The organism is Mesorhizobium sp. CO1-1-8 (genome assembly GCF_020164875.1).
Taxonomy (GTDB): Bacteria; Pseudomonadota; Alphaproteobacteria; order Rhizobiales; family Rhizobiaceae; genus Mesorhizobium.
Genome location: NZ_JAIUGZ010000001.1, coordinates 557433 through 612389, shown reverse-complemented (window position 1 = coordinate 612389; position 54957 = coordinate 557433). Strand labels below are relative to the sequence as shown.

General features: G+C 62.0%; 63 protein-coding genes, 2 tRNA genes and 1 pseudogene (1 of these 66 cut by a window edge). 40 read left to right on the top strand and 26 right to left on the bottom strand.

Annotated elements, in window-relative coordinates; genetic code table 11:
- Window positions 1-69: 69 nt before the first annotated feature.
- Genes LB558_RS03145 through LB558_RS03135 form a run of 3 tightly spaced genes read right to left on the bottom strand, consistent with a single transcriptional unit; the run spans window position 70 to window position 2335 of the window.
- Window positions 70-1071 carry a glycosyltransferase family 2 protein gene (locus tag LB558_RS03145; protein WP_224696228.1) on the bottom strand — a complete coding sequence of 334 codons (1002 nt, stop codon included), beginning with the start codon at window positions 1069-1071 and terminating at the stop codon, window positions 70-72.
- A 44-nt stretch (window positions 1072-1115) separates the two neighbouring features.
- The gene (locus tag LB558_RS03140; RefSeq protein ID WP_224696157.1) at window positions 1116-2045 is read right to left on the bottom strand and encodes a lysylphosphatidylglycerol synthase domain-containing protein; all 930 of its coding nucleotides are present in this window, start codon (window positions 2043-2045) and stop codon (window positions 1116-1118) included.
- Window positions 2046-2071: 26 nt separating this feature from the next.
- Complete coding sequence (locus LB558_RS03135; protein ID WP_224696156.1) at window positions 2072-2335, bottom strand: hypothetical protein; 264 nt, start codon at window positions 2333-2335, stop codon at window positions 2072-2074.
- A 224-nt stretch (window positions 2336-2559) separates the two neighbouring features.
- Between LB558_RS03135 and LB558_RS03130 the strand changes: the two genes are divergently transcribed.
- Window positions 2560-3063 (top strand): DUF995 domain-containing protein, encoded by a 504-nt coding sequence (locus LB558_RS03130; protein WP_224696155.1) that lies wholly within the window; start codon window positions 2560-2562, stop codon window positions 3061-3063.
- A 724-nt stretch (window positions 3064-3787) separates the two neighbouring features.
- Here LB558_RS03130 and galE read toward each other — a convergent pair.
- Both galE and LB558_RS03120 read right to left on the bottom strand, forming a co-directional pair.
- Window positions 3788-4867, bottom strand: coding sequence for a UDP-glucose 4-epimerase GalE (gene galE, locus LB558_RS03125; RefSeq protein WP_224696154.1), 1080 nt, complete (start codon window positions 4865-4867; stop codon window positions 3788-3790).
- The gene (locus LB558_RS03120) at window positions 4864-5901 is read right to left on the bottom strand and encodes a UDP-glucuronic acid decarboxylase family protein (protein WP_224696153.1); all 1038 of its coding nucleotides are present in this window, start codon (window positions 5899-5901) and stop codon (window positions 4864-4866) included. The genes galE and LB558_RS03120 overlap by 4 nt, the downstream gene beginning before the upstream one ends.
- Before the next feature lie 1045 nt (window positions 5902-6946).
- Between LB558_RS03120 and LB558_RS03115 the strand changes: the two genes are divergently transcribed.
- The 5 genes from LB558_RS03115 (at window position 6947) to LB558_RS03095 (ending at window position 10663) form a co-directional block, all read left to right on the top strand.
- Window positions 6947-7552, top strand: coding sequence for a hypothetical protein (locus tag LB558_RS03115; RefSeq protein ID WP_224696152.1), 606 nt, complete (start codon window positions 6947-6949; stop codon window positions 7550-7552).
- Between the two features lie 62 nt (window positions 7553-7614).
- Complete coding sequence (locus tag LB558_RS03110; protein ID WP_224696151.1) at window positions 7615-8469, top strand: 23S rRNA (adenine(2030)-N(6))-methyltransferase RlmJ; 855 nt, start codon at window positions 7615-7617, stop codon at window positions 8467-8469.
- 192 nt (window positions 8470-8661) lie between these two features.
- On the top strand, window positions 8662-9114 hold the full coding sequence (locus LB558_RS03105; RefSeq protein WP_224696150.1) for a hypothetical protein: 453 nt from the start codon (window positions 8662-8664) through the stop codon (window positions 9112-9114).
- A 134-nt stretch (window positions 9115-9248) separates the two neighbouring features.
- Window positions 9249-9830, top strand: coding sequence for a TetR/AcrR family transcriptional regulator (locus LB558_RS03100; RefSeq protein WP_127260638.1), 582 nt, complete (start codon window positions 9249-9251; stop codon window positions 9828-9830).
- Window positions 9827-10663, top strand: coding sequence for a DMT family transporter (locus LB558_RS03095; protein ID WP_224696149.1), 837 nt, complete (start codon window positions 9827-9829; stop codon window positions 10661-10663). The genes LB558_RS03100 and LB558_RS03095 overlap by 4 nt, the downstream gene beginning before the upstream one ends.
- 38 nt (window positions 10664-10701) lie before the next feature.
- On the opposite strand, the gene LB558_RS03090 is transcribed toward LB558_RS03095, so the two are convergent.
- Complete coding sequence (locus LB558_RS03090; RefSeq protein WP_127260640.1) at window positions 10702-11013, bottom strand: transcriptional regulator; 312 nt, start codon at window positions 11011-11013, stop codon at window positions 10702-10704.
- Window positions 11014-11676: 663 nt separating this feature from the next.
- Between LB558_RS03090 and LB558_RS03085 the strand changes: the two genes are divergently transcribed.
- Window positions 11677-12051, top strand: a complete 375-nt coding sequence (locus tag LB558_RS03085; protein ID WP_224696148.1) for a hypothetical protein — start codon at window positions 11677-11679, stop codon at window positions 12049-12051.
- Window positions 12052-12460: 409 nt separating this feature from the next.
- Complete coding sequence (locus LB558_RS03080; protein ID WP_224696147.1) at window positions 12461-13057, top strand: glutathione S-transferase family protein; 597 nt, start codon at window positions 12461-12463, stop codon at window positions 13055-13057.
- A 114-nt stretch (window positions 13058-13171) separates the two neighbouring features.
- On the opposite strand, the gene LB558_RS03075 is transcribed toward LB558_RS03080, so the two are convergent.
- Window positions 13172-13834: an outer membrane protein gene (locus LB558_RS03075; protein WP_127260644.1), complete on the bottom strand. Its 663-nt coding sequence runs from the start codon at window positions 13832-13834 to the stop codon at window positions 13172-13174.
- A gap of 412 nt (window positions 13835-14246) precedes the next feature.
- Between LB558_RS03075 and LB558_RS03070 the strand changes: the two genes are divergently transcribed.
- From LB558_RS03070 to LB558_RS03045, 6 genes are all read left to right on the top strand, one after another.
- Entirely contained in the window at window positions 14247-15011 is a 765-nt protein-coding gene (locus LB558_RS03070; RefSeq protein WP_224696146.1) for an SDR family oxidoreductase, read from the top strand.
- Window positions 15008-17071 (top strand): excinuclease ABC subunit UvrC, encoded by a 2064-nt coding sequence (gene uvrC, locus LB558_RS03065; protein WP_224696145.1) that lies wholly within the window; start codon window positions 15008-15010, stop codon window positions 17069-17071. The genes LB558_RS03070 and uvrC overlap by 4 nt, the downstream gene beginning before the upstream one ends.
- Window positions 17072-17168: 97 nt before the next feature.
- On the top strand, window positions 17169-17765 hold the full coding sequence (pgsA, locus tag LB558_RS03060) for a CDP-diacylglycerol--glycerol-3-phosphate 3-phosphatidyltransferase (RefSeq protein WP_023673449.1): 597 nt from the start codon (window positions 17169-17171) through the stop codon (window positions 17763-17765).
- Between the two features lies 1 nt (window position 17766).
- The gene (gene moaD, locus LB558_RS03055; protein ID WP_224696144.1) at window positions 17767-18024 is read left to right on the top strand and encodes a molybdopterin converting factor subunit 1; all 258 of its coding nucleotides are present in this window, start codon (window positions 17767-17769) and stop codon (window positions 18022-18024) included.
- A gap of 1 nt (window position 18025) precedes the next feature.
- Window positions 18026-18502, top strand: coding sequence for a molybdenum cofactor biosynthesis protein MoaE (locus LB558_RS03050; protein ID WP_224696143.1), 477 nt, complete (start codon window positions 18026-18028; stop codon window positions 18500-18502).
- A gap of 94 nt (window positions 18503-18596) precedes the next feature.
- Complete coding sequence (locus tag LB558_RS03045; protein WP_224696142.1) at window positions 18597-19355, top strand: YbaY family lipoprotein; 759 nt, start codon at window positions 18597-18599, stop codon at window positions 19353-19355.
- A gap of 64 nt (window positions 19356-19419) precedes the next feature.
- Here LB558_RS03045 and ndk read toward each other — a convergent pair whose 3' ends face one another.
- Entirely contained in the window at window positions 19420-19842 is a 423-nt protein-coding gene (ndk, locus tag LB558_RS03040) for a nucleoside-diphosphate kinase (RefSeq protein WP_013532476.1), read from the bottom strand.
- 171 nt (window positions 19843-20013) lie between these two features.
- Between ndk and LB558_RS03035 the strand changes: the two genes are divergently transcribed.
- The gene (locus LB558_RS03035) at window positions 20014-20277 is read left to right on the top strand and encodes a DUF2934 domain-containing protein (RefSeq protein WP_224696141.1); all 264 of its coding nucleotides are present in this window, start codon (window positions 20014-20016) and stop codon (window positions 20275-20277) included.
- Between the two features lie 11 nt (window positions 20278-20288).
- Here the strand turns inward: LB558_RS03035 and LB558_RS03030 are convergent, their stop codons facing one another.
- Window positions 20289-20981, bottom strand: coding sequence for a glutathione S-transferase family protein (locus LB558_RS03030; RefSeq protein WP_224696140.1), 693 nt, complete (start codon window positions 20979-20981; stop codon window positions 20289-20291).
- Window positions 20982-21040: 59 nt separating this feature from the next.
- Between LB558_RS03030 and LB558_RS03025 the strand changes: the two genes are divergently transcribed.
- Window positions 21041-21553 (top strand): DinB family protein, encoded by a 513-nt coding sequence (locus LB558_RS03025; protein WP_224696139.1) that lies wholly within the window; start codon window positions 21041-21043, stop codon window positions 21551-21553.
- Between the two features lie 124 nt (window positions 21554-21677).
- Here the strand turns inward: LB558_RS03025 and LB558_RS03020 are convergent, their stop codons facing one another.
- Window positions 21678-22637 carry a LysR substrate-binding domain-containing protein gene (locus LB558_RS03020; RefSeq protein WP_224696138.1) on the bottom strand — a complete coding sequence of 320 codons (960 nt, stop codon included), beginning with the start codon at window positions 22635-22637 and terminating at the stop codon, window positions 21678-21680.
- Between the two features lie 110 nt (window positions 22638-22747).
- Between LB558_RS03020 and LB558_RS03015 the strand changes: the two genes are divergently transcribed.
- From LB558_RS03015 to LB558_RS02990, 6 genes are all read left to right on the top strand, one after another.
- The gene (locus LB558_RS03015) at window positions 22748-23581 is read left to right on the top strand and encodes a hypothetical protein (RefSeq protein WP_224696137.1); all 834 of its coding nucleotides are present in this window, start codon (window positions 22748-22750) and stop codon (window positions 23579-23581) included.
- A gap of 45 nt (window positions 23582-23626) precedes the next feature.
- Window positions 23627-24553 (top strand): DMT family transporter, encoded by a 927-nt coding sequence (locus tag LB558_RS03010; RefSeq protein ID WP_224696136.1) that lies wholly within the window; start codon window positions 23627-23629, stop codon window positions 24551-24553.
- On the top strand, window positions 24546-24749 hold the full coding sequence (locus tag LB558_RS03005; RefSeq protein ID WP_224696135.1) for a hypothetical protein: 204 nt from the start codon (window positions 24546-24548) through the stop codon (window positions 24747-24749). Before LB558_RS03010 ends, LB558_RS03005 begins: the two co-directional genes overlap by 8 nt.
- A gap of 162 nt (window positions 24750-24911) precedes the next feature.
- On the top strand, window positions 24912-25361 hold the full coding sequence (locus tag LB558_RS03000; protein ID WP_224696134.1) for a MucR family transcriptional regulator: 450 nt from the start codon (window positions 24912-24914) through the stop codon (window positions 25359-25361).
- 124 nt (window positions 25362-25485) lie between these two features.
- Window positions 25486-27363 (top strand): ABC-F family ATP-binding cassette domain-containing protein, encoded by a 1878-nt coding sequence (locus LB558_RS02995; RefSeq protein ID WP_224696133.1) that lies wholly within the window; start codon window positions 25486-25488, stop codon window positions 27361-27363.
- Between the two features lie 213 nt (window positions 27364-27576).
- Window positions 27577-29685, top strand: coding sequence for a molybdopterin-dependent oxidoreductase (locus LB558_RS02990; protein WP_224696132.1), 2109 nt, complete (start codon window positions 27577-27579; stop codon window positions 29683-29685).
- A 27-nt stretch (window positions 29686-29712) separates the two neighbouring features.
- On the opposite strand, the gene LB558_RS02985 is transcribed toward LB558_RS02990, so the two are convergent.
- Together LB558_RS02985 and LB558_RS02980 are read right to left on the bottom strand one after the other, a co-directional pair.
- Entirely contained in the window at window positions 29713-30855 is a 1143-nt protein-coding gene (locus LB558_RS02985; RefSeq protein ID WP_224696131.1) for a flavin-containing monooxygenase, read from the bottom strand.
- Between the two features lie 76 nt (window positions 30856-30931).
- Window positions 30932-31411, bottom strand: a complete 480-nt coding sequence (locus LB558_RS02980; RefSeq protein ID WP_224696130.1) for an Lrp/AsnC family transcriptional regulator — start codon at window positions 31409-31411, stop codon at window positions 30932-30934.
- Window positions 31412-31632: 221 nt separating this feature from the next.
- Here LB558_RS02980 and LB558_RS02975 point away from each other — a divergent pair, with 221 nt between their 5' ends.
- From LB558_RS02975 to LB558_RS02940, 8 genes and pseudogenes are all read left to right on the top strand, one after another.
- Window positions 31633-32841 (top strand): diaminopropionate ammonia-lyase, encoded by a 1209-nt coding sequence (locus LB558_RS02975; protein ID WP_224696129.1) that lies wholly within the window; start codon window positions 31633-31635, stop codon window positions 32839-32841.
- Window positions 32838-34064, top strand: a complete 1227-nt coding sequence (locus LB558_RS02970) for a Zn-dependent hydrolase (protein WP_224696128.1) — start codon at window positions 32838-32840, stop codon at window positions 34062-34064. The genes LB558_RS02975 and LB558_RS02970 overlap by 4 nt, the downstream gene beginning before the upstream one ends.
- A gap of 18 nt (window positions 34065-34082) precedes the next feature.
- Window positions 34083-35255 carry a M20 aminoacylase family protein gene (locus LB558_RS02965; protein WP_224696127.1) on the top strand — a complete coding sequence of 391 codons (1173 nt, stop codon included), beginning with the start codon at window positions 34083-34085 and terminating at the stop codon, window positions 35253-35255.
- Between the two features lie 99 nt (window positions 35256-35354).
- A pseudogene (locus LB558_RS02960) lies at window positions 35355-36155 on the top strand (arginase family protein).
- A 371-nt stretch (window positions 36156-36526) separates the two neighbouring features.
- Window positions 36527-36700 carry a hypothetical protein gene (locus LB558_RS02955; protein WP_224696126.1) on the top strand — a complete coding sequence of 58 codons (174 nt, stop codon included), beginning with the start codon at window positions 36527-36529 and terminating at the stop codon, window positions 36698-36700.
- 89 nt (window positions 36701-36789) lie between these two features.
- Window positions 36790-38883 carry an ATP-dependent helicase gene (locus LB558_RS02950; protein WP_224696125.1) on the top strand — a complete coding sequence of 698 codons (2094 nt, stop codon included), beginning with the start codon at window positions 36790-36792 and terminating at the stop codon, window positions 38881-38883.
- Between the two features lie 17 nt (window positions 38884-38900).
- Window positions 38901-39680 (top strand): 4-hydroxy-tetrahydrodipicolinate reductase, encoded by a 780-nt coding sequence (gene dapB / locus LB558_RS02945; RefSeq protein ID WP_224696124.1) that lies wholly within the window; start codon window positions 38901-38903, stop codon window positions 39678-39680.
- Between the two features lie 395 nt (window positions 39681-40075).
- The gene (locus LB558_RS02940) at window positions 40076-40303 is read left to right on the top strand and encodes a DUF680 domain-containing protein (protein ID WP_023812599.1); all 228 of its coding nucleotides are present in this window, start codon (window positions 40076-40078) and stop codon (window positions 40301-40303) included.
- A 187-nt stretch (window positions 40304-40490) separates the two neighbouring features.
- Here the strand turns inward: LB558_RS02940 and LB558_RS02935 are convergent, their stop codons facing one another.
- From LB558_RS02935 to purM, 3 genes are all read right to left on the bottom strand, one after another.
- The gene (locus LB558_RS02935; RefSeq protein ID WP_224696123.1) at window positions 40491-41000 is read right to left on the bottom strand and encodes a SixA phosphatase family protein; all 510 of its coding nucleotides are present in this window, start codon (window positions 40998-41000) and stop codon (window positions 40491-40493) included.
- Window positions 41001-41352: 352 nt separating this feature from the next.
- On the bottom strand, window positions 41353-42066 hold the full coding sequence (gene purN / locus LB558_RS02930) for a phosphoribosylglycinamide formyltransferase (RefSeq protein WP_224696122.1): 714 nt from the start codon (window positions 42064-42066) through the stop codon (window positions 41353-41355).
- A complete protein-coding gene (gene purM, locus LB558_RS02925; RefSeq protein WP_127260670.1) occupies window positions 42063-43142 on the bottom strand; it encodes a phosphoribosylformylglycinamidine cyclo-ligase in 1080 nt (359 codons plus the stop codon). Before purM ends, purN begins: the two co-directional genes overlap by 4 nt.
- 245 nt (window positions 43143-43387) lie before the next feature.
- On the opposite strand from purM, the gene LB558_RS02920 reads away from it, so the two are divergent.
- The 3 genes from LB558_RS02920 to hdaA are packed head-to-tail and all read left to right on the top strand — an operon-like array spanning window position 43388 to window position 45825.
- Entirely contained in the window at window positions 43388-43915 is a 528-nt protein-coding gene (locus LB558_RS02920) for a CDP-alcohol phosphatidyltransferase family protein (RefSeq protein WP_224696227.1), read from the top strand.
- A gap of 1 nt (window position 43916) precedes the next feature.
- Window positions 43917-45119, top strand: a complete 1203-nt coding sequence (locus LB558_RS02915) for an AI-2E family transporter (RefSeq protein ID WP_224696121.1) — start codon at window positions 43917-43919, stop codon at window positions 45117-45119.
- Between the two features lies 1 nt (window position 45120).
- The gene (gene hdaA, locus LB558_RS02910) at window positions 45121-45825 is read left to right on the top strand and encodes a DnaA regulatory inactivator HdaA (protein WP_224696120.1); all 705 of its coding nucleotides are present in this window, start codon (window positions 45121-45123) and stop codon (window positions 45823-45825) included.
- A gap of 15 nt (window positions 45826-45840) precedes the next feature.
- Here the strand turns inward: hdaA and LB558_RS02905 are convergent, their stop codons facing one another.
- The 6 genes from LB558_RS02905 to LB558_RS02880 all read right to left on the bottom strand — a co-directional run bounded on the left by LB558_RS02905 (window position 45841) and on the right by LB558_RS02880 (window position 49600).
- Window positions 45841-46122, bottom strand: a complete 282-nt coding sequence (locus LB558_RS02905; protein ID WP_224696119.1) for a hypothetical protein — start codon at window positions 46120-46122, stop codon at window positions 45841-45843.
- A 264-nt stretch (window positions 46123-46386) separates the two neighbouring features.
- A complete protein-coding gene (locus LB558_RS02900) occupies window positions 46387-47406 on the bottom strand; it encodes a hypothetical protein (protein ID WP_224696118.1) in 1020 nt (339 codons plus the stop codon).
- Window positions 47407-47704: 298 nt separating this feature from the next.
- On the bottom strand, window positions 47705-48364 hold the full coding sequence (locus LB558_RS02895; RefSeq protein WP_224696117.1) for a hypothetical protein: 660 nt from the start codon (window positions 48362-48364) through the stop codon (window positions 47705-47707).
- Entirely contained in the window at window positions 48354-48908 is a 555-nt protein-coding gene (locus LB558_RS02890) for a DUF6650 family protein (protein ID WP_318011602.1), read from the bottom strand. Before LB558_RS02890 ends, LB558_RS02895 begins: the two co-directional genes overlap by 11 nt.
- Before the next feature lie 111 nt (window positions 48909-49019).
- A complete protein-coding gene (locus tag LB558_RS02885) occupies window positions 49020-49409 on the bottom strand; it encodes a hypothetical protein (protein WP_224696115.1) in 390 nt (129 codons plus the stop codon).
- The gene (locus tag LB558_RS02880) at window positions 49409-49600 is read right to left on the bottom strand and encodes a hypothetical protein (RefSeq protein WP_224696114.1); all 192 of its coding nucleotides are present in this window, start codon (window positions 49598-49600) and stop codon (window positions 49409-49411) included. The genes LB558_RS02885 and LB558_RS02880 overlap by 1 nt, the downstream gene beginning before the upstream one ends.
- Between LB558_RS02880 and LB558_RS02875 the strand changes: the two genes are divergently transcribed.
- Window positions 49599-49745: a hypothetical protein gene (locus tag LB558_RS02875; RefSeq protein WP_224696113.1), complete on the top strand. Its 147-nt coding sequence runs from the start codon at window positions 49599-49601 to the stop codon at window positions 49743-49745. The two genes, LB558_RS02880 and LB558_RS02875, sit on opposite strands and share 2 nt — an antisense overlap.
- Here the strand turns inward: LB558_RS02875 and LB558_RS02870 are convergent.
- Complete coding sequence (locus LB558_RS02870; protein ID WP_224696112.1) at window positions 49742-50032, bottom strand: hypothetical protein; 291 nt, start codon at window positions 50030-50032, stop codon at window positions 49742-49744. The genes LB558_RS02875 and LB558_RS02870 overlap by 4 nt on opposite strands.
- 93 nt (window positions 50033-50125) lie before the next feature.
- Window positions 50126-50202: transfer RNA gene (locus LB558_RS02865), tRNA-Pro, on the bottom strand.
- A 124-nt stretch (window positions 50203-50326) separates the two neighbouring features.
- On the opposite strand from LB558_RS02865, the gene LB558_RS02860 reads away from it, so the two are divergent.
- Both LB558_RS02860 and LB558_RS02855 read left to right on the top strand, forming a co-directional pair.
- A complete protein-coding gene (locus LB558_RS02860) occupies window positions 50327-50632 on the top strand; it encodes an ETC complex I subunit (RefSeq protein ID WP_224696111.1) in 306 nt (101 codons plus the stop codon).
- Window positions 50633-50679: 47 nt separating this feature from the next.
- Window positions 50680-50756: transfer RNA gene (locus LB558_RS02855), tRNA-Arg, on the top strand.
- An 87-nt stretch (window positions 50757-50843) separates the two neighbouring features.
- Here LB558_RS02855 and LB558_RS02850 read toward each other — a convergent pair.
- The 3 genes from LB558_RS02850 to LB558_RS02840 are packed head-to-tail and all read right to left on the bottom strand — an operon-like array spanning window position 50844 to window position 51730.
- Window positions 50844-51125 (bottom strand): hypothetical protein, encoded by a 282-nt coding sequence (locus tag LB558_RS02850; protein ID WP_224696110.1) that lies wholly within the window; start codon window positions 51123-51125, stop codon window positions 50844-50846.
- Between the two features lie 39 nt (window positions 51126-51164).
- On the bottom strand, window positions 51165-51446 hold the full coding sequence (locus LB558_RS02845; RefSeq protein ID WP_224696109.1) for a helix-turn-helix domain-containing protein: 282 nt from the start codon (window positions 51444-51446) through the stop codon (window positions 51165-51167).
- Window positions 51443-51730 (bottom strand): hypothetical protein, encoded by a 288-nt coding sequence (locus tag LB558_RS02840; protein ID WP_224696108.1) that lies wholly within the window; start codon window positions 51728-51730, stop codon window positions 51443-51445. The genes LB558_RS02845 and LB558_RS02840 overlap by 4 nt, the downstream gene beginning before the upstream one ends.
- 305 nt (window positions 51731-52035) lie before the next feature.
- Between LB558_RS02840 and LB558_RS02835 the strand changes: the two genes are divergently transcribed.
- The 4 genes from LB558_RS02835 to LB558_RS02820 all read left to right on the top strand — a co-directional run.
- A complete protein-coding gene (locus tag LB558_RS02835) occupies window positions 52036-52257 on the top strand; it encodes a hypothetical protein (RefSeq protein ID WP_224696107.1) in 222 nt (73 codons plus the stop codon).
- A 257-nt stretch (window positions 52258-52514) separates the two neighbouring features.
- Window positions 52515-53303, top strand: coding sequence for a GGDEF domain-containing protein (locus LB558_RS02830; protein ID WP_224696106.1), 789 nt, complete (start codon window positions 52515-52517; stop codon window positions 53301-53303).
- A gap of 269 nt (window positions 53304-53572) precedes the next feature.
- Window positions 53573-54535 (top strand): glycosyltransferase family 4 protein, encoded by a 963-nt coding sequence (locus tag LB558_RS02825; protein WP_224696105.1) that lies wholly within the window; start codon window positions 53573-53575, stop codon window positions 54533-54535.
- A 144-nt stretch (window positions 54536-54679) separates the two neighbouring features.
- A protein-coding gene (locus tag LB558_RS02820) for an anion transporter (RefSeq protein ID WP_224696104.1) crosses the window boundary here: on the top strand, window positions 54680-54957 show its start. Its footprint extends 949 nt past the window's final position; only the first 278 of its 1227 coding nucleotides appear in the window; it begins with the start codon at window positions 54680-54682; its stop codon lies off the right edge, out of view.

Below are 54957 nucleotides of genomic sequence, written 5' to 3'. Positions count from 1 at the left end.
GGTGCAGACGTTGCGCTTACCTCTTGCCCTCCGACCGTTATCCGGAAGCCGCTGGCAGACGTGGTCAGATCATGATGGCCGGCCCGGGCGGAGCCAGCCGTCATTGTCGCCGGGTGCCGGCTGTGGCCGCGCGACATAGGCCGATGCTCCATTCGCTTCGTGATAAACCCGTGCCAGCATTTCAGCCAGCACGCCCGACGTCACCATCTGCACCCCGGCGATGAGCAGGAAAAAGCCGGTGAACAGCATCGGGCGTGTTCCGATGTCTTCGGCGAAAAGCAGCTTCAGGCAAAGCAGGTAGGCAAGGATCAGCGAACCCAGCGCGCCAAGCACGATGCCGATGCCGCCGAAGAAGTGCCCGGGCCGCGTGCGATAGCGCATGAAGAAGTACATGAACACCAGATCGAGCACGACCCTGAAGGTGCGCGAAATGCCGTATTTGGAGTGGCCGTGGATGCGGGCATGGTGCGTCACCACCTCCTGCGCGATGCGTCTGGGGGTCGTCACAGTGGCCAGCCATGCCGGGATGAAGCGGTGCATCTCGCCATAGAGCTTGACGCTGCGGATGACGTTGCCGCGATAAACCTTGAGGCTGCAGCCATAGTCCTTGAGGCGCACCCCGGTGACGCGCGCGATCAGCGCGTTGGCAATGCGCGAGGGGAGCCTGCGCATGAAAAATCCTTCCTGGCGATCCTTGCGCCAGCCCACCACCAGGTCGAGATCCTCGCTCAGCAGGCGGTAGACCATGCGCGGAATGTCGTAGGGATCGTTTTGCAGGTCGCCGTCGATCGTGGCGATGACGTCGCCGCGTGCTGCGTCGATACCAGCCTGCATCGCGGCGGTTTGCTTGTAGTTGCGCACCAGTTCGACCGCATGCACATGCGGGCCGTAATGCGCCGCCAGGCGCCTGATCTCGCTCACCGTCGCGTCGGTACTGCCGTCATCGACCAGCACGACCTCCCACGGCTGGTCGTAGCGTTCCATCGCCTGATGAATCCGTGCCAGCAGCGGTTCGACGTTTTCAGCCTCGTTGTACATGGGCACGACGATGGACAGTGTATGCTCCGGCATCACCGTGCCGTCAGGCAGTCCCGAAGCAGGGATGGGCAATACGCTCATAGGGATGGTTTCCTTGCAGGGCCGACGGCCGGGTTCCCCGGCAGCGTCGATTTCGAGGGAAACAGCCAGGCGATCGCACCCGTGGCGATTGCCGAGCAGAAGATGAACAGATGCAGTGCCAGCGCTGCCTGAAGGCCGCTCTTCACGGCAATGCCGGAGGTGAGAAGCGCCGCCGCTGCACCCGCCTCGTAGGTGCCGAAGCCGGCGACGCCTTGCACCGGCAGTATGGCGGCGCCCTCGGCCCCGACGACGCCTGGAAAGGCAGTCGAAAAGGATGTCCCCAGCAGCATTGCCAGCAACCATCCCTGTACGGTGAGCTTCAGCGACCAATTGGCGATCGTCCACCACCAGCCATAGCGCGATCGGCCGGTCGCCTCGGTGAAGACATCGCGCAGCCTGCCGAGTTTCGCCACGATCTTGCCGCGGCCTGCCCAGTCATGCGGCGCACGCGCCCAGCGCGGCAGATACCAGGCGGCAGCGACCACCGCCGCCACGCCCGCGATCCTTGTCGCCGGATGCAGGCCCGGCCACACCGCCAGGGCCAGCACGCCGACGACGAAGGCATCCTGCAGCCTGAACCACAGCAGCGAGGCGCTGGCGCGCATGATCGGTATGCCGAAGACCTGGCGCAGGAGCAGGGGAAAGGCCGTCTCGCCGCCGCGAAAGGGCACGACGTTGATCATTGCATTGTGGATCAGAATGATCCGCAGGCAGGCACCGAAACGGCCATGCACCTCGTCGCGGAACTCGTCGCAGACCCGCAGCGCGCGCAGCACGTAGGTGACGAACAGCGCAAGCGCTACCGCCGCGAAGGCGCCGGGCGTGATGCTCGCGAAAGCATCGCCCACCATCTTCCAGCGCGAGTCGCTGACGACCCACGCCAGCAGGGCCAGGCTCACGATTATTGAGGCAGCACGTTTCAACAATTCAACAATTCCTGCGCAGGCTTGCGCTATCGGATTCCGTCGGCCGCGGCGTGCTGTATCTCAAAATCCACGGCATTGGTAGCGGCCCAAGCCTTTCCGATCGACCGCATTGCCTGGCTTGCGAGCGCGCATCCGCGCAACTTCAGGCGGCCGCTGAAGCTCCGGCATTGGCCTGTTTTCCGATCCGACAACGGCCCGGTTTTATCGATGGCTGCTGATTTATAGTTCGGCTGGCTGTCCGGATCCACAAGCCCGATACGCAATCGCGGTGTTGCCGTCTTGATGGACAATGTGCTGTCGCGAATAGTTGTTGCCCGCATGCTTTGCGACGGTTGACACCGCCGTTCTCACGACTGTTAATGGCTCGCGTGGCCGTCAAAGCGCTGACGCCGCCCTGGACTGAATAAACATGCGAGTGCCAGCTATGCCGACAGCTTTGATCAGATCGCTGCCGCTTGATGTCGGCCGTCGGCATCGCAAGGGGCCTCGCCGGTGTGCAAGTTTCAAGCAACTTGTGCTGCTCCTGGCTCTCTGCGGCCAGGTGGCTGTTTCGGGAGCGGCGCAAGCGGCCGCCGCCAACGACAAAAGCGCCGCGGAAGCCGGTACCGCCGCTGTTCCGACTGCTTACGAACTACAGCTTCTGTATGCAGGCCGCACATGGATATGGAAGGACGGAGCAGCTTATTTCGCGCGCGACGATCGACACCTCAGGGCCTGGACGTTGGGGCAGGACACGGCAACCGTCGCGGAGGGCAGATGGCTGGTGACCAAGGATGGCAAGATGTGCATGGAGCTCGCCTGGCGATCGAAGAGCTACACCGGCGAGCCGCACCGCACCTGCTACAGCCATCGCATTCAGGGCCGGAACATCGAGCAACGCAAGGATCCGGACGGGGAATGGTACGGTTTCAAGCGATCTCCCGAGGATCCTTCCGACGAATACAAGAAATTCGAAGCAGGCGACACCAAGGGCGCGCAGTTCGAAGAGACCCGCAAGCTGGTCGATGCCAAGAAGTAGGCCCTTCTTCCAGCCGCGCTGAGATAGCGGCCTGGCTGTTCTTGCCGTGCGCCTGTCGCCGAACCCGCGAATCGCTTATGGTGAAGGCTTAAGCGGTTCGGCAAGCGCGGTCTGCGCGCCGGTCGCATCTAGTCGCATTCAGCATCTAGTCGCATTCAGCATCTAGTCGCATTCGATTGCATCAGCCAGACGACAAGACGATGGCCTGCCATACGGTTTTGATGAAATTTAATAATTAGTGATATCTAATATAACGTATGATGTGCGAGTGGTCACTCATGCGGCGTGAAAGCGGCCCAAGTATAGTATGTCGCAACGCGCCCTTGGCTTATACTTGATAGCAAGGGACAGAGGATGAGAAATTCCGCGAGCGTATTTCGCTCAAGCAAAAATGTCGTATCTATTGCCGCGGCTGTGGTGCTGGGCTCCATGGTGGCAGGTTGTCAAGGTATGGACGCAACTGAAACCGGTTCGGTCCTTATCAGGCCCATCGTCCACCCGGTCCGCAGTCAGCCCGCGGTCCAGCCCGTGCAGGCCAGATTTCCCGTGCGCTCGCTCCGTGCCGACCTTCCGATCCAGATGACAAGCACAATAGGGACTGAAAGTGCCTACGCCTTTGCACCGCCGCAACAGATCAAAGCCAGCACGCCGGCGCCGGTGAAAATCTCGTTCAATCCGGGCGATGGCAGCACGTTCTCCGGCGGCTCGCCTTATATCTGCAGCCCTAGCGGATTTGGCCAGCGCGCGAGCTGTCACCCCCGCTATCTCTGACCCGTCGGGCGACGACCGACGCTGCCGCTCTGGCTGGCGGCAGTTTCATTGGCTTGGTCTTCAGTCCGAAAAAGGGAGCGGCCGTCCTGACAATCGTGTCGATGTCGGAAAGCTCCGGCACAAAGCCAAGATGTTCGCGTGCGCTTCCCGGATCGGCGTAGAGCTCCGCCGGATCCCCAGGGCGTCGGCTCCTGAGCACTGCCGGAACCGGCCTCGACGTCATTCGGCCGACCGCCTTGACGATCTCCTTGATGGAGACGCCCCGCCCGGTGCCGAGATTGACCGCAAGACTTCGCCCGCCACCCTCGAGATAGATGAGCGCTTGCAGGTGGGCGCGGGCCAGATCGGTGACGTGGATATAGTCCCTTACGCAGGTGCCGTCCGACGTGTCGTAGTCGGTACCGAAAACCTCGATCGCGTCGATGATGCCCGCTGCGGCCATGAGCACTCTGGGAACCAGATGGGTTTCCGGCGAATGCCACTCGCCAAGCTCGCCGTCGGGATCGGCGCCACAAGCGTTGAAATAGCGCAGGATCGCAAATTTCATTCCGTACGCGGATGCATAATCGCCGATGATCTGTTCGCCCATCAGCTTGGTGCGCCCATAAGGGCTGATCGGATTTTGCGAGGAGGTCTCGCGAACCGGCAACGCTTCCGGCACGCCGTAGGTCGCACAGCTGCTGGAGAAGATGATATTTTCGATCGAACTCGCGCGTGCGGCATCGAGCACCGCGATGGTGCCTGTCACATTGGTCGAATAATATTCGGCCGGGTCGCGCACGGACTCGCCGACATAGGCCAGCGCCGCAAAATGGATCACGGCCGTCGGCCGGTACGTTTCCATCGCCCGCCGCAGTGCATCCCGATCCCGGATATCGCCGACGACAAGCGGACCCCAGCCGACGGATCTCTCATTGCCGCGGCTCAGATTGTCGAAAACCACCGGCATGTAGCCGGCGGTGGCCAGCTGCTTGCAGGTGTGGCTGCCGATGAAACCAGCTCCACCCGTCACCAGGACTGCCGGCCGGCTCATGAAGCGGCAACTCCCCTGGCGATGTGACTTCCGTAGAGCAGGGTATCAAAATATTCGACGGTACGCGCGAGCCCCTGGCTCAAGCTGACTTTCGGCTCCCAGCCAAGATTGGCCTTGGCAAAGGAGATGTCCGGCTTGCGCTGCCGGGGATCGTCGACGGGCAGCGGCCGATGCACGATCTTCGATCGGGCGTTGGTGTAATCGACGACCAGCGTCGCCAGTTCCATGATGGTGAATTCGGCAGGGTTGCCTAGATTGACCGGATGGGCGGGCGCGCTCGGCGCGTTCATCAGCCGGATAAAGCCCTCGATCAGGTCGTCGGCATAGCAGAAGGAGCGCGTCTGCTGGCCGCTGCCATAGACGGTCAGGTCCTCGCCGCGCAGCGCCTGGACGATGAAGTTCGAAACCACACGCCCATCGTCGGGCTGCATCCGGCAACCGTAGGTGTTGAAAATGCGGGCGACGCGGATATCGAGGCCATAGGTTCTCGAATAATCGAAGAACAGGGTTTCGGCCGAGCGCTTGCCTTCATCGTAGCAGGAACGCGGTCCGTGCGTGTTGACGTTTCCGAAGTAGCTCTCGGGCTGTGGGTGCACGAAGGGATCGCCATAGACTTCGGACGTAGAGGCCTGGAATATCTTGGCCTTGTTCTGTCGCGCGAGTTCCAGAAGGTTCAGCGATCCAAGCACGCTTGTCTTGAAGGTGTGGATCGGGTCCGCCTGGTAGTGCGGTGGAGAGGCGGGGCAGGCGAGATTGTAGATCTCGTCGCATTGAAGATCCGAAGGCAATGCATCGACGATGTCGTGCTCGATGCAGCTGAAGCGCGGATTACGCAGGAGGCTATTCAGATTGTATCTTTTGCCGGTGTGGAAATTGTCCAGCGCGACAACGTCGTATCCGTCCCGCAAAAGACGTTCGCACAGATGCGACCCTAGAAATCCCGCTCCTCCGGCGACAAGGGCGCGTCGTCGGCTCCGGTTGGCGCCCCTTTGGCTGCCGGATTCCAGTTTCAGAACCTTGACAAGCTTACTCATGCTTTCCTCATACGCACCGCACACGCTACCGCCGGGCCGGGACAAAGCATCGCCCGGCCACGTTTTTCAGAACGTGGCAACCTCCGCATCTGCGGAACCGCCATCACTGATGTGCGTCAATTGTTCTTTGGCTTTCGCGAAGCTGGGGCGACTACACAACCTCCGTGCTGCCGCTCAGCATTCTCTGCACCCCGAAACCGCGATCACACGCTCGGTGTCACCATCGTCGATTGCTCGCCCAAATTGCACATCCCAACACATCGAAAATATACCTGTGGAAATCATAGTCAACTAAATTAGGCATTTCTTAACCATATCTGTTTGCGAATGGTTAATCACGGGCCGGCATCGGCCTCGAAGCTGAACCAGGAGATGTCCAGGACAGTTCCTCATTTTGAATCAGGGTATTGGGTCCGGTCGCTGGCAGTCGGCGCCACAAGCTGTTCGCTACGTCGAATCAGCAAGGATCGCCATGATAAGGGGTTGCGCAATTCAGGCCGAGATGGGGCTGTATCCAGCCGAAAGGTGAAATTCAACGATCAGAACGATGGGAAAATTTCAGATAGCAACGAGATTGCTGCCCAAAACCGCTCGGAGTGCAAATATAAATTCCAGGGTGCGAATATTCAGACCATAGGATTTGACCTATCGTAGGCACGCCGCAGCTGGCTATAGTGGGAAGAAGGGCAAGGGATAAGGATTTGTAAGCAAATTCATTCACGTAGACGAATTTTGACTTCATCTCTTTTGAGGCCCGCTGTTCATGATCTTTGCGCATCAAAGGCCTCTGATTCGCAAGGCGCGCCGATGGCCCATTTCGCCGAAAAGCCCGTGCGCGTATTCATTTCATAGTGGAGGAGCGGTCATTTCGGCAACGAATTTTAAGCGCATAGGTAGAACCCCGCATTGGCGCGCGGCCACGCCGCCACCGGGTTGTTGCTTGTGCACGCCTGGCTCGATCGCCTGGGGTGGCGACTCGGCTGGCCATCGCCTTTTGATCGTCGGGGCGCTATTGGCAAGGTCACGATGGAATGTGGTGATGTGAATGCGCTTTCTGTTTGTCCTGATCCTGCTCGCCGGCGCCGGCATCGGTCTCGTCTATCCCTGGGCGGTGAGCAATTTCTCCGGCCATCAGATCGGCACCTGGCGGGTCTATGAGCAGGGCCGCTTCAGGCCGCTGACGGTGCCGCTCTCCGACCGCGACGCGCCGGTGCGGGTGCTGGTCGACCTGACCGCGAGGGCCGAGCGCATCGTTTCGCAGCAGCGCACGGTGCTGACGCTGACCGCCGCCAGCAATGGCCGCACGGTGCTCGCCTCGACGCTGCAGTTCAACCATTCCGACAATCCTCGCCAGGCCAGCCCGCAACTGCCCGACAAGATCTTTCGAGACGAGGCCGGCGTGATCGCGACCGTCAGCCCGGGTCCCTACATCTTCACCGTCGGACCGGGTGATGCCGACGACATACCGATGCGGGCGGTCGATCTCATCCTGCGCTCCGGCGTCGGCGAGATCGACAGCCGTGCACGGCCGGTCGGCTTCGCGCTGATGGCGATCGGCCTGATCGGATTTTTGCTGACCTTGCGCAGTCGTGGCGGCCGGCCGGAAAATCCCAACTCGCAGCCGCCACCGCCGCGCTGGGGCAGGGGCTGATGCATGTCGCCCAAAAGTGTGCAGCGGTTTTGGGACAACGACATGCATAACGGCACAAGACCATGAACTACCGCCACGCCTATCATGCCGGGAATTTCGCTGACGTCGTCAAGCATGTCGTGCTGACGCGCTTGCTCGAGTATCTGAAGCAGAAGGACAAGGCGTTTCGGGTCGTCGACACCCATGCCGGCATTGGCCGCTACGACCTGTCGTCGCTCGAAGCGCAGAAGACGGGTGAGTGGCAAGGCGGCATCGGCAGGCTGATCGATGCCCCGTTTGCCGCGCCGGTGGCGGCGCTGCTCGCGCCCTATCTGGAGACAATACGGTCGCTCAACCCCGAGGGCGGCATTCAGAAATACCCGGGATCGCCATTGATTGCGCGCCATCTCATGCGCAAACAGGACAGGCTGACGGCGATCGAGCTGCACCCCAAGGATGCCGCGAGGCTGAGAATGTTCTTTGCCGGCGATTTCCAGGCCCGGATCATCGAACTCGATGGCTGGCTGGCGCTCGGCGCCCATCTGCCGCCGAAGGAAAAGCGCGGCCTGGTCCTCATCGATCCGCCATTCGAGGAAGCGGGTGAGTTCGAACGCCTCGTCGACGGGCTCGTCAGAGCCCACAAGCGCTGGCCCGGCGGCATCTACGCGCTCTGGTATCCGCTCAAGGACCGCAAGGCGATCATCGCTTTCCGCAAGGCGCTGAAGCAATCCGGCATCCCGAAGCTGCTCGACATCGAATTCGAGATCAGGCCGGCCTCTTCGGAGCCCAGCCTCGACGGCAGCGGCATGGTGGTCGTCAACCCGCCCTTCACGCTGGAGGGCGAATTGCGGGCGCTGCTGCCGGCACTGCACAGGCTGCTTGCGGTGGGAAGGCCAGCGCATTGGTCGCTGGAATGGCTGGCCGGCGAGCAGGTTTGAGGCGGGCTCATCGACGACCCGGGACGCGCTCTTTTGGATCCGGACATGAACGTGCCAGAGCCATTCCGGTGCCGTGCAAATTCGGCTTTGGTCAAAAAGCAGTTTCAAACTAGGAAACCATTGTCAACGCAACCGCTTGACCGCCGCCGAGCGAATCCGCACAGTGCGCGCAATCGACCTTGAGAGGCTGCCATGACTCGCTTCGCCAAATCCGCCCTTGCCGCCCTGATTTCGCTCTGCACCCCGCTTGCCGCGCCTTTCGGTGTCACCCAGACCGTGCAGGCCGCCGATCTTACGGTCTATTCCGATGAAGACAGCGGGGTCTGCGGTCAGCCTTGGGTACTGAACAAGATCACCAGCCGCTTTTCCTATCAGGTGCATCACGTGCCGCATCTGCCTGATGTGCAGATCACCGATTTCCGGCGCATTCACCAGCATCGCTATCTGGCGGCCAACGATACCTGGCCGATCGGTCGCCGTTATTGCGGGGCCACCGTCAGCCTGTCTGACGGCCGCGATCGCACCATCTGGTACCTGATCGAGGAAGGCCAGGGCTTCGCCTCGATCGGCGACAATGTCGAATTCTGCGTCTCGGGCTTCGACCGCTGGATGGTCTACAACGGCCGCTGCCGCATTCTGCGCTAAACCCGGTTTCCCCTTCCAATCTCTTTCGCGCCTGTGGCTTGATCGGCTGCAGGCGTTTTTCGTGCCGCGTTGACAGCAGGCGCGATCCGTCCCATAGCTGTGAGACAGACCTGTCTCATCACTCGGTAGGCGCCATGACACCATCGCCCGTTTCCGATAAGCGCCAGCACGTCGTTGAAACGGCCTACGTGCTGTTCAAGCGGGCCGGCTTCCATGCGACCGGTATCGACCGGATCATCGCCGAGGCCGATGTGGCCAAGATGACGATGTATCGCCACTTTCCCAGCAAGGACGAACTGATCGTCGAGGTGCTCGACTATCGCGCTATGCGTTTCGACCGCCAACTCGACCGGCTCGCCCAAGAGGGCATTCCGCCGGAACAGAAAATCGGAAGAATCTTCGACTGGCATGCACGCTGGTTCCGCAGTGCGGATTTCCATGGCTGTCTGTTCGCACATGCGCTGGCCGAGTTCGGCGATCCCGGGCATCCGGTTTTCAAGGCCGTAGTCAGGCAGAAGAACGGCCTCAAGCGGCGCATGCGGTCTATCCTCGAAGAGGTGATGCCGCGCGGCCGCGCCGAGAGCGTGGCGGCGACACTGCTTATGCTGATCGAAGGTGCGACCTTGCTGGCGCAGATGGGACAGGCCGACGCCGCCATTCGCGACGCCCGCAAGGCGGCCATGGGCATCGTCGCTGCTTCGCGCAGGCCGCAATGAGCCCGCTGGTCATCGGGCTCGCATTGTTTGCGGCGATCCTGCACGCAACCTGGAACGCGTTCCTGCGCACGGGGGCCGACAGGTTGTGGACCGTCACCGTCATGAGCTTTTCCAGTACGGCGCTCGCCATCCCCTTTGCCTTCTTTCACGCCCTTCCAGCCGCGCCGGCCTGGTCCTACATCGTGCTCTCGGCCAGCCTGCAGGTTGGCTACAGTTTGTTTCTGGTGGCCGCCTACAGATATGGCGAGCTGGGACAGGTCTATCCGATCGTTCGCGGCAGCGTGCCGCTGCTTGTCACGCTCGGCGGCTTCTTCCTGGCCAACCAGCAGCTCACTCTGCCGCAGACCATCGGTGTCGCGCTGGTCGCGGGCGGCATCATGGGCCTTTCTCTCGGAAGGGGCAGGGCCGCCACGACATCGATATTCTATGCGTTGGCAACGGGAGCTATCATCGCCGCGTACGCGACGGTCGATGCGCTCGGCGTTCGGGCGGCGGGAAACGCCGGTGCCTACACCGCATGGGTCCTGCTGATCTACGGCGTGTTGCTGCCGGCGGCCTTCGTCGCCTGCCGTGGCCGGCTCATAGCCGACCTGCGTGCGCCGGAGACCTGGAAGGCGCTGGGCGGCGGCCTGTTTGCACTACTGGCCTACGGTGTCGTGGTCGCGGCCTTCGCGCTTGGACCGGCAGGTCCAATCACCGCGATCCGCGAAACCAGCGTCGTCTTCGCGGCCTTCATCGGACGCCTGTTCCTAGGCGAGGCGCTGACGCCGCGGCGGGTCGGCGCCTGCGCCATCGTTGCGCTCGGCGCCATCTGCCTCGGCTATCAGCCGTGACGGAAATGCGCATCGCGCAGGATTGCCCGGTCACCACGCTATTTCCTGCGCGCCGCCGCCTCGGCCTGATCGAGGATCTTGCGCAGGAATGCCGCGTGGCCGCGGAAGGCGCGCCGTCCGCTCGTCGTCGCCTTGACGCGCGTCTGCGGCCGGCGGCCGACGAACAGCTTTTCGATGTCGACATAACCGGCCCTGGCCAGCGTATCGAGATGCGCGCCGAGATTGCCGTCGGTGACGTCCACGATGGCCTTCAGCCCGGTGAAGTCCAGCGTTTGACGCCTTTCCAGCATACTCAGCGCGGCCATGATCCTGAGCCGAGTGCTCTGGTGGATGATTTCGTCGGCACTCATCGATTGGCTCCGGCGCAGCCAAGCCGGAGGTCGCGGACAACCATGCTGCCGCCGTGGCGGACCGTCTTGGCAATCTCGAACGGCGACAGCGCCGCTTGCTCCTGTGCGATCGACATTGAAGTGCTCCGCATGCTGTACAGAATACTCTGTCATGTAGAGTTGTCTGTCAATTCACGAGCAAGCCGGTCTGCGATCGTGCTTGACAAGACGATGCACCGACCCGCTGTCGCATTGCAGTATAGATCGTCCGCCTGCACGAGATGATCGCACCGATGAGGCGGCGGTCATGATATCGGCGGCCGACGATCGACACCCAAAGCTGTTCACTGATCTTCGGAGCTTCACGAGAGGAGCGGTCCCGCGGAGTGTGGAGAATGTCGGCGACACATTCTAGCCATTGGTCGAAGATCAGCAGTGAGTTTCTGCGACGATCAGCACGATCATGTGCCGATCGTAACCGAAATTTAAGCTGCGAAAATCAGTCTATTGCTTCGCTGGCTAGCAAGCCGCGAGTCAGATATGCATGAGCGCGCCGGGTCATTACGGCCGTCGGCACAAAGGAAGGGGCATCGCATGGCTAAGCAGTCATCCAAAGCGCCGGCGTCCAAAGCACCGGCAAAGAAAGCACCCGCAAAAGCAGCGACGGCAAAGGTCGCAGCTGCAGTGAAGAAAGCAGCACCCGCTGCCAAGCCGAAGGCCGCGGCGGCCAAGGCGAAAGCAGCACCGGCCAAGAAGCCGGCAGCGAAAGCTGCTGCAAAACCGGCAGTGAAGAAGGCAGCACCCGCCAAGGCAGCGGCAAAGCCGGCTGCGAAGGCGGCGCCGGCCAAGAAGCCTGCAGCGAAAGCCGCGGTGAAACCCGCAGCGAAGAAGGCAGCACCTGCCAAGAAACCGGCTGCCAAGGCTGCACCTGCCAAGAAGCCGGCTGCGAAGGCTGCTCCGGCAAAGAAGGCTGCGGCAGCGAAATCTTCAGCACCGGTGAAGAAAGCGGCACCTGCGGCCAAGCCGAAGGCCGCGGCGGCCAAGGCCGGCAAGAAGTAGTCGCGTCTTCCCTCGCCGAAGGCGGTGCCGAAACAGTCAAGGGCGGGTGCCTGACAGGCGCCCCGCTCGTTGTTTAGGCAGTCGGAAGGCGAGAACAGAGGCGGACGGAGGATATCTTTTCGCAGCTCCCAGGACTTCGCCATAGGGCGGAGTCCGGTGGGGCTTTTTTGTGTTATTCATGCGGGTGATGAAATATCGGCGGTAGGCTCTTCGGTCTTGCCTGTTGGCTGGCTGATCCGTGCGATCCCGGCAACTCGGCGACCATGGTGAAGCGCCGTCTTCTTGGAGCGCTCGCTAAACGGCCCTGGCCGATGCGTCGCTCGCTGGCGGCTGGGTTTTCCGCTTGTGGCCATTGCTCGATCGCGCCTGATCGGTCAACACTGCCGGCCTGCAAAACAGGAAGCCGATCATGCCCAGACTGCTCTATGCGTCCACCTCTCCCTACAGTTCCAAAGTGCGCATGGCAGCAGCCTATGCCGGCATCGACATCGAAACGGTGGCGGTCAGAACCGAGGACAAACCGGCTGAACTGACCGGCGCCAACCCGCTCGGCAAGATCCCGGTTCTGGTGCTTGATGACGGGCGCGCCATCCATGACAGTCGCGCCATCACCCAGTATCTCAACCGTTTGTCGAAGAACGCGCTTTTTCCACGCAATCCCGACAAGCGGCTCGAGGCGGAAGTGCTGGAGGCATTGGCCGACGGCATTTGCGACTGCGCGCTGTCGATGGTCTATGAACGGCGCACGCGGCCCGAGGAGATGGTTTATCAGCCTTGGCTCGATCGCCAGTGGGCGAAGATCACGGCGGCACTCGACCTGCTCAATGCCAATCCGCCGAAGCTGCCGAAAAAGATCACCGCCGGCCAGATGGCGCTGCGCGCCTGCCTTGGCTATCTCGCGCTGCGCTTTGCCGGAAAATGGGAAAAGGGTCGCGCCCGGCTGACACGATGGGCTGCGCGCTTCGACGAGAAGTTTCCAGAACTGAAGCCCTGCATTCCCGGTTGATAGCCGATCCGGAATTGATTTCCCCGGTTATCAGTTCGATCACCCGGGAAACCACTCAGACACAAAAAAAGCCGGGCACGAGGCCCGGCTTTTTCGTGTCGTGGCTTGAACGACTTAGAACTTCATACCGACGCCGAAGGTGACGCGGTTGTCGGTGGCCTTGACCTTGCCGATACCATCGAAGCTCTTGCTGCCGAAGTCGGTGTAACGATACTCGACGCGGCCGAAGACATTGTCGGTCAGCTTGATGTCGGTGCCGAGACCGGCGGTCCAGCCGAGCATGGTGGCGCGGTCCGAACCATATACGTCATCTTCGACCTTCAGGCTCCTTCCGGCGAGACCGCCGGTGCCATAGAGCAGGATTTCGGGGGTCACGGCGTAGCCGAGACGAGCTCGCAACGAACCCTCGAAGCCGGCCTTGGAATTGACGCCATCCTCGTCGCCCTTGACGCCGTTGTAGCCGAGTTCGGCTTCAGCGCCGTAGACGAAGTTCTCCTGCTGCCACTGATAGCCGCCGAAGACGCTGCCGACGAAACCCTTGGTGCCGACGTCAACATTGTCAACACCCAGATCCTTTTCCTTGGTATGGCCGCTGAAGCCGTAGCCGACGTTGAGACCGGCGTAGGGACCGGCCCACGAAGCGACCGGAAGCTCAGCGATCGGCGCAGGTGCCGGCGGCTCTTCCGAAACCACGTCAGCAGCATACGCAGTTCCGCTGAGGGCGAAGAGGCCGAGCGCCACGGCCAGCGGCCGTGCGAATTTTAGATTGGCTTGCATTGTTCTTTACTCCTTAAGCCACAGGACACAGGCTTGTTTCTCACGATCGCCATCGACCCGTCCGGGGGGTGAAACGGATCTGGCGTTCGTCGGTTCCAAATGTCGTGTCAAAATGCGGCTGAAGCGAACCTGAACTTGGGTCATTCCCCGGCACGAATGAGGCAGAACCTTGACGTTGCATCTTGGCAACAGCGAAATGGCAGGAACCATGCCGTGCTGCGCTGCACACCGCTTGGTACAAGGACTCCAGCACCCTATATTGCGGTCGGGCACACCTGAGTCCAAGGCGGGTCGGGATATCAAACGGCCGTTTCGCCACAATGCTGCCCAACGTGCGAACACCATTTAACGCATGCCGGGCCATATTTCGCCGGCACTGCTTTTTCGGGCCGAAATTGAGGATTGACACCATATGAGCAAAGCCACTGTCCCGGCGCTGGTGACGGGCGGGGCCAGGCGGATCGGCAGGGCAATCGTCGAGGATCTCGCCGCCCACGGTTTTGCCGTCGCCATCCATTGCAACCACTCGCGCACCGAGGCCGATGCGTTGGCTGCCGAAGTCATCGCCGGAGGTGGCCGCGCCGCCGTGGTCGCCGCCGACCTGACCGATATGGATGCCGTTGGCGATCTTGTCGGCCAGGCGCAAGCGGCGCTCGGGCCGATCCGGCTGCTGGTCAACAATGCGTCGCAGTTCGAGGACGATTCGGTTCTGGATTTCGATTGGCGGGCCTGGGACCGGCACTTTGCCGTCCATGTGAAAGCACCCGCGCTCCTGGCGCAGAATTTTGCCCGGGCGTTGCCGGCAGGGCAGGAGGGCTTGATCGTCAACATGATCGACCAGCGCGTCTGGCGGCCGACGCCGCGCTATTTCTCTTATGCGCTGTCCAAATCGACGCTGTGGACGGCCACCCAGATGATGGCGCAAGCGCTCGGTCCCCGCATCCGCGTCAATGCCATCGGCCCGGGGCCGACTCTGAAGAACGCGCGTCAGGACGACAGCGATTTTGCCGCACAGGTCGATGGCTTGATCCTCAAGCGCGGCCCGGAATTGCCGGAATTCGGCGCCACGATCCGCTATCTCTGGGAAGCGCGCTCGGTCACTGGCCAGATGATCGCGCTTGATGGCGGCCAGCATCTTGCGTGGCGGACGCCCGATGTGACAGGCATGACGGAATGAGTCCTGTAGACCACAAAAGCAAGCCGCGCGGCGGCGCCGACGATCTGCCCCCCGATATCGACCTCGAGGACGAGGCGGTCGAGGAGATCGTTGAAACCGTCGGTCCCGATGTCGCCTTCACCGCCATCGACTGGACGCCGCATGCCGGCGACGCGGAAGGCATGATCGGCGCCGAGGTGATCCAGACGCTGGTCAAGCGGCTGCCCAACGCGCCCGGCGTCTACCGCATGATGAACGCTGCCGGCGATGTGCTCTATGTCGGCAAGGCGCGCAGCCTGAAGAAGCGCGTTACCAACTACGCGCAAGGCCGTTTCCACACCACCCGCATCGGCCGCATGGTGCGCGAGACGTCGACGATGGAGTTCGTCGTCACCCGCACCGAGATCGAAGCGCTGCTGCTCGAAGCAAATCTTATCAAGCGCTTGCGGCCGCGATTCAACGTCCTGATGCGCGACGACAAGTCGTTTCCCTATATCCTTTTGACCGGTGACCATGTTTCGCCCGGCATCTACAAGCATCGCGGCGCGCGGTCGCGCAAAGGCGACTATTTCGGCCCCTTTGCTTCGGCCGGTGCAGTTGGCCGTACCATCAACTCCCTGCAGCGCGCCTTCCTGCTCAGGAGTTGCACCAACTCGTTCTACGAGAACCGCACGCGGCCATGCCTGCTTTATCAGATCAAGCGCTGCGCCGGCCCCTGCACCGGCGAGGTCTCGCATCAGGACTATGCCGAACTGGTCGGCGAGGCGAAGGACTTCTTGTCCGGCCGCAGCCAGAAGGTGAAGACGGAAATCTCGGCCGCCATGCAGCAGGCGTCGGAAGCTCTCGATTTCGAGCGCGCCGCGATCTATCGCGACCGGTTGGCCGCCCTGTCGCATGTGCAGAGCCACCAGGGCATCAATCCGGCGACCGTCGACGAAGCCGATGTCTTCGCCATCCATCAGGAAGGCGGCCAGGTCTGCATCCAGGTGTTCTTCTTCCGCACCGGCCAGAACTGGGGCAACCGCGCCTATTTCCCCAAGGCCGATCCGGCGTTGGAAGCAGCCGAGGTGTTGGGGTCGTTCCTGGCGCAGTTCTATGACGACAAGCCGACGCCGCGGAACATTCTTCTGTCGCATGGCGTCGAGGATCAGGAACTGCTGGCCGAGGCGCTCTCCACCCGCGCCGGCCGCAAAGTCGCGATCTCGGTGCCGCAGCGCGGCGAAAAGAAAGACCTGACCGACAACGCCCTGCAGAATGCCCGCGAAGCGCTCGGACGCCGACTGGCTGAAACCTCCACCCAAGGACGCCTGCTTGCCGGTTTCGCCGAGACATTCGGCCTGGCCAAGCCGCCGGTGCGCATCGAGGTCTACGACAATTCGCACATCATGGGCACCAACGCGGTCGGCGCCATGGTCGTCGCCGGACCGGAAGGGTTTGTGAAGAACCAGTACCGGAAATTCAACATTCGCTCGACCGAGATCACGCCTGGCGACGATTTCGGCATGATGCGCGAGATGATGGAACGACGTTTTTCGCGCCTGCTGAAGGAGCATGGCGATGTCCCGGCTGGCGATGCAGTTGATGGTTCGGCAGACGATATGGAGGACGATATCTCCGGCAGTTTCCCGGCCTGGCCCGATGTCATCCTGATCGACGGTGGCCAGGGCCAGATGACCGCGGTGCGCAAGATCCTCTCGGATCTCGGCATCGAGGACCGCGTGGTTGCGATCGGCATCGCCAAGGGCCAGGACCGCGACGCCGGCCGCGAGCGTTTCTTCGTCAAAGGCAGGGACTCATTTTCGCTGCCGGTCCGCGATCCCGTGCTCTATTTCGTCCAGCGCCTGCGCGACGAGGTCCACCGCTTCGCGATCGGTTCGCATCGGGCCCGCCGCAAGAAGGAGATGGTCAAGAGCCCGCTCGACGAGATCAGCGGCATCGGTCCCGGCCGCAAGCGGGCATTGCTGCTGGCATTCGGCACCGCCAAGGCGGTCAGCCGCGCGGCCATCGAGGATCTGCGGAAAGTCGACGGAATTTCCGAACAGGTGGCGAAACTGGTCTACAATCACTTCCACGAGAGCTGAAAAATCCGGCACTTTCATCTGGCCTGTCGAATCTGGCCTGTTGACCCCCTACATTCGCATCTGATTTGAGTAGGCAGGCAGAAAGAGTTTCCCAGACATGGCCAAGCGCGCGTTCAACCTGCCCAACATGCTCACCTACGCCCGCATCGTCGCGGTGCCGCTGGTGGTGCTGTGCTTTTTTCTCGAAGGACATCTGAAGTCGAGCGACTTCGCCCGCTGGTCGGCGCTGATCATCTTCCTGCTCGCCTCGATCACCGATTATCTGGATGGCTATCTGGCGCGTGCCTGGCAGCAGACCTCCAACATCGGCAAGATGCTCGACCCGATCGCCGACAAGCTGCTGGTCGCCACCTGCCTGCTGCTGCTGGCCGCCGATACCGATCGCCATGCGGGCATTGCCGGCTGGTCGTTGTGGGCCGCGATCATCATCCTGTGCCGGGAAATCCTTGTCTCGGGCCTGCGCGAATATCTGGCGGCGCTGAAAGTCTCGGTGCCGGTGACGCAGCTGGCAAAATGGAAGACCGCCATCCAGATGGTCGCCATAGCGTTCCTCTTGGCCGGACCGGCCGGCGACAAGATCTTTCCGCTAACCACCCAGACCGGGCTGGTCCTGCTGTGGATCGCGGCGTTGGTGACACTCTATACGGGCTACGACTATTTCCGCGCCGGCCTCAAGCACATCATGGACGAGTGAGATGACGACCCGGCTCATTTATTTTGCCTGGGTGCGCGAACGCATCGGCATGCCTGAGGAGGATGTCGACCTGCCTGCCGGCATCGAGACGGTCGCCGATCTCCTGCGCTGGCTGAAATCGCGCGGCGAGGGCTATGAGCACGCGCTGCGATATCCCGATGTGATCCGCGTCGCCATCAACCAGGAGCATGTCGAGCACCGCGAGAAGATCGCGGGCGCCCGCGAAATCGCGCTGTTCCCGCCGATGACCGGGGGCTGATATGACCGGCGCGGTCTTACCTGTCGTGCGCATTCAGCGCCAAGACTTTGATGTCGCCGCCGAGATCGCCAGACTAACGCAAGGCCGCGCCGATATAGGCGCCGTGGTGACCTTTTCAGGCCTTTGCCGCGACGAGCAGGGCGCGCTCTCGGCGCTCGAGCTCGAACATTATCCCGGTATGGCCGAAGCGGAAATCGCCCGCATCGCTGCTGAAGCGGTCGAGCGTTGGCCCTTGCAGGGGCTCACCGCCATCCACCGCCACGGGAAGATCGCGCCCGGCGAGAACATCGTGCTGGTGGTGGCAGTCTCCGCGCACCGCCATGCGGCGTTCGAGGCGGCGAATTTTCTCATGGACTATCTCAAATCGCGCGCGCCTTTCTGGAAGAAGGAGCATCGGGCTGACGGCTCGGAGGGTGGCTGGGTCGAGGCCAAGGACGCCGATGCAACGGCCGCGCAACGCTGGAAAACGCCCGAATAAGATCCGCCGCAGCCATGCATTGACCGCAATCCTTTGGCCAATTGGCGGAATTGGTCAGCCTGGGCATTGGCAGCCCTGGGCGAGGGAGATGGTCATGCTGGACAGGATCGCGGAGTTCTTCGTCTTCGGTTTCGTGCCTCTGGTCGTCGGCATATTGGCCGTGCCTGAGCAGTCTGTCGCCGCCGAAAACGCTGTGAGAGGCGAGGTGATCTATCGCGAACGCATCGCCTTGCCGCCCAGTGCCGTGCTCTCCGTGCAACTTGCCGATGTCTCGCTGGCCGATGCACCGGCCACCATTATCGGCGAGCAGAAAGTGAAGCCGACCGGCCAGGTGCCGATCAGCTTCGAGATCAAATTCGACCCTTCCGTCATCCGGTCGCAGATGACTTACGCGTTGCAAGCCCGCATCACCGTGGACGACAAGCTGCTGTTCATCTCCGATATGCGCCATCAAGTCGATCCGCTGGCCGACGTGCCGCAGACCATCATGCTGAAGATGGTCACGCCGAGCGCCGAGCCCATGGTCTTTGACCAGCTCTGGCTGGTCGACTATGTCGACGGGATCGGCGTCATTGCTGCCCCGCAAGCGACGTTCAGGGTCAGCGAGGCCGGCAAGGCGGGCGGCAGCGGCCCCTGCAACACCTATTCCGCTCCCGTCAAGGTCGATGGCCCGTCGATCGCCATCGGCGACATCGTCTCGACGCACAAAGGCTGCACGGCGGAGGTGATGGCCGAGGAAAGGGCGCTGTTCGACGCATTGGCCAAGGCGGCGTCATACCGTGTCGATGCCGGCAAGCTCATCATTGCCGACAAGGACGGCCGCGAGATCCTGCGATTTAGCGCGGCAAGCTGAGAATCCACGGGAAAAGCCGACGAAACGCCGGCCTTTCTCGTAATCCAAAATCTGGGTTGTCGGCTCAGCCGACGATCTCGGTGTCCGAGAACCAGTACTTGATCTCTTCTGCCGCGGTCTCAGGCGCGTCGGAGCCGTGCACGGAGTTTTCGCCGATCGACAGCGCATGAACCTTGCGGATGGTGCCTTCGGCGGCGTTGGCCGGGTTCGTGGCGCCCATCACTTCGCGGTTCCTGGCAATGGCGTTCTCGCCTTCCAGCACCTGGACGACGGTCGGCGCCGACGACATGAATTCAACCAATTCGCCGAAGAAAGGACGGTCCTTGTGGACGGCATAGAAGCCTTCCGCTTCGCGGCGGCTCATCCAGACCCGGCGCGAGGCGATGACGCGCAGGCCTGCCTCTTCCAGCATCCTTGTGATGGCGCCGGTGAGATTGCGCCGGGTTGCGTCCGGCTTGATCATGGAAAATGTGCGTTCGAGCGCCATGGGTCGTCCTTGTCTGAGGATGGAATTGAGAGTGGCGGGCTCTATACAAGCCGCCCGGCCTATTGCCAAGGGGTGAGGAACGGGTCGGCGAGGCGGAGGCTGCACAGCAACGCGTTGCTTGCTATAGTGGCGTGTCGGCGCCGCGCTGAGGTCGGGCCGTATGGAGACATCATGACCATGACAGACGATCGTCAGGAACGCATTCGCAACCGTGCGCACCAGCTCTGGCTGCAAGAGGGCCAGCCGGCTGGACATCATGAGCGCCATTGGCATCAGGCGGCGGCCGATGTCGAGCAGGAGGACGCCGCGGGCAAATCAGCAGCCAAAAAGCCGACCAGGAAGGCAGCTGGCGTCGCCAAGGCAAAGGCCGCCCCCAAGGAGGAGGCAAAGGCTGCCACGAAGGCCGGCAAGCCAAAGAAGGCGGCGACCAAGTAAGCTTTACGGCGTCAAGCTGCTGCGGCCACCTTTCGTCCCAGCTCGCCATGCAGGTCGAGGCAGCGGTCGAACCACTGCGCCACCGCGTCGCCGTCGTCGAGCAGTTGGTAGGGCGAGGCTATCCGTGCCCACTGCAGCGCGCCGAAGACGATATAGTCGGCAAACAGCGGCGACGCGCCGCCGATGAATGGCTGATAGAAGAGCATCGAGCGCAGTGGCTCCAGTGAGGCTCTGAAATTGCTGAGCCCGGCCTCCCTGGCGGCCATCACCTCCTCCAGCCGCTTGCCAAGACGCTGCTCCCGGTTCTGGCGGAAATAGACGGCGTTTTCCGCGTCCTGCATGGCATGAAGGTCCATGATGGCCGCGGTGGTTACGTAGGGATGAATGGTCACTTGCGACCAGCGTTCGATGAAGCGCGCCATCGCCTTGCCGCCTTCACCGCCAAACAGCGTCGGCCGGTCCGGGTAGGTTTCATCGAGATAGAGCGCGATGGCGAAGGAATCCGCGACGACCGTCTCGCCGTCGCGAATCACCGGGACGGTTTTCGAAACGCCGCCCTCAACAGCGGGCACCTCGAGAAAGCGCGTCGGTACGGTCGATGTGTCGAGCCCCTTGTGGGCGAGCGCCATCGTCGCCTTCCTGCAATGCGGGCTGAACGGGCGTGTGGTGTCGCGTCCGACGAGATCATAGAGCAGAATGGTCATTGGCGGGGGCTCCCTCGCGGGTTAGGTAGGCCCCGCATCGACGCGAGCCGAGGGAAGCCATGAGACAGCATTTCATGATGTTTGCGGCCTATAATCAATGGGCCAATGGCCGCATCTATGATGCCGCCGCCGAACTCAATGATGAGGAATTCAACCGCGATGTCGGCGCCTTCTTCGGCTCGATGATGGGCACGCTCAACCACCTTTTGACTGCCGACCGCATCTGGATGAAGCGCTTCACCGGCGAGGGCGACGCGCCGACGACGCTGGACGCCATCCTGCATCGGGGGTTGGCCGGCCTGCGGGCGGCGCGTGAAGCCGAGGACAGGAGGATCATCGATTGGGTCGGCGGCCTCAGCGACAAGGCATTGACGGGCCGCTTCACCTACATGACCGTCTCGGACATGCGCACCGTCTCGCAAAGGCTGGCGCCGGCGCTGGACCATGTCTTCAACCACCAGACCCACCATCGCGGTCAGGCGCATACGATCCTGACCATCCTGGGACGGCCAAGCCTGGGGTTGGACCTGATGCTTTTCCAGCGGACCGAGGAGGGCAGGGCTTTCGCCTGATCCCGGGGACGTTTTGTGGTTGTGAGTCCGAAGGTTTGAGAGCCCCGCGCTCATCGCTGCCTTTTGTGCTGCAGCATCGTCGTTACGTCAGAAATTAGCGGCACACCAAATGCTTGCCCGAAATTCAGACGGCGGCCGAAGCCTCGCCCCTGATTTCGCTGTCCAACTGGCACTGCGTCAGAGCCGCTTCCGCCATCACCCATTGCTTGAAAAGCTGGACCTTGCGTGCGGCAAGGCCTTTCTGCGGAGAGACAAAATACCAACCAGCCGTGTTCGGATGATGGACGGCGAAGGGAGCCACCAGCCTTTCGGCGCGGATGTCGCTGGCCATATAGGCACGGTTGGCCACCGCAAAACCCATCCCGGAATTGGCTGCCTCGTAGGACATCATGCACGAGTCGAAATAGATGCTCTTGGTCTCGCTGAGCACGAAGTTGGCGCCGGCGAAGCCAAGCCAGGATTGCCAATTCTGGGTGCAGGTGTCGGAATGCAGCAGGGTGAAGTGCTTGAGGTCGTCCGGTGTCACCTTCGACAGCCGCTTATCGCCGAGGACTTCGTGGAACAGTTTGCGGCTGCACACCGGTGTCAGGTCTTCGCGAAACAGCAGATCGGATTCCAGCCCGTGAAAGTGACCGTCGCCATAACGGATTTCGAGATCGAATTCCGAGGCCGTGAACTCATGCGTCGCGTAGGAGGTCGAGACCCGCATCACGATATCAGGATATTGTTGCTGGAACAGCGGCAGGCGCGGAAACAGCCAGCGTGCCGCAAAGGTCGGCAGCACCGATATTTTTAGCACATGCTCCTGCGATTGCCCGGTCGCTTCCATGCTGGCGGCGACGATTCGCTCCAGCGCCTCGCGAACGCGCGAGACATAGGTCTCGCCCTCCGGCGTCAACGACACCGCATTGCCGCCGCGCTGGAAAATCTTGAAACGAAGCTGATCCTCCAGGCTTTTCACGCGCTGGCTGACCGCCGAGGCGGTAATGAACTGTTCTTCGCCGGCGCGCGTGAAATTCCCGTGCCTTGCAGCACTTTCCACGATTTTCAACGAATTGAGGTTGACCTGACTGAGCAGACGCACGGTTTCGACCTTAAGCTGGGCTTACGCTAGCACTAGCATTCCTAATTTTACAGGGGTGGGTGAATTAATCGACTGTTTACCAAGTGTTGCCCCCATCCTGGAGAAGTACAATGAACGCCCATACCATTCCCGAACTGCGTTATGCGATGAGCCGAGAAGCCATTATCGGCCATGAAACCGCCTGGAAAGTGTCGAGTTTCGGTGTCGCGCAATATCTGCACGGCTATGACCCGGCACTGCTTGCCGCGATCGAGGAGGCTGCCCTGAAGCTCAAGGCCAGCCATGCCGTGCACAAGCACCTCGATCTGACCTTCATCACCGGGGCCGACCGTTTCATCCCCGAGATCAAGGAATTGCTTCATGACAAGCTGCGCCTGGAGCGGCTGTCCGACATGATGGGCACCAAGCTGGAGCCCTATCCGCTGTCGATCGTCGGCTCGACGGTCACCTTCATGAATCCCAAGGACGGCGCCGTGGAGTGGCATTGCGATGGCGTTCCGGTCACCGAGCTCATTCCGCTGTCGATCAGCAATCCGCTGGTCGGCGGCCACCTCGAAATCTACTGCGACGACTCCGAGACCGGCCGTGCCATTCTCGAAGCCGGCCGCGAGATCCCGCGCAACAGTGTCATGCGCATTGATCACAAGATGAACTACGCGACGCTCGGGCAATTCCTGGGCGTCCTGCATCGCACCGCGCCGATCCGGTTCGGCGAGCGCGTCACGCTGGTGCTCAACCAGCGCTCGGTGGCCAAACCCTATGTAGACGACAACAGAATGTTCTATCTCGCCGCCGACAACGACCACGACCGTGAGTGGGTCAGCGAACTGGCGGAAGATGTCTGGACCAACCAGCTGCCGGCCTATCGTCGGTTCGAGGCAGAGCATCCCGTGCCCGCCCCCGTCGATGCGCCGGCTCCGGGCGGAGCCAGGGAATCATGGTAATGAACCATGATCCCGAAAAGTCGGAACCGGTTTTCGGACAGGATCATGGTCGAACGACAAAATAGAATCCCATCCCGATTGTTTCGGCAGGGATCCGGCTCGATATCCGCGTTGGTCTTCGCTGCCGGTGCGGTGGCGTTGTGGTCCACCAATGCGCTGGTCGGCAAATCCCTGCTGGCCAGCCACCCGGTGGCGCAGGTCCAGTTCCTGCAATTTGCAGGCGCTGCACTCGTCTTCGCCGCCATCCGATTGATGAGCCGGGAAAGAGTAGCACCGGTCACGGCCGGGGCGGCGCTCATCTCTCTCGCGGTCGGCTTCATCGGTCTGGTCGGCACCATGGTGCTGCAATACGTCGCCTTCGCTTCGATGCCGGTGATCGAGGCCAATCTGGTGGCCTACACCTGGCCGTTGATGGTTGCGGCGGCAGTCATTGCCTTGGAAAATCCGCGGCGTCCGGCAGTGTTGGGTCTCGCCGCGGTGGTAGGTTTCATCGGCGTCGCACTGGTGATTTCGGGAGGGCGCAATCGATCCTGGTTCGAGGGCGATCTGGTCGGCTATCTCGCCGCATTCGGGTCGGCGCTGTGCATGGCCTTCTATTCGATCATGGTGGGACGGGTCGCCACCCCAGCGGATCGCCTGTTGCTGCCATCGTCTTTGATCGGCGTCGCTTTGACGTTTCTGTGGTGCGCTCGCGACGGTTTCACCTGGCCCGTCGGCGCGGACCTGGCTCTCGGCCTCTATCTCGGCGCCGGTCCGATGGGCCTGGGCTACTATTTCTGGTCGCGCGCCTTGAAGCTTGAAGGCAGCGGCAGGGTCGCGGTGGTCGCCTATCTCACGCCGATCGCTTCGACCCTGCTTTTGACCTTGTCCGGCGAACGGCTGACGGTGACGGCCATTGTCGGAGCCATCCTCGTCATCGGCAGTTGTGTCGCGGTCGGTGTGGAACGTTCGGAGGCCGAAAACCATGTTTGACGAGAATGAGCGTCTGGCCATTCAGGAAGCGCGTTGGCTGATCGACGAATTCGGCGCCGAGGCACCGCTTTACGCCGCGATGAGGGCCGAAAAGGCGATAGAACAAAAGGATTTCGCGCGTTGCGCCCGTTGGAAGCGTATTCTGGAGATATTGGACGAAAGTCCTGCCGCTAAGTCTGCTGGTTCCAAGTATTAGATTTTCTAATTTGCACGGCGTCGATTTCGCATGAATGCTATTTTTGCCGATTCTTGATTCTTTTATGAGGCTTGGCGGTCCGTTGGGGGACGCGGTTAAAGAGATACATCGACACAAGTCTTCGCTGGGGTGGATGATTTTGTCGCAAATAAGGTGAAAGAATTGTCAAATATCGATGATAAGACCGTTATCGAGCTGACGGCCGATATTGTCTCGGCCTATGTAGGCAACAATCCTCTTCCGGCTTCCGGCCTGCCTGAGTTGATTGCCAGCGTCAGTGCTTCGGTTCGCAAGCTCGCTGGTGCAGTTGTCGCGGAAACTCCAAACCTGGTTCCGGCAGTCAATCCGAAGAAGTCGGTGTTTCCCGACTACATCATCTGCCTTGAGGACGGAAAGAAGTTCAAGTCGCTCAAGCGGCACCTGCGGACCGACTACGGCCTGAGCCCGGACGACTATCGGGCCAAATGGGGCTTGCCGCCGGACTATCCGATGGTTGCGCCAAACTACTCGGCGACGCGATCGGCGCTGGCAAAGTCGACGGGACTTGGCCGCAAGCCGGCAGCAGCGTCGGCCGCTGTCGCCAAGGCAACGAAGCGCAAGGCGACTGCCTGAGAACAGGCAAGCCACTGTTCGGCTGCTTTGACGGTGTCCTCGCGGGCGTCGTTTCGAGGCCTTGTGCGGCCAACTGGCCCGCAAGGCCTTGCGAAGCGTTGATGTCCGGTGCAAAAGCGCGGCCATGCTGATCATCAACGACCTATCGCTCCGCATGGCCGGACGCCTGCTTCTCGACCATGCCTCGCTGACCTTGCCGGCTGGCACCAAAGCCGGCCTTGTCGGCCGCAACGGTACCGGCAAGACGACGCTGTTCAAGGCCATAACCGGCGATTTCCCATCCGAGACAGGATCGATCAGCCTGCCGAAGAGCACCCGCATCGGCCAGGTGGCGCAGGAAGCACCAGGCACCGAGGATCCGCTGATCGAGATCGTGCTCAAGGCCGATCTCGAACGCACGGCGTTGCTCGAAGAGGAAAAGACGGCGACCGATCCGCACCGCATCGCCGATATCCATATGCGGCTGGCCGACATCGACGCGCACTCGGCCGAATCCCGCGCCGCTACCATTCTAGCCGGCCTTGGCTTCGATGACGCCGCGCAGAGGCGTCCGGCCTCGTCCTTCTCCGGTGGTTGGCGCATGCGCGTGGCGCTCGCCGCGGTGCTGTTTGCCGAGCCCGACCTTCTGCTGCTCGACGAGCCGACCAACTATCTCGATCTCGAAGGCACGCTATGGTTGGAAAACTACGTGTCGAAATATCCGCACACCGTGCTTTTGATCTCGCACGATCGCGACCTGCTCAACCGCGCCGTCAACTCGATCGTTCACCTCGACCAGAAGAAGCTGACCTTCTGGCGCGGCGGCTACGACCAGTTCGAGCGCCAATATACAGAGCAGAAGGAATTGCAGGAGAAGGGCCGCGTCAAGCAGGAAGCCGCCCGCAAGCATATGGAATCTTTCGTCGAGCGGTTCCGTGCCAAGGCCTCCAAGGCGAGACAGGCACAGTCGCGCATCAAGGCGCTGGAAAAGATGAAGCCGATCGCGGCCCTCGTGAACGATTCGGTGCGGCCGTTCTCGTTCCCCGAACCGGTGAAGACGGTGGCCTCGCCGATCGTGGCGCTGAACAACGTCAATGTCGGCTACACCGAGGGCCAGCCGATCCTGAAGAAGATGACGCTGCGCATCGACGCCGACGACCGCATCGCGCTGCTCGGCGCCAACGGCAACGGCAAGTCGACCTTCGCCAAATTGCTGTCCGGCCGGCTGAAGCAGGAGAGTGGCACCATGACGGTGGCGCCCGGGTTGAAGGTGGCGATCTTCGCCCAGCATCAGCTCGACGATCTCCGGCCGGACGAAAACGCCTACGAGCATGTCCGCCGGCTGATGCCGGAGGCGCCGGAATCGAAGGTCCGCGGCCGCGTCGCCCAATTCGGCCTCACCACGGAAAAGATGAACACCGCCGCCAAGGACCTGTCGGGCGGCGAAAAGGCGCGGTTGCTGATGGGTCTGTCGGCCTTCGAAGGCCCGAATCTGTTCATCCTCGACGAACCGACCAACCACCTCGACATCGACAGCCGCGAATCGCTGATCCATGCGCTGAACGAATTCCCTGGCGCCGTCATCCTGATCTCGCATGATCGCCATCTGCTGGAGGCGACCGCCGACCGGCTGTGGCTGGTCAAGGACGGCGCGGTCAACCCGTATGATGGCGATCTGGAAGATTACAAGACGCTGGTCACCGGCGTGTCCGGCGATCGCCGCGGCAAGCGCGAGGCGGACAAGGCGTCAAAGGCCGATCGCCGCCGCGATGCAGCGGCACGCCGCGCCGCCTTCGAGCCGCTCGCCAAGGAAATCCGCGCCACCGAAGCGCTGATGGACCGCATCCGCAAGCGCATCGACGGCATCGAGGACGAACTGTCCAATCCGGCGGTGTACGAGAAGGATCCCTCGACGGCGACACGGCTGGCCAAGGAGCGCTCGCAACTGGCCCAGACGCTGGCCGGCCACGAGGAAAAGTGGCTGTCCATGTCGGCAGAGCATGAGGAAGGCACGGCGGAGTGATTTACCCTCCCCCTTGTGGGAGGGTCGATCCGCGAAGCAGGCGGGTGGGGGCAGCGCGGGAGTTCACCCCACCCCGGCGCTGCGCGCCGACCTTCCCCATCAAGGGGAGGGTGAGTCGCCGCCTCATGCCGGGCGGAAATCGTATCCACAAAGGCGGCTTATCAAGCAAAACTGGCCCTACACGCCGTGCTCGAAAGCCGTTACACAAATGCCATGAACCAGCACGCCAAGCTCCGCATCGGCCATTCGGCCTGTCCGCATGATTGCCCTTCGACCTGCGCGCTTGAGGTCGAACTGCTCGACGGCAACCGCATCGGCCGCGTCCATGGCGCCAAGTCCAACAGCTACACGGCCGGCGTCGTCTGCGCCAAGGTCGCGCGTTACGCCGACCGCGTCCATCATCCCGACCGTTTGCTGAAGCCGCTGATCCGCGCGGGTGCCAAGGGCGATGGTGCCTGGAAGGAAGCGAGTTGGGAGGCCGCGCTCGACCTCGTCGCCGAAAAGTTCATTGCGGCCGAGGAGAGATACGGCTCGGAGACGGTCTGGCCCTACTACTATGCCGGCACGATGGGGCTGGTGCAGCGCGACGGCATCGACCGGCTGCGCCACGCCAAGAAATATTCCGGCTTCTTCGGTTCGATCTGCACCAATCTGGCCTGGACCGGCTGGATGATGGGGGCCGGCGCCTTGCGCGGGCCGGACCCGCGCGAGATGGCGAAATCCGATTGCGTGGTGATCTGGGGCACCAATGCCGTGGTCACGCAGGTCAACGTCATGACCCACGCCATCAAGGCGCGCAAGGAGCGCGGCGCCAAGATCGTCGTCATCGACGTTTACGAAAACGCGACGATGAAGCAGGCCGATCTCGGCCTCGTGCTGAAGCCGGGTACCGACGGCGCACTGGCCTGCGCGGTCATGCATGTCCTGTTCAGGGAAGGCATGGCCGATCGCGCCTATCTCGAAAAATATACTGACGACCCGAAAGGGCTTGAAGCCCATCTCGTGACGCGCACGCCGGAGTGGGCGGCAGGGATCACCGGCTTGACGGTTGCCGAGATCGAGGCCTTCGCCCGCCTCGTCGGCACGACGAAAAAGACCTATTTCCGCCTCGGCTATGGTTTCGCGCGCCAGCGCAATGGCGCCGTCAACATGCATGCAGCGTCCTGCATCGCGGCTGTCACCGGCAGCTGGCAATATGAGGGCGGCGGTGCCTTCCATTCCAATTCCGGCATCTTCAAGCTCAACCAGGATGTGCTGGAAGGCACGAAGATGCGCGATCCCTCGATCCGCCATCTCGACCATTCGCGCATCGGCCCGGTGCTGACGGGAGCCAGCGACGCGCTCTATGGCGGCCCGCCGGTGACGGCGATGCTGATCCAGAACACCAATCCGGTAAATGTCGCGCCGGAGCAGCGGCTGGTGCGCCAAGGCTTCCTGCGCGACGACCTGTTTACCTGCGTGCACGAGCAGTTCATGACCGACACGGCCAAGCTTGCCGATGTCGTTCTGCCGGCGACGATGTTCCTGGAACATGACGATGTCTACAAGGGTGGCGGCAACCAGCACATCACGCTTGGCCCCAAATTGATCGAGCCGCCGGAAGGGCCACGCACCAACCATTTCGTCATCGAGGAACTGGCAAAACGCCTCGGCGTCGCCGACCGCCCGGGCTTCGGCCTGACCGAGCAGCAGCATATCGACATCATTCTCGGCAAGCGCGGGCTGGGCAGCTTCGACAGCTTGAAGGAAGACAAGTGGGTCGACCTGCAGCCGGATTTCGAGGCCGCGCACTTCATCAACGGCTTTGGCCATGCGGACGGCAAATTCCGCTTCCGCGCCGACTGGATCGGGCAGGCGGCGCCCAACCGGCCGCCGAAAAGCATGGGCCTGTTCGGCCCGGTGGCGCGGCTGCCGGAATTTCCCGACCATGTCGACCTGATCGAGGTCGCCGACGAGGTGCATCCGTTCCGGCTGACGACGTCGCCGGCGCGCAATTTTCTCAATTCGACCTTTTCGGAGACTCCGGTGTCCAAGGCCAAGGAGGGCCGGCCGGAACTCCTGCTGCACCCCGACGATGCCGTGGCACTTGGGCTGGCCGACGGCGACCGTGTCGAGGTCGGCAACACCCGCGGCGAAGTCGTGCTGCATGCGAAGCTGTTTGACGGCCTCAAGCGCGGCGTCGTCATCGCCGAAGGCATCTGGCCAAACAGCGCCCATGAGCGCGGCGAAGGCATCAACGTTCTGACCGGCGCCGATGCGCCGGCGCCCTATGGCGGTGCTGCCTTCCACGACAACAAGGTCTGGCTGCGCGCGGCAGGCTAAGATTGGCGAGAACCCAATCTCGCTAAATCACACCGGCAGTGTTTCTGCAGCTTTCTTTCGGTTTCGCCGCAGGCGGATGTCGTCAGCGATCTGCTCAGCCTCGATCGAGATCTCGCGCAGCAATCCGGTGACCGGATTGTGAAAGCCGATGAGATAAAGACCGAGGTCCGAGGCACTCGCATTGACGCCGCTGCCGCCCGGCTGGACGCCGGGCTCCAGCAATCTGGCATAGCCCGGCCGGAAGCCGGTGGCGAAGATGATCGCATCGAACTCGCCATGCTTGCCGTCGGCAAAACGGGTGCCTCGTTCGGTGATCTCGGCAATATCGGGTGCGACCTTGATCGCACCTTCGCGGATCTTGCCGACCGTACCGATATCGATCGTCGGGATGCGCGACGAGAGCGCGATCTGCTGCAGCATTCCTTGCTGCGGCCGCCTGAGCCCGTACTTCCCCAGCCTGCCCAAGGCCAGATCGAGGATGATGGGGAACAAGGCATCGTTGATGCGTTGCGGCATCAGGCGAGCCGCCATGCCGATCATCTGGATGGGCACGCCGAGCAACTCGCGCGGCACGATATGAACGCCGCCGCGCACCGAAATCGTAGGTCGCGCACCGCCTTCCACCAGATCGAGCGCAATCTCGGCCCCGGTGTTGCCCATGCCGACGATCAGCACCGACTGGCCGGCAAAAGGCACGGCGTTGCGATAGTCGGCGCTGTGCAGGCTTTTGCCCTTGAAGGCATCGGCGCCGGCAAATCCGGGCATCAGTGGCTCGGCGTTGTTGCCCGACGCAATCACGACATTTGAAGCGTGCAGGGGGCCGGTTGTCGTGTCCACGAGCCAGCTTCGGCCTCGCCGGCTGATCGCCCGCACCGTTTCTCCAAATCGGGGCCGCAGATCGAAGCGTTGCGCGTACGCATCGAGATATTCGGCAAAGAGATCGCGCGGCACATAGCGCGGATAGTCCCTGGGGAAGGGTGCGAAGGGCAGCGAGGAATAGCGTTTGGTCGTGTGCAAATGGACGCGCTCGTAGTGGCGTCGCCAGGCGGGGGCGGCCTGCTGCTCTTTTTCGAGCAGGACGAAATCCTGCCCTGCCTGCCGCAGGCACGCGGCAATGGCCAGGCCCGCCGGCCCGGCACCGATGATCGCAACTGGTGTGGTGTCGTCCAAGCGCGCCTCCGTCGACAAACTCGCTTCCGGAGAATGGCAAAAACATGGCAGCCGGAGCCTGCCATGCCTGCAGCGCTCAGCCGGGCAAGGGCACCGTCAGTCCGACCTTGACCCGGTCCATGGCAACAAACGTTCGGAACTTGCGGACATTGTTGCTGTCGAAGAACAGTTTTCGCGTCAGCGCCTCGTAGGCGCCCATGTCGGCCACGGCGATGACCAGGATGAAGTCGGCCTCGCCGGTGACATAGTAGCATTGCTGGACTTCAGGGATTGTCGAGAATTGCCGCTTGGCCGCGTCGATCAGTTCGGCACGTTCGCTCTCGAGTTCCACCTCGACGAAGATGGTGATGGGCTGGCCGACCGCTGCCGGCTCGATGATCGCGACATTGCCGGCGATGACGCCGTTCTGCTCCATGCGCTTGATGCGGCGCTGCACCGCCGGCGCCGACAGGTTCACCGCCTCGCCGATCAGCCGTTGCGGCGTCGTGTTGTCGCGCTGCAGGATGGCAAGGATGGCGAGATCGAAACTGTCGAGCGGGGGTGACGATGGAGGCAATGGAGATATCCCTGGCGAAACAAACTTGCATTTGGGAGGGCATATTACAGCGCTCCTTGCGCCAATCCTGCAATATATTCTCGCTGAACGTCAGAGCATTATGCCGAGAAGTGTGAAGCGGTTTTCGGACGACATCATGCTCTCTATTTCTTTGATTTAGAGACGGATTCAGATTTCGGGTCGATTCGACCCGAAATCATCCGGCTCTAGGGAGACCGCCAGTGTTCCTGCTCAACCGCAATGCTTTGCATCGCCTGCCACTCGATCCGGCCGATGCCGATACCCTTGGCGTTGCCGGCGCCGACACGGTCGAGCGCTTTCTTGTCCATCGCGACAATCACCGGATGACGCCGCTGCATGCGCTGCCGGCGCTCGCCGCCGAATTCGGCCTTGGCGCCATCCATATCAAGGATGAAGGCTTTCGCCTCGGCCTCGGCAGCTTCAAGGCGCTTGGCGGCGCCTATGCCGTCTTCCGCCTGGTGCTGGAAGAGGCCGGCAGCCGGCTTGGCCGGCCCGTCGATGTGGCCGATCTCGATCAACCTGATGTGCGGGCCGTCGCTGCTGCGATGACATTTGCCTGTGCGACCGACGGCAATCATGGCCGCTCCGTCGCGCAAGGCGCGCAACTCGTCGGTGCGCGGGCGGCGATCTTCGTCCATGCCGGCGTCAGCGAGGAGCGCATCGCCGCGATCGCCCGCTATGGCGCCGAGATGATCCGCGTCGACGGCAATTATGACGATTCGGTCAGGCAAGCTGCTCAGGTTTCGGCCGAGAAAGGCTGGACCGTGGTCTCCGACACCTCGTGGCCGGGCTATGAGCGCATTCCCGGCCTCGTCATGCAGGGTTATACCGCGATCGTGCGCGAAGCCTTGCGCCAACTCCCTCGGACGCCAACCCACGTCTTCGTGCAGGCCGGTGTCGGCGGCATTGCCGCCGCGCTGGCCGGACATCTTGCCATCGTGCTCGGGGATGCCAGGCCGACCTTCATCGTGGTCGAGCCGGCGCGTGCCGCCTGTGTTTTTGCAGCCGCCCAGGTCGGGCGTCCGGTCAGGGTCGCGCACGGCCGGCCGACGGTGATGGCCATGCTTGAATGCTACGAGGCCTCGCCGGTCGCCTGGCGGGTTCTGGCGCGTGCCGCCGATGCCTTCATGACAGTTGATGAGGCCGACGCCGTCGCGGTGATGCGGCGGCTGGCGCGGCCGGCCGCCGGGGATCCGGAGATCGTCGCCGGCGAAAGCGGCGGCGTCGGCGTTGCCGGGCTGATCCGGGCGGTGGCCGAAAACAAGGCCGAGCTTGGACTTGGTGGCAAATCCCGGGTGCTGGTGATCAACACCGAAGGCGCCACCGACCCGCATCGTTATGCCGAACTGGTTGGCATGAGCCCGGCCGATGTGCTGGCCGGCAAGATGACGGCCGAGGCAACGGGATGATCGCGATCGATACAAAGCGCCTGCTCGGCCGTATCCGCGAACTCGGCGCCGTCGGCCGCGACAGTGAAGGCAGGCTTATCCGGTTGGCCGCCTCCGACACCGACAGGCAGGGCCGCGATCTCTTCGTCGGCTGGCTGCGGCAGGCCGGGCTCGATGTCGCCATCGACCGGGTCGGCAACATATTCGGCATCTGGCAAAGCCCGGAAAACACCGGGCAGGCACCGCTGCTCATCGGCTCGCATATCGACACCGTCATCGATGCCGGTATCTATGACGGCTGCTACGGCGTGCTTGCCGGCCTGGAAGTGATCGAGACGCTCAAGGCATCGGGCTTTTCGCCGTCGCGCCCGATCGCGGTCGCCGCTTTCACCAATGAGGAGGGCGTGCGCTACACCCCAGACATGATGGGCTCGCTGGTCCACGCCGGCGGCATCGATGCCGAAACGGTGCTGGCGGCTGTCGGCACCGATGGCAGCATGCTCGGGCAGGAACTCGCCCGCATCGGCTATGCCGGCGACCGGGAGCCCGGCTTTCTCAGGCCGCATGCCTATCTTGAACTGCATATCGAACAGGGGCCGGTGCTGGAGCGCGAAGGTCTGCCGATCGGCGCGGTGGAGAATCTGCAAGGCATCTCCTGGCAACGCATCACCATCGACGGCGTCGCCAACCATGCCGGCACCACGCCGATGTCGATGCGCAGCGATGCCGGCCACGCCGCCGCCCGGGTCATCACCTTCCTGCTCGACCGGACCAAAGCCTCGAACGCGCCGACCGTCGCCACCGTGGGTACAATCCGCTTTGAGCCGAATGCCATCAACGTCATCCCTTCGCGCGCCGTCTTCACCATCGATCTGCGCGACCCCGACGAACAGCGCCTGCAGGCGGGGGAGGCGGCGCTTGCCGCCTATCTCGAGGAGCTTGCCGCCGCCGCGAACGTGTTCATCTCGGTCGAGCAACTGGCCCGCTTCGAACCGGTGATCTTCGACCGGCGCATCGTCGAACAAATCGAGGCCGCCGCGAAACAGCGCGGCCTTGGCGTCAGGCGCATGACATCGGGCGCCGGCCACGACGCGCAGATGCTGGCGCGTATCGCGCCTGCGGCGATGATCTTCGTGCCGAGCGTTGGCGGCATCAGCCACAATCCGCGCGAACACACCGACGAAGCCGAGCTTGTTGCCGGCGCCAACATCCTGCTTGATGTGGCCGCGCGACTGGCAAAGTAGGTCAGGAGGGGCAGCAGAATGTCTGAACTCGATCGTGATGCGCTGAAGCAGGAAATGATTTTCTGGCGGCGCGATCTGCATGCGCATCCCGAATTCGGCTTCGAGGAGAAGCGCACCGCAGCCTTCGTCGCCGCCAAACTGCGTGAGTTCGGCCTCGACGATGTCACCGAAGGCGTCGGCGGCACCGGTGTCGTCGGCACGCTGAAGCGCGGCAGCGGCAACCGGTCGATTGCGCTCAGGGCCGACATGGATGCGTTGCGCATATCAGAGCAGTCGGACGCACCCCACCGTTCCGGCAATCCCGGCATCATGCATGCCTGCGGCCATGATGGCCACACCACCATGCTGCTCGGCGCGGCAAAGCTGCTGGCGGAGCAGGGCGGTTTCGACGGCACCGTGCGCTTCGTCTTCCAGCCGGCCGAGGAATGGGGCAGGGGCGCGCTCGCCATGCTCGACGATGGGCTGATGCAGCGCTTTCCCTTCGACGAGATATTTGGCCTGCACAACATGCCCGGCCTGCCGATCGGGCATTTCGAGACCCGTGCCGGCCCCATAATGTCGGCCGAGGATATCTTCGAGATCGTGCTCAAAGGGCTCGGCGGCCATGCCGCGCGGCCGCATGCGGGCAACGAAACGCTGGTCGCCGCCTGCGCGCTGGTCACCAATTTGCAGACCATCGTCTCGCGCCGGCTGAGCCCGGCCGACATATCGGTGGTTTCGGTGACCGAGCTGATCACCGACGGCACCCGCAACGCCCTTCCCGGCCTTGCCCGCATCCTCGGCGATGCGCGCAGCTTCCGTCCCGAGGTCAGCGCCGAGATCGAGCGGCAGATGCGCATCATCACCGAGGGCACCGCCGCCGCCTACAATGTCACCGCCGAAGTCGATTACAGCAGGGAGTTCGTGCCGCTGCGCAACGATGCCGAGCTGGTCGATGCCGCATTCGCCGCCGCGCGAAGCGTCTTCGAGCCCGGCAACATCGCCGTCGCCCGCGAACCGATGACTGCCTCCGAGGATTTCGCCCGCTTCCTCGACTATGTGCCGGGCTGTTTCGTCTTCCTCGGCAATGGCGAGGGCTCGGCGCCGCTGCACAATTCCAGCTACGACTTCAACGATGACGGGCTGTTGTTCGGCACGAATTTCCATGTCGCCGTGGTCAGGCAAAGGCTGGGTGGCGAGGCGGGAAGATGATCGCGTTTTGATCGCCGGACCGCGCTCGCCGCTGGCCCAAACACCACCGCTATTGCCAGCCAGCTCCGGAGTTTATTGAATTCCTTTGACGGAGATCGGATGCCGATGACCAGGATTTCGCTGCTGGGAATTCCCCACGACGACAACTCGTCCTTCGCCAAGGGCGCAGCACTGGCGCCCGCCCATATCCGTCCCGAACTCTTCAGCGATGCCTATAGCATGTGGAGCAAAACCGGTTTCGACCTGACGGACAGGCTGGTCGACCATGGCGACATCCGTTTCGACGCCGCCGATCCATGGGACCTGATCGAACGCGAAGTCGGGCGCGTGCTGGAACTGGGCGATCCGCTGATCTGCCTCGGCGGCGACCATGCCATCTCCTGGCCGGTGCTGCGAGCGGTGCGCCGCCTGCACTCCAGCCTGACCATTCTGCACATCGACGCGCACCCAGACATGTATAATGCCTATCAGGGCAATCCGCGCTCCCACACCTCGCCCTTTGCCCGCATCATGGAAGAGCGGCTTGCCGACCGCCTCATCCAGGTCGGATTGCGCACGGTCAACGACCATCATCGTGACCAGTTCGAGCGGTTCGGTGTCGAGGTGATCGAGGCCGCGCGGTTCACTGCTGATCTGCGGCTCGACCTGACCACGCCGGTCTATATCTCGATGGATATCGACGGGCTCGACCCGGCTTTTGCGCCGGGTGTCTCGCATCGCTAACCCGGCGGCCTGACCACCCGTCAGGTGATCAACCTGATTCAGTCGGTCAACCAGCCGATCGTGGCGGCTGATATCGTTGAGTTGAATCCCGCTCGCGACATTGCCGATCTGACTGCCGGCGTGGCGGCAAAACTCCTCAAGGAGATTGCCGGGATGATGGTCAAGACAAGCTTGTGACGGACCGGCGACCGACAGGGCTGTGCGCGTCGGTACGTTTTCAACAAAGACAATCCCCCAATGACGCAGGGGAAAGACTCAGCTAACCTCACCTGTGCGGCGGACTTAATTATCCGCTTGGCCGGCGCTTCATTCCTCCTCCCAAGCGGCGCCGGCCTTCTTCCCCAAAAACCCGTCCGGGACGCCACAGCGGCATGCGGCAGGACACGAATCTCGCAAACGCCAAGTTCCGCCTCCGGTGCCCCGAGAATGCATCGGGAAGCGCTGGCGAACCATAGCCGCCCTCCATCTTCGACTGCTCGCGTGGACGATTGGCAAGGGAACCAAAGGCGGTTTCCCCGGTTGGTTCTGCTCCAAAGGAGTATTGCACCATGTTCCGTCTGCTCGTCGCTGGCGCCTTCGCCTATGTCACGTATCGTATCGCCAGGAAGATGATCGAAAACGTGCCCGATACAGTCGACCCGCTGCTGTTGCCGCCGTCACAATATGATCGCGAGACCTTGCGGCGGCAGTCGGCCGACATGGGCGTCGATCCGCAACGCTAAAGACACGGACGTCGCGCTTCGGCCTGTCGAGCATGAGGCCAGCCTCGCATCGACGTTGCGAACAAAGCAGAAACGATGCTTGATGGGCGATGAACCTCGCCACTGCTGATTCGACCTTTCGGGAACCAACCGTCCAGCCTGCCTATCTCGCCCGGCTGAACGACGCCCAACGCCAGGCCGTCGAGCATGGCGACGGCAAGATCGCCGGCCCGCTGCTGGTCATTGCTGGCGCGGGTTCGGGCAAGACCAACACGCTGGCGCATCGCGTCGCCCATCTGATCGTCAAGGGGGCTGACCCGCGCCGCATTCTGCTGATGACGTTTTCGCGCCGCGCCGCGTCCGAAATGGCAAGGCGCGTCGAGCGCATTGCCGGCGAGGTGCTCGGCCGCGATGCAGCTGTCATCACCGATGCGCTGACCTGGGCCGGCACCTTTCACGGCATCGGCGCGCGGCTGCTGCGCGACTATGCGCTGGAGATCGGCCTCGACCCGGCCTTCACCATCCATGATCGCGAGGATTCCGCCGACCTGATGAACCTGGTCCGCCACGAACTAGGCTTCTCGAAGACGGAAGCGCGCTTCCCCACCAAGGGAACCTGCCTTGCCATCTATTCGCGCGCCGTCAACGCACAGGCGCCGCTCAACGAGGTATTGGGTTCCGCCTTTCCCTGGTGCGCCGGTTGGGCGGAGCAGCTGAAAGAATTGTTCGCCGGTTATGTCGAGGCCAAGCAGGCGCAAAACGTGCTCGATTACGACGATTTGCTCCTCTATTGGGCGCAGATGGCGGCGGAGCCCGAGATAGCAGCGCATCTGGGCGGGCGTTTCGACCATGTGCTGGTCGATGAATACCAGGACACAAATCGCCTGCAGGCTTCGATCCTCATGGCACTGAAACCCGACGGCGCCGGGCTGACGGTGGTGGGCGACGATGCGCAATCGATCTATTCGTTCCGCGCCGCCGAGGTGCGCAACATCCTCGACTTCCCCAACCAGTTTGCGCAAGCAGCCGATGTGGTGATGCTGGAGCGCAATTACCGCTCGACTGAAACGATCCTGGCTGCCGCGAATGCGGTGATCGGTGAAGCCTCGGAGCGCTTCACCAAAAACCTGTGGTCGGAGCGCAAATCCAGCGACCGGCCAAAACTGGTAAGCGTGCGCGACGAAGTCGAGCAGGCCAATTTCGTCTGCGACACGATCCTGGCCGAGCGCGAGGCGGGCACAGCGCTGAAATCCCAGGCGGTGCTGTTTCGCGCCTCGCACCACAGCGGGCCGCTGGAGATCGAACTGACGCGGCGCAACATTCCCTTCGTCAAGTTCGGCGGCCTGAAATTTCTCGATGCCGCTCACGTCAAGGATGTGCTGGCGGTGCTGCGCTTTGCCGAAAATCCGCGCGACCGGGTCGCCGGCTTCCGCGTGCTGCAATTGATGCCGGGCATCGGCCCTTCGGCCGCCGCGCAGATCGTCGAGACCATGACGACGGCGCTGGATGAGGCCATGGGGCTGGCCGGCTGGCGTCCGCCGCAACGCGCGGCGGATGACTGGCCGGGCTTTGTCTCGCTCTATTCCGGTCTGCGCGCCGGCGCCAAATGGCCGGCCGATCTCGAACAGATCAGGCTGTGGTATGAGCCGCATCTGGAGCGCATCCACGAGGACGCGACGACGCGCCGGGCCGACCTGTTGCAACTGGAGCAGATCGGCTCGGGCTATGCCTCGCGCGAGCGCTTCCTCATCGAACTGACGCTCGATCCGCCGGACGCCACCAGCGACCAGGCCGGGCCGCCGCATCGCGACGAGGACTATCTGATCCTGTCGACCATCCATTCGGCCAAGGGCCAGGAATGGAAGAACGTCTTCGTGCTCAACACGGTCGACGGCTGCATCCCGGCCGATCTCGGCGTCGGCACCAAGGAAGACATCGAGGAGGAGCGCCGGCTGCTCTACGTGGCGATGACGCGGGCCAAGGACAATCTCAACCTGGTCATGCCGCAGCGCTTCTTTCCGCACGGCCAGGCGGCGCGCGGCGACCGCCATCTCTATGCCTCGCGCACCCGCTTCATCCCGGCTTCGATCCTTGCCGCATTCCAACAGGTGTCGTGGCCGAGCGCACAGGCGGCACAGGGCAGGGCGGCCCGGCCGGAGGTGCGCGTCGACATCGGCGCGCGCATGCGCGGCATGTGGAAATAGCCGCGGGATAGCGCGCCATGTCGAAACCACCGGTCAGGGTCGCCATCGCGGGTGCGCTGGGCCGCATGGGCCGCCAGATGGCGGACGCCGTGCAGGGCGACGCGCGGCTGGCGCTCGCCGCCCGCTTCCACCGGCCGGGCAGTGTCGGCGAAGGTCTGGTGAGCCGTGACGAGGCGCTCGCCGTGGCCGAAATCGTCATCGATTTCACCACGCCGGAAGCCTCGGCAGATCTGGCCAGGATTTGCGCCGAGCGCGGCAGGCCGGCCCTGGTCATCGGCTCTACGGGTTTCGATGCCGCTCAATCGGCTACGATCGCCGACGCCGCGAAAACGGTTCCCATCGTGCGCTCCGGCAGCTTTTCGCTCGGTCTCAACATGCTGGTCGGACTGGTCGAGCAGGCGGCGCGGGCACTCGATCCCGATGACTGGGACGTGGAGATCGTCGAGGCGCATCATCGCCTCAAGGTCGATGCGCCATCGGGAACGGCGCTGATGCTGGGGCAAGCCGCGGCCAGCGGACGCGGCATCGACCTGGACACGGTTGCAAGGCGCGTTCGCGCCGGCGTTACCGGCGCGCGTCCGCCCGGTGAGATCGGCTTTGCGGTGCTGCGTGGCGGCGGCATCATCGGCGAACACAGCGTGAGCTTCTGCGCCGACAGCGAGCTTGTGACCTTGTCGCATGCGGCCGGCGACCGCGTCATGTTCGCCCGCGGCGCCATCGCCGCCGCGCTCTGGCTCGAGGGACGCCTGCCAGGCGAATACGACATGCGCGACGTGCTGGGTCTGAACGGCTCATAGCAGGGCCGATTTGTCGCCCCGGAGTGGATGTCCGGACCATATCCTCGTCCATCTTCCCACCCCTAGAAAGCGTCTGATGCGGCCAGACTGCTTCAAACCGAACCGTTCAGTTCGATTTCTGTTGACGCACTGTGTCGCGGATGGTGAACGACGGCTTGGTGAATGATCGCGGCCGGTGATGGGTGTTGCTGCGTAAACATCTGATTTTAAAGGGTTAAATTATGCCCGCCGAGACCCTGTGTCAAATTTCAAGGCCTGGATTCGAGCCGCGGGGGAACATCTTCGTGATTGGAATCCGCAGCAGGGCAAACCCATCTCGGGGTGGTCCGAGCGACGCGAAATTCCTCCCAAGGGCACGCCACTAGACGGACATGACAAATACTGGAGTAATTAAAATGACCAAGATCGCACTCACCGCCGCCGCCATCCTCGTTGCCACGGGCACCGCTTTTGCCGGCAGCGACAACTATGGCTCCTACAATGCCAACCAGCCGGTTGCGAACCAGTCCGTGTCCAACATCGACACCACGCACACCGGCTCGATCCCGAAGTCCGTAAAGACGCAGGGTGATGCCAATGCCAACGTGCCGGCCCAGTCGGGCCAGGGCATCTGGGGTCGTTGATTTCTGAAGTCTGCGACCACAAAGAGCGGTGGGCTTTGCCCGCCGCTCTTGTTTTTTATGCGTGACGACGCCGATGCCGCTTCCGGGAACAAAGCCGTACGGCATCTGGTCTTATCGTTAGAGGAACCGTCCTCCCAACATGGCAACTGACTATCAAGCGGAAGGTTTGGCCTGCCGCGCCTGGATTCTAGCCCAGATCCTTCGGCCGCAGGCAGTGTGTCAGCCGGGCGGAAGACAGGCCGGACCAGTCGCCTTCGAAGACGAAGCGCGCAAGGGCTGACGTCGGGAACTTGTCATCGAGTGTCTTGCGTGCCGTAGTCTCCGATCCCGACCTCGCAAGCTGTTTGGCCAGATCTTCCAGGCCCGGATTGTGAGCGATCACCAGCAAACTGCCGCACGACGGGTCCGTTTGATGAACCTGGCCCAGAATGCCTGTCGCCGAAGCGCCATAGAGCGCCTCGATGAACGCGATCCGTGGGTGAGTGGGCAGTTCAGTTGCTACCAGCCGCCAGGTGTCGCGGGTGCGCAGCGCCGCCGACACCAGCGCCAGGTCCGGCAGCCAGTCGCGCGCCGCAAGTTCGCGCCCCATCAATCGGGCCGCCTTCAATCCGCGTTCGGCCAGGGGACGATCGAAGTCGTCGAGTGCGGGATCGTCCCAGCTCGATTTTGCGTGGCGAAGCAGGAGAAGCTGTTTCATCAATTTGTGTCCGACCAAGGAATGTCGGCATGAAAATCTTTGCCATGCCCGCCGCCGTGCCTCGTACCGGCTTCGATGTCGAAAGCCGCGGCGAGCGCACCAAAGACAAACAGCCCGACGCGCCGTTCGCCCTTATCCCATCGGATAGTAATATCCTGCCCACCGATAGCCCAGGCACCCGATCGAATATGGATTGCGTCAACGACCGAGCCGGGCTCGTCACCTTTGGCTCGGTAGAGATAGAAATACGCCGTGGCGTTTTGCGCATCTCCCGCCTCGTCGTACTCGAAAACGCCAGCCAGATCGCCTTTCGTCCGGATCGCGCTGTCGAAACGTCCATTGGCCTTGGCCCTCAGGGCGTGATGCGCGCCAGATGTTCGAGGTCGGCTTCCTCGCGCAGCGGGTCGGGGGCCATCACCACCGAAGTGCCGTTGTCGGCATCGTCGGCAAAGTGGGCGAGCACGGTGCGGCCGGCCTCCATGCGCGCCTTGCCTTCGGCAACCAGCCCCAGCGCCAGCGGATAAAGCCGGTGTTCGGTCTTCAGCACCCGGGCAGCCAGCGTATCCGCAGTGTCGCCGACCATCACCGGCACGGCCGCCTGTGCGATGATCGGGCCGTCGTCCATCTCGGAGGTGACGAAATGCACGGTGCAGCCGTGGATGCGGATACCTGCGGCCAGTGCGCGCGCATGGGTGTCGAGCCCCTTGAACGCCGGCAGCAGGGCAGGGTGGATGTTGATCATGCGGCCCTGCCATCTCTGGACGAAGCCGGGGGTGAGGATGCGCATGTAGCCGGCCAGCGCCACGATCTCGGCATTGGAGGCTGCGAGCGCCGCGTCGATGGCGGCATCGTGCGCCTGCTTGCTGCCATGGTCGGCACGCGAGACGACCTGCGTGGCGATGCCGCGCGCCCTGGCGATGCCGAGCCCGGCGGCATCCGCCTTGTCGGAAATAACACCGACGATCTCTGCCGGGAACGCCGGGTCGCTGGCCGCGGCAATCAGCGCGGTCATGTTGGAGCCACGTCCCGAGATCAGAACAACGGTGCGTTTCCTCTGCGCGCTCATAGGCCGATCGAGCCCCGATAAATGACGCCGGCGTCGCGGCGCGGCACGATGCGGCCGATCGGCGTCACCGTCTCGCCGGCCTCCTGCAGCACGGCGGCGACCTGCGCCGCCTGGCCGGACGCGACCGCCAGGATCATGCCGATGCCGCAATTGAAGGTGCGCATCATTTCTTCCGGCGCGACGCCGCCGGTCTTGGCCAGCCACGAAAACACGGGAGGGACGTCGATCGCCTCGAGGTCGAGCTCGGCCGAAAAATCCTTGGGCAGCACGCGCGGAATGTTTTCCGGGAAGCCGCCGCCGGTGATATGGGCGAGCGCCTTGATGCCATGCGTGTTGCGGATCGCCTTGAGAATCGACTTGACGTAGATCCGGGTCGGCTCGAGCAGCGCCTCGGCCAGAGTGGCCTCGTCGTTGAACGGTGCCGGATCGCTCCACGCCAGACCGCTGACGGCGACGATGCGGCGCACCAGCGAATAGCCGTTCGAATGCAGGCCGGAGGAAGCCAGGCCCAGCAGGACGTCGCCTTCGACAATGTCATCGGTGGGCAGCAATTGGCCGCGTTCGGCAGCACCCACCGCAAAGCCGGCGAGGTCGTAGTCATTGCCGTGATACATGCCGGGCATCTCGGCCGTCTCGCCGCCTATCAGCGCGCAGCCGGCCTGGCGGCAGCCCTCGGCAATGCCGCCGACGATTGCGGCACCCTGGTCGGGATCGAGCTTGCCGGTCGCGAAATAGTCGAGGAAGAACAGCGGTTCGGCACCTTGCACGACGATGTCGTTGACGCACATGGCGACGAGGTCGATGCCGATCGTGTCGTGCTTGCCGGCATCGATGGCGATCTTGAGCTTGGTGCCGACGCCGTCATTGGCCGCCACCAGCACCGGATCGGTAAACCCTGCCGCCTTGAGGTCGAACAGGCCGCCAAACCCACCGATCTCGCCGTCGGCGCCCGGCCGGCGCGTCGCGCGCACCAGCGGCTTGATCTTCTCGACCATGAGATTGCCGGCATCGATATCGACACCGGCCTCGGCATAGGTGAGCCCGTTCTTGCGCTTGTTCACGTCGCGCTTGCTCATTTCGGGTGCCCGTTCAACAATTTTCCTTGTCGCGGGCTCTTCGCATGAACGGTTTCTGTCCGCAAGGATAACGGCCATCTCGGCCTACAAAACCGTGGACAGCGCGCGCGTACAGGCGCTCGTGATTGGCGAAAGCCAAGCTGAAGGGCCGCTCTCCCGTGCGTGCGGGGAGATCGGCAGCTTCTCCCTTGTTGCCACCCACCACCTTCATCATCTATCTCCGGCCAAGAGGAGGTGCCGAGCATTTGACCATCCCCAACCTGATCACCATCCTGCGCCTTGTCCTGGTGCCGGCGGTGGTGCTGGCGATGCTGCAGGCGCGCTGGGACTGGGCTTTTGCCGGGTTCCTCGTCGCCGGCATTTCCGACGGCGTCGACGGGTTCATCGCCCGCCGTTTCAACCAGCAGTCCGCGCTCGGCGCGTATCTCGACCCGGCGGCCGACAAGCTGCTGCTGGTTTCGGTGTTCGTTGTCATGAGCTTCATCGGGCAATTGCCGCTGTGGCTTGTCGTCATCATGGTGTCGCGCGACGCGTTGATCGTCGGCGCGGTGGTGTTGTCCGCCATCATGACCCACCCGGTCGAGATGAAACCGTTGTTCGTGTCGAAGGCCAACACCGCGATCCAGATCGTGCTGGCCGCGCTTGTGCTGGGAGAACTTGCCCTTGCCGTTCACCTCGACCCGCTGAGGTCAGCCCTCATATTGCTGTCCGGGGTCTTGACCGTGGCTTCGGCCGCGGCCTATCTCGTGACTTGGCTGAGGCACATGAGCTGACATGACGAAGGCTCCACTCCGGACATCCGAGACAGAAGCGGCAGCGGTCGAGGCCGCGGCCGCCGACATAGCCGCGTCCGCGACCTTTCGCCGCCAGATCTTCTTCTGGCTGGCCGGCGCCGCGCTGCTTGCGCTTTTCCTCTATGTTTTCAGCGCCATCCTGCTGCCCTTCGTCGCCGGCATGGTGCTTGCCTATTTCCTCGATCCCGTCGCCGACCGGCTGCAGCGGCTCGGCCTGTCGCGTTTCATGGCGACGGTGGTCATCCTCATCACCTTCCTCATCGTGCTGGTCCTGGCCTTCGTCATCCTCATTCCGGTTCTGGCCACGCAGATGGCCGATTTCGCCGGCAAATTGCCGGAATATCTGACCCGGCTGCAAAGCCTGATCACCTCGTTCGATCCGAAATGGCTGGAACAGAAGTTCGGCGTCAACGCCAATAGCTTGCGCGACGGGCTGAATTCGCTGCTGACCTCCGGCTTCGGCCTGGTCACCACTGTCTTCACCTCGCTGTGGAGTTCCGGCATGGCGCTGGTCTCGGTGGTCAGCCTGTTCGTGGTGACGCCGGTGGTCGCCTTCTACATGCTGCTCGACTGGGACCGCATGGTGGCGGTCATCGATGGCTGGGTGCCGCGCGACAACGTCGCGACCGTGCGCGCCATCGCCCGCGACATCAACAGCGCGACAGCCGGCTTCGTGCGCGGTCAGGGCACGCTGTGCCTGGTGCTGGGCGCCATGTATGCCACCGGGCTGACGCTGACCGGATTGAATTTCGGCATCCTCATCGGCCTGTTCGCCGGGCTGATTTCCTTCATCCCTTATGTCGGCTCGCTGACCGGGCTGGTGCTGGCCGTCGGTGTCGCCTTCGTCCAGTTCTGGCCGGACTGGACGATGATCGCCGCGGTCGCGGTCGTGTTCTTCATCGGCCAGTTCATCGAGGGCAACATCCTGCAGCCGCGGCTGGTCGGCAAAAGCGTCGGCCTGCACCCGGTATGGCTGATGTTTTCGCTGTTTGCCTTCGGCGCGCTGTTCGGCTTCGTCGGCCTGCTGATAGCCGTGCCGGCTTCTGCCGCCGTCGCCGTGCTGGTGCGGTTCGCTATAGCCCGCTATCTCGAATCGCCGCTCTACAAGGGCCGCGGCGCGGCACCTGTGCCGCAGCTTGCGGCCGATCGCGGCGGCGGCCACCGCACGCAACCGCGTCGCTGAAGTGACTGCCCAGCCAACCGACCCGCCGCGCCAGCTGCCGCTCGATCTCGGCCATGGCACCGGCTATTCCCGTGACGACCTCGTCGTCTCCGGCACCAACAACCAGGCGGTGGCGCTGGTCGACCGCTGGCCGGACTGGCCATCGCCGGTGGTGGTGCTGGCCGGTCCCGCCGGTTCGGGCAAGACCCATCTGGCCTCGATCTGGCGCGCTCGTGCCAATGCGGTGACGGTCGACGCCAGGCGCATCGGCGACAGCATTGCCAATCTCGGCGCACGGCCGGCGCTGATCGACGATGTCGATACCGGGACGGTTGACGAACAAGGCCTGTTCCATCTGATCAATGCGGTGCGTGGTGCCGGCTCGCAACTGCTTCTGACGGCGCGCCGCTTTCCGTCGGCCTGGGGTGTCGGCCTGCCTGATCTCGTCTCGCGGCTGAAGGCAGCGGCGACCGTGGAAATCCATGAACCCGACGATCTCCTGCTGGCAGGCGTCATCACAAAACTGTTCGCCGACCGCCAGATCGAGGTCGAGCCGCATGTCGTGCAGTATCTGGTCCGCCGCATCGAGCGCTCGCTGGCGACTGCGATGCGCGTGGTGGAGCGGCTCGACCGGACCGCGCTCGAACGCAAGACGCCGATCACCAGGGCGCTGGCAGCCGAAACCGTCAACGCCATGGATGAAGGGCAGGGCGAATTCGAGATTTAGCCTGAGAAGCCAGTCTCAGAGCCACATTCTGGCGAAGTGACGGACCGCGAGGTAGACGGCGGAGTGGGCGGCGATATAGCCGGCGGCGACCCGCACAAACATTCCGATACTGGCACGCCAGGAGCGGGAGACGACGGCGCCTGGGACCTGCCTCGCCTGTCTGCGGCTTTCACGGTTGTTCCACATCGCCAGTGCGGCGCAGGCAATTGCCCACGTCACCATGAACGGAACGGTGATGCCGGCATAGGCAAAGTAGGCCGGTCCGAAAAGCGACACCCAGGCATCGATTCCAAGCATCTGAACCCCTGTTTGCCGAATCGGCCCGCGGCCGCCGGATGCACGACCGGAGCCGGAGCAAGTGACCATATGGCTGCGCCGGGCATTGGGCTGTGAGGGGATGGTCGGAGTGGAGAGATTCGAAATCTCAATAGGTGTAATAAAATCTAGTGGTTAGATGATATTTTGTAACGTTGAAACAGGCATCAAAATGGACGTTGCGCGACCTTTGTAAAACCCAATTCCCGATTCCGGCGGTGAGTCCGGCCGAACATGACAACCGGATCAAAAGAGCTTTACCGGCAAGTCCTTTTGTTCTTTGCAGTTGAGTATCTGCGACCAATCGATCGTGGCGGTGCTGCCGAGCAGCGTCGGCGGGTTCCCCGCGATAAAATAGTTATTGTGTTCCTTAAAGTTCTTTGTGAGGACTTCCACGTCAGAGAAAATACAGCCTGAAAAATCGCACACCTCAAACGCATAACGATAATTTTGATGATGGCTTAGTGATGCTATTGAAGACACGGATGCTATAGAACAGGCCCGGAATGTGCATCTATCAAATCTGTTATCGATAGACACATTGTTCCAGAGTGAGATTGTCGTTCCTATGAATTTTACACGGCGTAAGTCATTTATACTGTAATTTACGTCAACAGAAAATTCACCACCGTAGTATGTGATGACGTCGAATCCGGGAATGAAATGCCAATACGTTGTATAATCATCGTATTGGTAGTCATTATCTCGCTCTGGAGGTGAGAACGCAATATCTCTACCGGTATTTGCTCCGTTCTCATCACCCGATCGCATCACCCCCGAAATTTCCGACCGATGGCGATTCCCGTGGTCGAGCCTCATGTGATCTTCGACGAAATCAGCCAAGAGGTTCATCGCCCGGAACGCATAATTTTCCTCTCCACTATCGATAAGGACACCAAGTGTCGCAACGCCAGCCGACACATGAGATGCCTTGGTGGGCTCGCTCAGCAACTTCGCGCCCTCTTGAAGAAGTCGCGCCCGTCCCTCGCTTTCGGATTGGTTGGCTTGTCGGGCGCTAATTGAACCACGCCAACTAATTGTGCAAAATGTCACCAGAGCAAAAAGTGCGACGCCGAACGGAGCTAGCGCCTGTGCTAATTTGGTGTCGCTCTCGCCGTCGAAACCATCCGCAAAAATGTAGAGGAACGCACCGACGACCGCGACGATCGTCAGAACGGCACTCGTAATCGACAAAGCATACCAATGATTTTCTGTAATCGTTGGCCAATCGCCGACCGGTTGCTCGTTGCCGCGCTTAACCGCCATGATTGTCTCCCTTGTGGCGAAGGTAGTCACGCGCGGGGCAAACCAAAAGCCCGTCGCGTGGAGTAGCGGGCTTCTGCTGATCGGCGAGGATTACGACGTCATCAGGCGATAGGCGGCGAGCGCCGATGCCAGGATGCAAAGCGCCGATAGCATGCCCGCCACGATTCCGGTCCAGCGGGCCAACTGATCCAACGGTTTGTGCCGTCATCGAACTTCGGCCAGTGCTCGTCATCATAGATCATGCCGGGGTTCACGGCCCTCGCGTGGCATAGCGGTTACTTTCCGTCCGGCGGGCAATTTACAGTTCGTAGCGCTCAATAGCTTTTGAAGCACCTTTCAATTCCTGCCGTGACAGGTTGATCAGTTCTTCCCATCGCTCCGCGAGGTTTGACGCCTTGCGGTTTAAGATCGCAATCTCATGCTGTATCTCTTTATAGACTTTGTCGCTGACGTATCGATCGCCCGATGGGCGCCATGTCGATCTTCCATGCCCATCGTATGTATACAATCCGTAAAAGCTCATATAGAAATCAAGCGCCTCTTTTGAAAAAATTTCATAGATCGATTGAATCTTAGAGTTGTGGAAGTGGAATATGTCATTCTCTCGATAGTATATTAAGCTCTGCAGTCCCCTATAATCGTCTTCATCCATATATGTTTCCACAGCTTTTTGCTTCAAGGTGTAAAATTGATTCCTATCAATGAATTTTAAAATCGAATTTAATTTATCTACATCGTCCGACATGACATTGTCGTCAAATCTTTCGCCCTCTTGGTATTCCGCGATTTCGGTGCTCACCCATGTCACGAGAGCCGCAAGAAGCAGGATAACTCCAGCAATGTTGAAGCTCGCCAAGTTGATTGGCCATTGAACCCAGATCAGTGAGCCAACCAATGCAAGGATAGAGCCTATCCGGGCGATTCTGTTGGGGTGTTCTGGGACTATCTTAAGGTTCATAGCTATCGCGCTCAGAGGCTATCGGGAAGATCGACGCAAGGTCTTCCTCAACGTCGATTTCGAATTCGGCCGCGAGAGCCGAAAGCTGCAATCCGAAGGTCGCCCGCAATTCGCCTAGGGCCACGAAATATCCGGGCGTCAGTGCTCGCTCTCCACGATCATGCCAACGGGCGGGCGGTCCACGGTCAAAGTCGTCGCCAAGACGATAAGCGATGTTCCGATAGTCGGGCGGCGCGTCTTCAAGGAAGTGCCGGCAGGCGGTGCGCAGATGCCGGACGCGGCGCGCGGCCCGCGAGTCCTCCGGGAGGTCATTCAAGACCTGCGTAAGCTCATTACGGATTTCTATGATGGAGCGTTCGACGTCGCCAGGGATTTCGAAGTTCGATGGCACGTAGAGCACGCGCCGGTTCTCCAAGAAATTGAACAGCCGCAAGATCACTGTCCGTTGTGCGACTGGCGGGTTCCAGCTTGCGCTAACGCTAAGGAACCCTATGCCGGTGAGCCTGCTTCGAATGGCGTCAAAGCCGCGTCGAACGATTGCCATCTGTTGTTCCCCCGTGCCCGCTCGCATCATTGGCTTGGTAGGTCGCAAAAGGGAAGCCCGGCGCTAGGCTAGGGTGTAAATCGCAACAACCATCGCATGAGATTGGTTACTTCATCGGCGAGGTCGCGGTGTCGCAAGACAGGTGATGAAGAGCCATGGCCTTCCGGTTGGCGCTATACCCGCAAGAGAACGGGCGGGCAGGTCTGATCCTGCCCGCCCGTGATCTTTGGTGCGCGAAGGGATGCGCGCGCCTAGGGCGCGGTTTTCTCGTAAATCTCCCCCCAGCTTTCCGGCGCTTACACCACCGACATCAAGCAAGGCCTCCGTGATTGCCCTGTCGCGGGCCTCATCTTCCGTCTCGGTGATATCCTTCAGCCGCTCGATGAGCGCGTGAAACCGGTCCTCAGCGATGAAAGTGTTCGGCCTGGCTAGCGGCTCGACAGCCCGATACTTCGCGGAAGCAGCGGGAACGATTTTTGCAAGTGCGGGATTGAGCGCCATTACGCGGCCTCTTGAAGCGAAACGTCTTCGCGGCAGGTGTCCGGCACGATGAAGCCCACTTCAGCCAGGGCGATGATGATGGCGTTCCGGGGATCGAAGTCGGTGTGAGCGTCAACCAGCGCGTCCACAAGGGCGGTCCACTGGTCATGCGGAAGGTAGATGTCGGCCGGACGTGAGGCATGCGAGGTCATGATATTCCTGTGTAAGGGTTGCCTCGACAAGCTCGGTATCGCTCAACCGGCCGGCGATGCCTTCGCGAAGCTTCGCCGCGAATACATCATCCACTCCCACGCTGGCATAGCGCCAGTCATTCCGGGCCGCGTCATCGAAGGCTAGTCTGGCCTGATAATTCCGGAGTGCGATCTGGTCGGCGGCGAGGGATAGCGTCCGACCGTTACAGGCTTGGTGCCGGCCTCGACCGCGCGGCGCTCGCCGAGCGCAATCTTGTGCTGAAGGTCGGCAACCGCTCCAGGCAAGAGTTTGAGGGCGGTTCGATAGTCCGGGCCTAACGCTGTTCGCAGTTCCGTCTTCCCGTTCATGAAGGGCCGAAGCTCTTTCGGGATCACCAACCGGGCGAAGAATCGACCATCCCGGTCGAGTAAGTTTCGCATCTTGCCAGCCATCAAGTTCCGTCCATTTTGTTACGCGATTTGTAACATCAATACGGACAGAAATCGTTGTAGGTCAGGGGCTTCAGCAATTTCAAGGGGTTAGGATGGTCGGAGTGGAGAGATTCGAACTCCCGACCCTCTGGTCCCAAACCAGATGCGCTACCAGGCTGCGCTACACTCCGAACGGTCTGTTGCCTATTCATTTCGGTGGTGCATGGCAAGTGCAAAAACCTTGCCGCCATGCGCATTGCGCAGTAATGACGGGCGAAGGGTGGCGATGCTGCCTTGCACAAGAACGAGGTGGCCATGTCCGCGCGCATTTTCAGCCCAGCCAAAACCGCAATGCAGTCCGGCAAGGCCAAGACCGGCCACTGGGTGCTGGAATTCGATCCCGAGTCGCGCAAGAAGATCGACCCGCTGATGGGCTATACGACGTCGGCAGACATGCGAAGCCAGATCAGGCTTAGCTTCGACACGCGCGAAGAGGCGGTGGCCTACGCCGAAAAGCAAGGGCTCGCTTTCCGCGTCGAAGAGCCGAAAGAGACCAAGCGCCGCCAGATTTCCTATGCGGAGAATTTCCGCTATGACCGCAAGACGCCCTGGACGCATTGAACCGCGGCCAGCGCCGAAATATCCAGCCGGCCCAAAAGCCGGCCAGCGGTCCCGTAGCTCAGCTGGATAGAGCACCGGCCTTCTAAGCCGATGGTCACAGGTTCGAATCCTGTCGGGATCGCCAAGGCCTTTCGGGTCCGTTCCGGACATTTAGGTCACGGTTTATACCGGAGACATGGGCTTTCAGAGAGCGGCATCAGGCCTCGTGCGCTCAAATCGCCGCCGCCAGAAGCAGCGTTACCCCCACGATCGTCGACGCATAGATCGTCACCAGAAGCACGATCGGTCTAGGATATTCAGCGGGTGTCGCGAGGCCGGCAAAGTCGGGATTTCGAAATGTTTCGGTGCCGGGCCAAGGGACGTCGGCGGCAGCGGGAGCGTTGTCATTGCAAGCGCGCACAAAAACACGCTGGGCTATATCGGCGGCGATCAGAGGATCGTCCGCCACCAATTTCGACCAGTCCGAAACAATGCCGATTTCACGTTTGAACATCGCGCGCCTCCCGTTTGGGATCTAACAGCGATATCTAAATTATGTTCCACTAATAGTTTCGCGAGGCGGCCCGCTCCTGGTCACGGCGGCCTTCTGATCGATGAAAACCACGCCCGCTGCCTCAAACCCCCGACGGATGGCAGCCAGCTTGGCCGGACTCGGAATCCTTCGTCCGCTCTCAAAACTGCCAATCGTTCCTTCGCTAAGGCCGCACTTCGCGGCGAGTCGCACCTGCGACCACTTCAGGATCGCTCGTGCAGATCTGCACTGCTGGGACGTAAGGGGCTGGATCCCTGAGACGGTGGAGCTTCGCTTGTTCACATCCTGAGACTCCTTCGCTTCGGCCGGACATGGCTTTGCACCAGGCGCACCTTGTCCAGATCGACCGTGACCATTGTCCCGAGCGACACCGTGACCTTGTCGCCGTCGATCCGCGTAACGTCGCCGGATAATTCCATCGGCTGGCCCCTGGTCAGCTTGGTCGCCGGATCAATGACCGAATGCGGAAAATTGTAACCGGGGATCGACACACTGACGCGGTCTTCCGTGACCCGCTTCAGCACCGTCGCCATGACCGCCACCTCGTCGCCGATCTTTATTGCCATGCTGTGATTCTGGGGCGGCATCCGTCGGCGTCAAGGATTAGCCGCGCCTGATATAGCAAGTCGGCGCAATCGGCTTTCTCGTGCAGGGACGCCCCGACAGCGGCAGATACCGCAAGCTGTTCAACTCTGCATGATGATGAGGGATTTGGCGTGGCCCGGACAGCCGCCCGTCGCCAGCGTATTATTTCGTTACTCAGCCGTTTCGGAACCTTCCCGCGCACGGTGCGTTCGGCCCGCTGTATTCGCGGACCCTCATATAAAATTGGACAGGCGGGAGGCAAACAAGGGTGGGGAGGAGTGTTGCCATGTCGAAGCGAGAAATAGGGATATCTTCGGCCCTCGATCGGCGCATCGCCGATCTCAAGGCCAGGATGCAGGACGCCCAGATCACGGAATACGAAATGAAGACCTTTCAAAAAGTGGCTTCAGCCATGGGAGGCGACGGAGGCTCCTTGCGTCTCGATGCCGACGACCTGATCGCGGCGTCCTTTGTCGTCGATACGCTGGGTGAACCGACGCTCAACTGACGACGGGCGGTCTGGCTTCGCGCGCGTTTTGCCCTCGCTCGGCCAGCAATTGGCCCACGCCTTCAAGCTCTGAAACAGGATGGCTGCTTTCCAGCGGCCGTCCTGTGGCGTCTGCGCAAGGGTCTGTCGCAAATCGTCGACAGGGGCTGGCCCCGGTGGTTTTGATTCCGCCGCCCGATATCGAATTGGAGGGAAAGTCTTATCAATTTGTTTGGGTTGGTGCGTCATAGTAGCGACGGCTAACGGAGTTGAACGCGATGAAGCTCGATCTGTCGCCGACGAGCTGGGGCAGGGTGATCGCTGTCACGGCAGTCGGTACGGCATTCTTCATTGCCGTGGCGTTCTTCGTCGATTCCTTCAATTTTCCCTATCTTTCGCCCGAGGCCGTGTGGCGGGCGCAGATGACCGACCTGATGCTGCCTTTGGTGCTGGGCGGCTCGTTTCTGTTTTTCCTGATGTGGAAGATTCGCCAGCTGGCCATCGCGCAGCGCGATCTCAGCGTCATCGCCGCGACCGACAGCCTGACGGCGGTGCTGAACCGTGGCGCCTTCTCGATGCTGGTCGAAGCCTATCTCGAGCAGACCCGAAAGCAGGAGCAGACCCGTTCGGGGGCGCTGCTGATCATCGACGCCGACCACTTCAAGTTGATCAATGACCGGCTCGGCCATGACTGCGGCGATCAGGCGCTCAAACTGATAGCGCAGGCGATCAAGGGGCAACTGCGTGGCGGCGATATCGTCGGCCGCATCGGCGGGGAAGAATTCGGCGTGTTTTTGCCCGGCGTGGATCCCTCGCAATCCTGGGTGGTTGCCGAAAGCATCCGCCGGCGTATCAGGGAGATGGAATTCTCACCCGGCGGCAGGCCTTGTCCGCTTTCCGTCAGCATCGGCGGCACAAGCTTTACCGGCCCGATCACCTATGAGGAAATCTTCTCCGCTGCCGACAAAAGGCTTTACACGGCCAAGTCGAACGGACGCGATCAGGTCAGCTTCGATCCGGTCGGAACGTCTCCGGCGCCTGCGCCCGGGGTCGCCACCGTGCATTGACGGCGGGAGCTCTCGAAACCGACGCAGGCCGCTTCTCTACGCTTCAATGCTTACAGTCATATGCCGGGATTCCGATCTTTACGGATAGCGTGCCGGCTCGATAGGCCATGGACTGCAACCGCTTACCGGTATACTCCCCCGCGTTGCCGATGTTTCGTTGTCGGCGGAAACGGTTCTCACTCCTGAGTTTCCAAGTTACGGCCGACGAGCGATCATGATTTTTGACGCCGGCCAACAATGGCGGAAACGGTCAGGTAAGCACAGCTATTATGATCCATTTGTTCAACGGCTTTCAGGATCCCTTCGGTGGCAGTGACCTCAAGACCTTGGAACTCTATCGGCTGTTGAGCGCCGATTCGGAGGTGCGCCTTTGGGCTGCGTCATCGCGGGCTTCAGATGAATTAATGCGGCAGTTCCCGATACGTCGGATTTCCCCGCTTACGCGAAAAGTTCCGGATGGCGGCACTTACGTTTTTCTCGGAGCGCATTGGCGCAACAAGGTGTGGCCTTACCTGATCCCGCGGCCGCGCCGGCTGATCTACGACTTCAACACCCTTCATCCGAAGGTTCTCAACCTCACCACGCGCATGCCTCGGAGCCTGGGATGGCCCGCCGCCGAGATAGTGCTTGTTTCCGACTTTCAGAAGCGATTGCTCCAAATCGACGGCACCGTGCACCCCTCTCCGATCGAGATCGAACGTTTTTCACCACGGCGTCTGGATTCGGATCGTCCGTTCACCGTCGGACGCTTGAGCCGCGATGGGCCGGGCAAACATCATCCCGATGACATACCTCTCTACGAGACATTGCTGGCCGAAGGTACAGCCTTGCGGATTCAGGGAGGGACAGGGCTCAAGGGCAGTCTCACGCCGCATCCGCAACTCGAGCTGTTGCCACCCGGCCAATTTACCGCCGAGGAGTTTCTGCAGACGCTCGACGTGTTTTATTATCGCACCGGTTGGCATGTGGAGACCTTCGGTCGCGTCGTGTTCGAGGCGATGGCCTGCGGGTTGCCCGTGGTCTGCCATTCATATGGCGGTTATTCCGACCATATCAGGCATGGCGAAAACGGCTTCCTGTTCGAAACGACGCAGCAGGCGGCGCGGATCCTGGCCGATCTCAAAGCCGATCCGGCGCTGCGGACCGCAGTAGGCCTCAAGGCACGGCAGACCGTCGAGCAGCTGTTTTCACCGCAGGCACTGCGACAGAGGCTGGATTTCTATCTGCGTTAGCGGCACGTCATCCCTTGGGCTGTGCTTGGCGCAACAACATGCCCGCTGTCATCGATCTTGACATCGCGCTAAAGCAGGCACGCACATCGGACCATTGGGCTGACAGGCAGCGGCGCGCCACAGGCTGGGCAGGACTTCTTATCGATGACATTGATGGGCGCGGCGGCACTGCTGATCCTGATCCTGACTTACGCCGGTGTCGCCATCGGCCGCATCCCCGGCCTGCGCCTCGACCGGGCAGGGATCGCGCTGCTCGGCGGGGCCGCGATGATCGCCATCGGCGCGCTCAGCATGGAGGATGCCTACCGGGCGATCAATTTCGACACCATCACGCTTCTGCTCGGCATGATGATCGTGGTGGCGCATCTGAAAGTGTCGGGCGCCTTTCGCGGCCTTGGCGCCGTCGCCATCGAGCACGCGCA

Coding starts and splice junctions, on each gene's coding strand:
- LB558_RS03145 (WP_224696228.1), bottom strand. CDS start 1,071: ATGCCGGAGCATACACTGTCCATCGTCGTGCCCATGTACAACGAGGCT.
- galE (WP_224696154.1), bottom strand. CDS start 4,867: ATGAGCCGGCCGGCAGTCCTGGTGACGGGTGGAGCTGGTTTCATCGGC.
- LB558_RS03120 (WP_224696153.1), bottom strand. CDS start 5,901: ATGAGTAAGCTTGTCAAGGTTCTGAAACTGGAATCCGGCAGCCAAAGG.
- LB558_RS03115 (WP_224696152.1), top strand. CDS start 6,947: ATGCGCTTTCTGTTTGTCCTGATCCTGCTCGCCGGCGCCGGCATCGGT.
- LB558_RS03110 (WP_224696151.1), top strand. CDS start 7,615: ATGAACTACCGCCACGCCTATCATGCCGGGAATTTCGCTGACGTCGTC.
- LB558_RS03105 (WP_224696150.1), top strand. CDS start 8,662: ATGACTCGCTTCGCCAAATCCGCCCTTGCCGCCCTGATTTCGCTCTGC.
- LB558_RS03100 (WP_127260638.1), top strand. CDS start 9,249: ATGACACCATCGCCCGTTTCCGATAAGCGCCAGCACGTCGTTGAAACG.
- LB558_RS03095 (WP_224696149.1), top strand. CDS start 9,827: ATGAGCCCGCTGGTCATCGGGCTCGCATTGTTTGCGGCGATCCTGCAC.
- LB558_RS03090 (WP_127260640.1), bottom strand. CDS start 11,013: ATGAGTGCCGACGAAATCATCCACCAGAGCACTCGGCTCAGGATCATG.
- LB558_RS03080 (WP_224696147.1), top strand. CDS start 12,461: ATGCCCAGACTGCTCTATGCGTCCACCTCTCCCTACAGTTCCAAAGTG.
- LB558_RS03075 (WP_127260644.1), bottom strand. CDS start 13,834: ATGCAAGCCAATCTAAAATTCGCACGGCCGCTGGCCGTGGCGCTCGGC.
- LB558_RS03070 (WP_224696146.1), top strand. CDS start 14,247: ATGAGCAAAGCCACTGTCCCGGCGCTGGTGACGGGCGGGGCCAGGCGG.
- uvrC (WP_224696145.1), top strand. CDS start 15,008: ATGAGTCCTGTAGACCACAAAAGCAAGCCGCGCGGCGGCGCCGACGAT.
- pgsA (WP_023673449.1), top strand. CDS start 17,169: ATGGCCAAGCGCGCGTTCAACCTGCCCAACATGCTCACCTACGCCCGC.
- moaD (WP_224696144.1), top strand. CDS start 17,767: ATGACGACCCGGCTCATTTATTTTGCCTGGGTGCGCGAACGCATCGGC.
- LB558_RS03050 (WP_224696143.1), top strand. CDS start 18,026: ATGACCGGCGCGGTCTTACCTGTCGTGCGCATTCAGCGCCAAGACTTT.
- LB558_RS03045 (WP_224696142.1), top strand. CDS start 18,597: ATGCTGGACAGGATCGCGGAGTTCTTCGTCTTCGGTTTCGTGCCTCTG.
- ndk (WP_013532476.1), bottom strand. CDS start 19,842: ATGGCGCTCGAACGCACATTTTCCATGATCAAGCCGGACGCAACCCGG.
- LB558_RS03035 (WP_224696141.1), top strand. CDS start 20,014: ATGACCATGACAGACGATCGTCAGGAACGCATTCGCAACCGTGCGCAC.
- LB558_RS03030 (WP_224696140.1), bottom strand. CDS start 20,981: ATGACCATTCTGCTCTATGATCTCGTCGGACGCGACACCACACGCCCG.
- LB558_RS03025 (WP_224696139.1), top strand. CDS start 21,041: ATGAGACAGCATTTCATGATGTTTGCGGCCTATAATCAATGGGCCAAT.
- LB558_RS03015 (WP_224696137.1), top strand. CDS start 22,748: ATGAACGCCCATACCATTCCCGAACTGCGTTATGCGATGAGCCGAGAA.
- LB558_RS03010 (WP_224696136.1), top strand. CDS start 23,627: ATGGTCGAACGACAAAATAGAATCCCATCCCGATTGTTTCGGCAGGGA.
- LB558_RS03005 (WP_224696135.1), top strand. CDS start 24,546: ATGTTTGACGAGAATGAGCGTCTGGCCATTCAGGAAGCGCGTTGGCTG.
- LB558_RS02995 (WP_224696133.1), top strand. CDS start 25,486: ATGCTGATCATCAACGACCTATCGCTCCGCATGGCCGGACGCCTGCTT.
- LB558_RS02990 (WP_224696132.1), top strand. CDS start 27,577: ATGAACCAGCACGCCAAGCTCCGCATCGGCCATTCGGCCTGTCCGCAT.
- LB558_RS02970 (WP_224696128.1), top strand. CDS start 32,838: ATGATCGCGATCGATACAAAGCGCCTGCTCGGCCGTATCCGCGAACTC.
- LB558_RS02965 (WP_224696127.1), top strand. CDS start 34,083: ATGTCTGAACTCGATCGTGATGCGCTGAAGCAGGAAATGATTTTCTGG.
- LB558_RS02955 (WP_224696126.1), top strand. CDS start 36,527: ATGTTCCGTCTGCTCGTCGCTGGCGCCTTCGCCTATGTCACGTATCGT.
- LB558_RS02950 (WP_224696125.1), top strand. CDS start 36,790: ATGAACCTCGCCACTGCTGATTCGACCTTTCGGGAACCAACCGTCCAG.
- dapB (WP_224696124.1), top strand. CDS start 38,901: ATGTCGAAACCACCGGTCAGGGTCGCCATCGCGGGTGCGCTGGGCCGC.
- LB558_RS02940 (WP_023812599.1), top strand. CDS start 40,076: ATGACCAAGATCGCACTCACCGCCGCCGCCATCCTCGTTGCCACGGGC.
- LB558_RS02935 (WP_224696123.1), bottom strand. CDS start 41,000: ATGAAACAGCTTCTCCTGCTTCGCCACGCAAAATCGAGCTGGGACGAT.
- purN (WP_224696122.1), bottom strand. CDS start 42,066: ATGAGCGCGCAGAGGAAACGCACCGTTGTTCTGATCTCGGGACGTGGC.
- purM (WP_127260670.1), bottom strand. CDS start 43,142: ATGAGCAAGCGCGACGTGAACAAGCGCAAGAACGGGCTCACCTATGCC.
- LB558_RS02915 (WP_224696121.1), top strand. CDS start 43,917: ATGACGAAGGCTCCACTCCGGACATCCGAGACAGAAGCGGCAGCGGTC.
- LB558_RS02905 (WP_224696119.1), bottom strand. CDS start 46,122: ATGCTTGGAATCGATGCCTGGGTGTCGCTTTTCGGACCGGCCTACTTT.
- LB558_RS02900 (WP_224696118.1), bottom strand. CDS start 47,406: ATGGCGGTTAAGCGCGGCAACGAGCAACCGGTCGGCGATTGGCCAACG.
- LB558_RS02895 (WP_224696117.1), bottom strand. CDS start 48,364: ATGAACCTTAAGATAGTCCCAGAACACCCCAACAGAATCGCCCGGATA.
- LB558_RS02890 (WP_318011602.1), bottom strand. CDS start 48,908: ATGGCAATCGTTCGACGCGGCTTTGACGCCATTCGAAGCAGGCTCACC.
- LB558_RS02885 (WP_224696115.1), bottom strand. CDS start 49,409: ATGGCGCTCAATCCCGCACTTGCAAAAATCGTTCCCGCTGCTTCCGCG.
- LB558_RS02875 (WP_224696113.1), top strand. CDS start 49,599: ATGATATTCCTGTGTAAGGGTTGCCTCGACAAGCTCGGTATCGCTCAA.
- LB558_RS02880 (WP_224696114.1), bottom strand. CDS start 49,600: ATGACCTCGCATGCCTCACGTCCGGCCGACATCTACCTTCCGCATGAC.
- LB558_RS02870 (WP_224696112.1), bottom strand. CDS start 50,032: ATGGCTGGCAAGATGCGAAACTTACTCGACCGGGATGGTCGATTCTTC.
- LB558_RS02860 (WP_224696111.1), top strand. CDS start 50,327: ATGTCCGCGCGCATTTTCAGCCCAGCCAAAACCGCAATGCAGTCCGGC.
- LB558_RS02850 (WP_224696110.1), bottom strand. CDS start 51,125: ATGTTCAAACGTGAAATCGGCATTGTTTCGGACTGGTCGAAATTGGTG.
- LB558_RS02840 (WP_224696108.1), bottom strand. CDS start 51,730: ATGGCAATAAAGATCGGCGACGAGGTGGCGGTCATGGCGACGGTGCTG.
- LB558_RS02835 (WP_224696107.1), top strand. CDS start 52,036: ATGTCGAAGCGAGAAATAGGGATATCTTCGGCCCTCGATCGGCGCATC.
- LB558_RS02830 (WP_224696106.1), top strand. CDS start 52,515: ATGAAGCTCGATCTGTCGCCGACGAGCTGGGGCAGGGTGATCGCTGTC.
- LB558_RS02825 (WP_224696105.1), top strand. CDS start 53,573: ATGATCCATTTGTTCAACGGCTTTCAGGATCCCTTCGGTGGCAGTGAC.